The 57,671-nt window shown below is 28.3% G+C and carries 53 protein-coding genes, 4 tRNA genes and 6 pseudogenes (2 of these 63 running past the window's edge); 56 read left to right on the top strand and 7 right to left on the bottom strand.

Features of this window, described 5'->3' with window-relative positions; genetic code table 11:
• The 7 genes from dnaB to JJC02_17815 all read left to right on the top strand — a co-directional run.
• A protein-coding gene (gene dnaB, locus JJC02_17845; GenBank protein ID UDN54687.1) for a replicative DNA helicase crosses the window boundary here: on the top strand, positions 1-461 show its 3' end. Its footprint begins 868 nt before the window's first position; 461 of the gene's 1,329 nt are visible here — the last part of the coding sequence; the start codon falls outside the window, past its left edge; it ends in the stop codon at positions 459-461.
• A gap of 204 nt (positions 462-665) precedes the next feature.
• A complete protein-coding gene (locus JJC02_17840) occupies positions 666-974 on the top strand; it encodes a hypothetical protein (protein UDN54686.1) in 309 nt (102 codons plus the stop codon).
• Positions 975-1,055: 81 nt separating this feature from the next.
• Positions 1,056-2,345, top strand: coding sequence for an adenylosuccinate synthase (locus JJC02_17835; GenBank protein UDN54685.1), 1,290 nt, complete (start codon positions 1,056-1,058; stop codon positions 2,343-2,345).
• Positions 2,346-2,668: 323 nt separating this feature from the next.
• A tRNA-Lys gene (locus tag JJC02_17830) sits at positions 2,669-2,744 on the top strand.
• A 6-nt stretch (positions 2,745-2,750) separates the two neighbouring features.
• Positions 2,751-2,825 (top strand) — tRNA-Glu (locus tag JJC02_17825).
• A gap of 4 nt (positions 2,826-2,829) precedes the next feature.
• Positions 2,830-2,905 (top strand) — tRNA-Val (locus tag JJC02_17820).
• 33 nt (positions 2,906-2,938) lie between these two features.
• A tRNA-Thr gene (locus JJC02_17815) sits at positions 2,939-3,013 on the top strand.
• A gap of 378 nt (positions 3,014-3,391) precedes the next feature.
• Here the strand turns inward: JJC02_17815 and JJC02_17810 are convergent.
• Together JJC02_17810 and JJC02_17805 are read right to left on the bottom strand one after the other, a co-directional pair.
• On the bottom strand, positions 3,392-4,384 hold the full coding sequence (locus tag JJC02_17810) for an ATP-binding protein (GenBank protein UDN54684.1): 993 nt from the start codon (positions 4,382-4,384) through the stop codon (positions 3,392-3,394).
• Between the two features lie 8 nt (positions 4,385-4,392).
• Positions 4,393-5,451, bottom strand: coding sequence for a DnaD domain protein (locus JJC02_17805; GenBank protein ID UDN54683.1), 1,059 nt, complete (start codon positions 5,449-5,451; stop codon positions 4,393-4,395).
• Positions 5,452-5,575: 124 nt separating this feature from the next.
• Between JJC02_17805 and JJC02_17800 the strand changes: the two genes are divergently transcribed.
• From JJC02_17800 to JJC02_17735, 14 genes are all read left to right on the top strand, one after another.
• Complete coding sequence (locus tag JJC02_17800; protein UDN54682.1) at positions 5,576-7,039, top strand: M1 family metallopeptidase; 1,464 nt, start codon at positions 5,576-5,578, stop codon at positions 7,037-7,039.
• 84 nt (positions 7,040-7,123) lie between these two features.
• Positions 7,124-7,921, top strand: a complete 798-nt coding sequence (locus JJC02_17795; GenBank protein ID UDN54681.1) for an MBL fold metallo-hydrolase — start codon at positions 7,124-7,126, stop codon at positions 7,919-7,921.
• A gap of 12 nt (positions 7,922-7,933) precedes the next feature.
• A complete protein-coding gene (locus JJC02_17790) occupies positions 7,934-8,182 on the top strand; it encodes a hypothetical protein (protein UDN54680.1) in 249 nt (82 codons plus the stop codon).
• Between the two features lie 107 nt (positions 8,183-8,289).
• Positions 8,290-8,769 (top strand): 23S rRNA (pseudouridine(1915)-N(3))-methyltransferase RlmH, encoded by a 480-nt coding sequence (gene rlmH / locus JJC02_17785; protein ID UDN54679.1) that lies wholly within the window; start codon positions 8,290-8,292, stop codon positions 8,767-8,769.
• Positions 8,770-8,857: 88 nt separating this feature from the next.
• Positions 8,858-9,037, top strand: coding sequence for a hypothetical protein (locus JJC02_17780; protein UDN54678.1), 180 nt, complete (start codon positions 8,858-8,860; stop codon positions 9,035-9,037).
• Between the two features lie 303 nt (positions 9,038-9,340).
• The gene (locus tag JJC02_17775; GenBank protein UDN54677.1) at positions 9,341-9,652 is read left to right on the top strand and encodes a PTS sugar transporter subunit IIB; all 312 of its coding nucleotides are present in this window, start codon (positions 9,341-9,343) and stop codon (positions 9,650-9,652) included.
• Between the two features lie 47 nt (positions 9,653-9,699).
• Positions 9,700-10,017: a PTS lactose/cellobiose transporter subunit IIA gene (locus JJC02_17770; GenBank protein UDN54676.1), complete on the top strand. Its 318-nt coding sequence runs from the start codon at positions 9,700-9,702 to the stop codon at positions 10,015-10,017.
• A gap of 212 nt (positions 10,018-10,229) precedes the next feature.
• Complete coding sequence (locus tag JJC02_17765; GenBank protein ID UDN54675.1) at positions 10,230-10,931, top strand: GntR family transcriptional regulator; 702 nt, start codon at positions 10,230-10,232, stop codon at positions 10,929-10,931.
• Positions 10,932-11,154: 223 nt separating this feature from the next.
• Positions 11,155-12,456, top strand: coding sequence for a PTS sugar transporter subunit IIC (locus JJC02_17760; GenBank protein ID UDN54674.1), 1,302 nt, complete (start codon positions 11,155-11,157; stop codon positions 12,454-12,456).
• 130 nt (positions 12,457-12,586) lie between these two features.
• On the top strand, positions 12,587-13,681 hold the full coding sequence (locus JJC02_17755) for a DUF871 domain-containing protein (protein ID UDN54673.1): 1,095 nt from the start codon (positions 12,587-12,589) through the stop codon (positions 13,679-13,681).
• A gap of 1 nt (position 13,682) precedes the next feature.
• Positions 13,683-14,795, top strand: coding sequence for an amidohydrolase/deacetylase family metallohydrolase (locus JJC02_17750; GenBank protein UDN54672.1), 1,113 nt, complete (start codon positions 13,683-13,685; stop codon positions 14,793-14,795).
• Positions 14,796-14,834: 39 nt separating this feature from the next.
• A complete protein-coding gene (locus JJC02_17745; protein ID UDN54671.1) occupies positions 14,835-15,944 on the top strand; it encodes a DgaE family pyridoxal phosphate-dependent ammonia lyase in 1,110 nt (369 codons plus the stop codon).
• A 64-nt stretch (positions 15,945-16,008) separates the two neighbouring features.
• Positions 16,009-16,749, top strand: coding sequence for a KDGP aldolase family protein (locus JJC02_17740; GenBank protein UDN54670.1), 741 nt, complete (start codon positions 16,009-16,011; stop codon positions 16,747-16,749).
• A 4-nt stretch (positions 16,750-16,753) separates the two neighbouring features.
• Entirely contained in the window at positions 16,754-17,746 is a 993-nt protein-coding gene (locus JJC02_17735) for a sugar kinase (GenBank protein ID UDN54669.1), read from the top strand.
• 124 nt (positions 17,747-17,870) lie between these two features.
• Here the strand turns inward: JJC02_17735 and JJC02_17730 are convergent, their stop codons facing one another.
• Positions 17,871-18,752 (bottom strand): LysR family transcriptional regulator, encoded by an 882-nt coding sequence (locus JJC02_17730; GenBank protein UDN54668.1) that lies wholly within the window; start codon positions 18,750-18,752, stop codon positions 17,871-17,873.
• Positions 18,753-19,024: 272 nt separating this feature from the next.
• On the opposite strand from JJC02_17730, the gene JJC02_17725 reads away from it, so the two are divergent.
• The 13 genes from JJC02_17725 to JJC02_17665 all read left to right on the top strand — a co-directional run bounded on the left by JJC02_17725 (position 19,025) and on the right by JJC02_17665 (position 31,533).
• Positions 19,025-20,413 (top strand): hypothetical protein, encoded by a 1,389-nt coding sequence (locus JJC02_17725; GenBank protein UDN54667.1) that lies wholly within the window; start codon positions 19,025-19,027, stop codon positions 20,411-20,413.
• A 26-nt stretch (positions 20,414-20,439) separates the two neighbouring features.
• A complete protein-coding gene (locus tag JJC02_17720; GenBank protein ID UDN54666.1) occupies positions 20,440-21,393 on the top strand; it encodes an NAD(P)H-dependent oxidoreductase in 954 nt (317 codons plus the stop codon).
• 52 nt (positions 21,394-21,445) lie between these two features.
• Positions 21,446-21,670 carry a hypothetical protein gene (locus JJC02_17715; GenBank protein ID UDN54665.1) on the top strand — a complete coding sequence of 75 codons (225 nt, stop codon included), beginning with the start codon at positions 21,446-21,448 and terminating at the stop codon, positions 21,668-21,670.
• Positions 21,663-22,175, top strand: a complete 513-nt coding sequence (locus tag JJC02_17710; protein UDN54664.1) for a DUF1097 domain-containing protein — start codon at positions 21,663-21,665, stop codon at positions 22,173-22,175. The genes JJC02_17715 and JJC02_17710 overlap by 8 nt, the downstream gene beginning before the upstream one ends.
• 52 nt (positions 22,176-22,227) lie before the next feature.
• Positions 22,228-23,082: an acetyl-CoA hydrolase gene (locus JJC02_17705; GenBank protein UDN54663.1), complete on the top strand. Its 855-nt coding sequence runs from the start codon at positions 22,228-22,230 to the stop codon at positions 23,080-23,082.
• A 353-nt stretch (positions 23,083-23,435) separates the two neighbouring features.
• Complete coding sequence (locus tag JJC02_17700; protein ID UDN54662.1) at positions 23,436-24,230, top strand: MerR family transcriptional regulator; 795 nt, start codon at positions 23,436-23,438, stop codon at positions 24,228-24,230.
• A 103-nt stretch (positions 24,231-24,333) separates the two neighbouring features.
• Positions 24,334-25,155 carry a CPBP family intramembrane metalloprotease gene (locus JJC02_17695; GenBank protein UDN54661.1) on the top strand — a complete coding sequence of 274 codons (822 nt, stop codon included), beginning with the start codon at positions 24,334-24,336 and terminating at the stop codon, positions 25,153-25,155.
• 384 nt (positions 25,156-25,539) lie between these two features.
• Entirely contained in the window at positions 25,540-27,627 is a 2,088-nt protein-coding gene (locus JJC02_17690; protein UDN54660.1) for a transcription antiterminator, read from the top strand.
• Positions 27,628-27,642: 15 nt separating this feature from the next.
• Positions 27,643-27,930, top strand: coding sequence for a PTS sugar transporter subunit IIB (locus JJC02_17685; protein UDN54659.1), 288 nt, complete (start codon positions 27,643-27,645; stop codon positions 27,928-27,930).
• Positions 27,931-27,957: 27 nt separating this feature from the next.
• Complete coding sequence (locus JJC02_17680) at positions 27,958-29,229, top strand: PTS transporter subunit IIC (protein UDN54658.1); 1,272 nt, start codon at positions 27,958-27,960, stop codon at positions 29,227-29,229.
• A 61-nt stretch (positions 29,230-29,290) separates the two neighbouring features.
• On the top strand, positions 29,291-29,893 hold the full coding sequence (locus JJC02_17675; GenBank protein UDN54657.1) for an SIS domain-containing protein: 603 nt from the start codon (positions 29,291-29,293) through the stop codon (positions 29,891-29,893).
• 4 nt (positions 29,894-29,897) lie between these two features.
• A complete protein-coding gene (dapA, locus tag JJC02_17670; protein ID UDN56455.1) occupies positions 29,898-30,800 on the top strand; it encodes a 4-hydroxy-tetrahydrodipicolinate synthase in 903 nt (300 codons plus the stop codon).
• A gap of 100 nt (positions 30,801-30,900) precedes the next feature.
• On the top strand, positions 30,901-31,533 hold the full coding sequence (locus JJC02_17665; GenBank protein UDN54656.1) for a ketohydroxyglutarate aldolase: 633 nt from the start codon (positions 30,901-30,903) through the stop codon (positions 31,531-31,533).
• 266 nt (positions 31,534-31,799) lie between these two features.
• On the opposite strand, the gene JJC02_17660 is transcribed toward JJC02_17665, so the two are convergent.
• Positions 31,800-33,077 (bottom strand): MFS transporter, encoded by a 1,278-nt coding sequence (locus tag JJC02_17660; protein UDN54655.1) that lies wholly within the window; start codon positions 33,075-33,077, stop codon positions 31,800-31,802.
• Between the two features lies 1 nt (position 33,078).
• A complete protein-coding gene (locus tag JJC02_17655; protein UDN54654.1) occupies positions 33,079-34,269 on the bottom strand; it encodes an amidohydrolase in 1,191 nt (396 codons plus the stop codon).
• 184 nt (positions 34,270-34,453) lie between these two features.
• Here JJC02_17655 and JJC02_17650 point away from each other — a divergent pair, with 184 nt between their 5' ends.
• From JJC02_17650 to JJC02_17605, 10 genes and pseudogenes are all read left to right on the top strand, one after another.
• A complete protein-coding gene (locus JJC02_17650) occupies positions 34,454-35,332 on the top strand; it encodes a LysR family transcriptional regulator (GenBank protein UDN54653.1) in 879 nt (292 codons plus the stop codon).
• A 756-nt stretch (positions 35,333-36,088) separates the two neighbouring features.
• Complete coding sequence (locus tag JJC02_17645) at positions 36,089-38,596, top strand: sensor domain-containing diguanylate cyclase (protein UDN54652.1); 2,508 nt, start codon at positions 36,089-36,091, stop codon at positions 38,594-38,596.
• 351 nt (positions 38,597-38,947) lie between these two features.
• Positions 38,948-40,702, top strand: a pseudogene (locus JJC02_17640) (DUF1430 domain-containing protein).
• 4 nt (positions 40,703-40,706) lie between these two features.
• Positions 40,707-41,323, top strand: a pseudogene (locus JJC02_17635) (ABC transporter ATP-binding protein).
• Positions 41,324-41,757: 434 nt separating this feature from the next.
• On the top strand, positions 41,758-42,624 hold the full coding sequence (locus tag JJC02_17630) for a pentapeptide repeat-containing protein (GenBank protein ID UDN54651.1): 867 nt from the start codon (positions 41,758-41,760) through the stop codon (positions 42,622-42,624).
• A 115-nt stretch (positions 42,625-42,739) separates the two neighbouring features.
• Positions 42,740-43,144 (top strand): YmaF family protein, encoded by a 405-nt coding sequence (locus JJC02_17625; protein UDN54650.1) that lies wholly within the window; start codon positions 42,740-42,742, stop codon positions 43,142-43,144.
• A 145-nt stretch (positions 43,145-43,289) separates the two neighbouring features.
• Positions 43,290-43,406, top strand: a pseudogene (locus tag JJC02_17620) (Zn-dependent protease).
• A gap of 483 nt (positions 43,407-43,889) precedes the next feature.
• On the top strand, positions 43,890-45,308 hold the full coding sequence (locus tag JJC02_17615; protein ID UDN54649.1) for a potassium/proton antiporter: 1,419 nt from the start codon (positions 43,890-43,892) through the stop codon (positions 45,306-45,308).
• A gap of 75 nt (positions 45,309-45,383) precedes the next feature.
• A complete protein-coding gene (locus tag JJC02_17610; protein ID UDN54648.1) occupies positions 45,384-46,196 on the top strand; it encodes a MerR family transcriptional regulator in 813 nt (270 codons plus the stop codon).
• 408 nt (positions 46,197-46,604) lie between these two features.
• Positions 46,605-47,222 carry a DUF488 domain-containing protein gene (locus JJC02_17605; protein ID UDN54647.1) on the top strand — a complete coding sequence of 206 codons (618 nt, stop codon included), beginning with the start codon at positions 46,605-46,607 and terminating at the stop codon, positions 47,220-47,222.
• Between the two features lie 183 nt (positions 47,223-47,405).
• Here the strand turns inward: JJC02_17605 and JJC02_17600 are convergent, their stop codons facing one another.
• Positions 47,406-47,858: a hypothetical protein gene (locus tag JJC02_17600; GenBank protein ID UDN54646.1), complete on the bottom strand. Its 453-nt coding sequence runs from the start codon at positions 47,856-47,858 to the stop codon at positions 47,406-47,408.
• A 450-nt stretch (positions 47,859-48,308) separates the two neighbouring features.
• Between JJC02_17600 and JJC02_17595 the strand changes: the two genes are divergently transcribed.
• The 11 genes and pseudogenes from JJC02_17595 (at position 48,309) to JJC02_17545 (ending at position 56,314) form a co-directional block, all read left to right on the top strand.
• On the top strand, positions 48,309-49,667 hold the full coding sequence (locus JJC02_17595; protein UDN54645.1) for an MATE family efflux transporter: 1,359 nt from the start codon (positions 48,309-48,311) through the stop codon (positions 49,665-49,667).
• A 283-nt stretch (positions 49,668-49,950) separates the two neighbouring features.
• Entirely contained in the window at positions 49,951-50,331 is a 381-nt protein-coding gene (locus tag JJC02_17590; GenBank protein ID UDN54644.1) for a VOC family protein, read from the top strand.
• Positions 50,332-50,455: 124 nt separating this feature from the next.
• A complete protein-coding gene (locus JJC02_17585; protein UDN54643.1) occupies positions 50,456-50,656 on the top strand; it encodes a hypothetical protein in 201 nt (66 codons plus the stop codon).
• A 195-nt stretch (positions 50,657-50,851) separates the two neighbouring features.
• Positions 50,852-51,067, top strand: a pseudogene (locus JJC02_17580) (ABC transporter ATP-binding protein).
• Positions 51,062-51,364: pseudogene (locus JJC02_17575) on the top strand (SufD family Fe-S cluster assembly protein). The pseudogenes JJC02_17580 and JJC02_17575 overlap by 6 nt, the downstream one beginning before the upstream one ends.
• Positions 51,365-51,505: 141 nt before the next feature.
• Positions 51,506-52,690: an amidohydrolase family protein gene (locus JJC02_17570; GenBank protein ID UDN54642.1), complete on the top strand. Its 1,185-nt coding sequence runs from the start codon at positions 51,506-51,508 to the stop codon at positions 52,688-52,690.
• 106 nt (positions 52,691-52,796) lie between these two features.
• Complete coding sequence (locus tag JJC02_17565) at positions 52,797-52,985, top strand: ferredoxin (GenBank protein UDN54641.1); 189 nt, start codon at positions 52,797-52,799, stop codon at positions 52,983-52,985.
• A 148-nt stretch (positions 52,986-53,133) separates the two neighbouring features.
• The gene (locus JJC02_17560; protein ID UDN54640.1) at positions 53,134-53,784 is read left to right on the top strand and encodes an HAD family hydrolase; all 651 of its coding nucleotides are present in this window, start codon (positions 53,134-53,136) and stop codon (positions 53,782-53,784) included.
• A 102-nt stretch (positions 53,785-53,886) separates the two neighbouring features.
• Positions 53,887-54,825 carry an SDR family oxidoreductase gene (locus JJC02_17555; protein ID UDN54639.1) on the top strand — a complete coding sequence of 313 codons (939 nt, stop codon included), beginning with the start codon at positions 53,887-53,889 and terminating at the stop codon, positions 54,823-54,825.
• Positions 54,826-54,850: 25 nt separating this feature from the next.
• A complete protein-coding gene (locus JJC02_17550; protein UDN54638.1) occupies positions 54,851-55,702 on the top strand; it encodes a metallophosphoesterase in 852 nt (283 codons plus the stop codon).
• A 302-nt stretch (positions 55,703-56,004) separates the two neighbouring features.
• Positions 56,005-56,314: pseudogene (locus JJC02_17545) on the top strand (transposase).
• A gap of 166 nt (positions 56,315-56,480) precedes the next feature.
• Here the strand turns inward: JJC02_17545 and JJC02_17540 are convergent.
• Positions 56,481-57,215, bottom strand: a complete 735-nt coding sequence (locus JJC02_17540) for a tRNA 2-thiocytidine(32) synthetase TtcA (protein UDN54637.1) — start codon at positions 57,213-57,215, stop codon at positions 56,481-56,483.
• Positions 57,216-57,341: 126 nt separating this feature from the next.
• Between JJC02_17540 and JJC02_17535 the strand changes: the two genes are divergently transcribed.
• Positions 57,342-57,671, top strand: the 5' end (the start) of a protein-coding gene (locus JJC02_17535) for a M15 family metallopeptidase (protein ID UDN54636.1). It continues 387 nt past the right edge of the window; the window shows 330 of its 717 coding nt (coding positions 1-330); the start codon lies at positions 57,342-57,344; its stop codon lies off the right edge, out of view.

Genomic DNA, 57,671 nt, shown 5'->3' with positions numbered 1-57,671 from the left:
ATACTCCTGGTATAAAAATATCAGAACTAAGGTCAAAGTGTAGAAAGTTAAAGATAGAAAAAGGACTAGATTTAGTGCTTATTGATTATCTTCAACTTATGGAAGGTGAAGGTAATAATGAGAGTAGACAACAAGAGATATCTAAAATATCAAGGTCATTAAAGGTACTAGCAAAAGAACTAAACTGTCCTGTGGTAGCATTATCTCAGCTATCACGTGCACCAGAACAAAGAGCAGACCATAGACCTATGTTATCTGACTTAAGAGAATCTGGAGCAATAGAGCAGGATGCAGATATAGTTATGTTCCTATATAGAGACGAATATTATCATGCTGATTCTGAAAGTAAAAATATAGGAGAAGTAATAATAGCGAAAAATAGACATGGCGAAACTGGTTCTGTAGAACTTGTTTGGCTTGGTGAAGTTCAAAGATTTGGGGATAAGTTGAGAGACCTATAATCTAACTAATATCCACAGAACGTCCTTTCTTTCTACAGGAAAAATGTGGATACATGTCACTAAATATGGCTAAACATTGAAATTTAGCTAAAAAATTATCCACAGTATCCACAGATAGCCTGTTGATAAGTGTGAATAAGTAGATAAAGCAAGCTTTTGGCTTGCTTTATCTGTGTATAAATATTAATTATTAGGAGGAATAATATGGAAAAAATAAGCTTAAAATATATATATCCCAATATAATTAAAGTACTTGATGAAATAAACTTATTTAGAGTAATTGATAATAATTTAAGAGAATCTATTGTTGTTTATGCTAATAATGTGGATAATCAATATTATATAAACATGACTAATACAAACTTAGGAAACATAATTAACATATGTAAATTAGAAAAACTTTTAGATGTGGATAAATTTATGGAAAAAATTATAAAATCTGAAAAAGAAATAATAGAGAAAGAAGAATTTTCAAAAATAGAAGAATATATGTTAAATATTGGAGAATGCTAAAAAAGTTGAAAAAAATACGAATATTTGATAGAATAAGTAAGTAAAGTGTTCGAGAGTATATAAAATATAGAGGTGAATTACATGAAAACAGTTGCAATTGTTGGTTCTCAATGGGGAGATGAAGGTAAAGGTAAAGTTATAGATTATCTTGCTACTCAAGCAGATGTAGTAGTAAGAGGGCAAGGTGGAAATAATGCAGGACATACATTAGTTGTAGAAGGTAAAAAATACGCACTACATTTAATTCCATCTGGAGTTTTAAATCCAAATACAGTAAATATAATCGGAAATGGAATAGTATTTGACCCTAAAGGATTTTTAGAAGAATTGGAAATGTTTAAAGCGGATAATATAAGTACAGAAAATATAAAAATAAGTGATAGAGCACATGTCATATTCCCATATCATAAAGAACTAGATGCATTGTCAGAAGAAGCCAGAGGAGATTTAAAGATAGGTACAACAAAAAAAGGTATTGGACCTTGTTATATGGATAAAACAGAGAGATCTGGAATTAGAATATGTGACTTAATGGATAAAGAGAAATTCGCTATAAAATTAAAAGCTCAAATAGATGCTAAAAATGAAATAGTTAAAAATATATATGGAAAAGAAGAATTGTTTGATTTTGAAACTATATATAATGAATATGTAGGATACGCAGAGCAAATAAGAAAATATGTGGCAGATACATCAGTTATTGTATATGATGCAATAAAAGCAGGTAAAAAAGTATTATTTGAAGGAGCACAAGGGACTTTATTAGATTTAGATTTAGGAACTTATCCATTTGTTACATCCTCTCACCCAACATCTGGCGGATTTGCGATTGGTGCAGGAATAGGACCAAATATGATAAAAGATGTTGTTGGTATTGTAAAGGCATATACTACAAGAGTTGGAGAAGGACCGTTTGTTACAGAGCAAATAAATGAAACTGGTGACAAAATAAGAGAACAAGGTCGTGAATTTGGAGTAACTACTGGTAGACCAAGAAGATGTGGATGGTTTGATGCAGTTATAGTTAAGTATGCTGCTAGAGTTAATGGATTGACTAGTATTTCATTTATGCTACTGGATGTCTTAACTGGATTTGATAAAATAAAAGTTTGTACATCTTACAAAATGGGTGATAAAATAATAACAGATTTTCCAGCTTCATTAGATGACTTAGCAAAATGTGAACCTGTATATGAAGAGTTAGATGGATGGAATGAAGATATAACTCAAGTAGATAATTTTGATAATCTTCCAGAAAATGCAAAGAAATATATAGCTAAAATAGAAGAGTTGGTAGGAGTAAGTGTAGACATGGTTTCTGTTGGTCCTAATAGAGCTCAAACAATAATAAGAAAAAATATATTTGCTTAATATTTTATTAAAAAAATTAAATTTTGAATAATAAGGAAAGAGTATCTCAAGGTAATGATTATAGTTATTAGGGATACTCTTTTGCATTAGATTTATATCAAATTTTTATTTGCTTAAAATTTATGTATATTTTAAGTGTAATTAAAGTCATATTTCTGTATTCTAATTATATATTTTATTTAAAATATTTTGTTGAAAATAGACAACTCCAGAGTATTTTAATTATATACTAAAAAAATAAAAAAACTATTGACTAAAAATTGTACAGCAGTTATAATATAACTTGTGAGTGAAAGAAACGACGAAAAAAGTCGAAAGAATGTGGTCTATTAGCTCAGTCGGTAGAGCACCTGACTTTTAATCAGGGTGTCCCGCGTTCGAGTCGCGGATAGATCACCAAAGTATGGCTCGTTGGTCAAGAGGTTAAGACACCGCCCTTTCACGGCGGTAACAGGGGTTCAATTCCCCTACGAGTCACCAGTATGGGACTATAGCTCAGCTGGGAGAGCACCTGCCTTACAAGCAGGGGGTCACAGGTTCGAGCCCTGTTAGTCCCACCAAATTTTGAATTAGAGATAAAGATTAGATTATATGCTGGTGTGGCTCAACGGTAGAGCAGCTGACTTGTAATCAGCAGGTTGTAGGTTCGATTCCTATCACCAGCTCCACAAGGTACATAAATTTAAATTAATATAATTTTCTATGTTACAGGATACTTTTAAGTATCTTTTTTTAATTTCATTTTTTATTGTATGAAAAATGAAATTTAATTACAACAAAATATTTAATTATTTCTAACACTATAGTTTTAAAACTAAAATTTAGAATAATTATAGAAACGTATTGAATAATATAATAAATTTATAGTGCCAATAAATATAAATTACAAAGAACATAAAAGATTTATTATATTGAGGATACATTAGATATGTAAATAGAAAAATAAAAAGGATAGCTTAATTTATGTGGTATAAGTTTTAAACAGAGAAGCAAGTTTGTTCTTACCTCTCTATTTAAAAATAAAAAAATGTTTTTTAAGGGCTAGTTTATTTGAATCTTTCCCATCTCAAATCATCTCCAGTAAATTCTAAAATTCTAAACTTATCTAAGATTCTAGAGAGAGTTCTTTGAGTATAAGTATTTCCTATCTGAGATGGTGTTAAGTTGGTTGAGATAATAATTTTTTTACCATCGACAAGTCTTGTATTTACAATATTGAAGATTTCTCCACTAGTAAAAGAATTATTAAGTTCAGTACCAAGGTCATCTATTATTAATAAATCACAATCAAACAAGTTTTTATAATTATCTTCATTTATCTGATTATTTGTGTCTCTCCTAAATTTATAATCTTCAAGAATATCTAAGATTCTGAAAGAAGTCTGGTAGATTACAACATTACCTTTATCCAACAAATCCTTTGCAATACAATTGCACATATATGTTTTTCCTAGTCCAGTAGAACCATAAAATAGTAGATTTTCATTATTATCTTTATTAAAATCATGAACAAAATTTTCGCAGATACTTAAATTATTTAGCATATTTTCTCTAGGAGATATTTCTCCATTAGAACCTTTCTTAGGAGAAAATATATTCAAGTTAAAATTCGAAAAATTTTCCTGACTTAAAATCCTGTCTAAATTAGACATCTTATAAGCTTCATTTACAATTTCTTGTTTAAGACAAGAACATTTTTCACCATTAGGTAAAAAACCTTTATCTTTACAAGAAGCACATTGAAACTTTATTTCCAAGTAATCAAGAGGTATGTTATTTTCAGCTAAAAGTTTTTCTTTCTTTATTTTTAAGGATTCTATATTCTCTTTAGTCTTATTTACAATTTCATCTTTAGACTTAGGATTTAAAAGCACTATTTTAGCTAATTTGAGACCTATTTTAGAAATTTCATCATCTATAGATTTTATTTCAGGGATTCTATTATATACCTCATTTTTTCTATGTTCTAATAAGAGTTCATTGTTATCTCTTCTCTTATCGTATTTAGCAAGTATTTTTCTTATTTTATCCTCATTCATTTAATCACCTACTTAAACTTTTCTTTTTGACTTTTTTTAATAATCTCATCGAGTTCATCAGAAGTATACTGAGTAAATGTTTCGTTGAAATTATGAAACTTAGTTTTCTTGTAAGTACTGTTGTTTTGAGTAGTATTAATCTGCTTCTTATTAATATTCTCCTTAACTATACGTTCTTCCTCTTTTTGCTTTAAATCATTTAAATTTTTTATATTTTTTTCATTCCAATTTTTAACTATACCATTTATATAAGATATGTTTGGGTTTGAAATATTTTTAGATTTAGAACAGGCATTTATTATCAGTTCTATATCCATATCAAATTCATCAAACCAAGTGTCCATAAGCTCTTTTTCTGATTTTGATGGTTGTCTTGAAAACCCCAATTCATTGAAAATCGTTTTATATAAAATATATCTTTCACTTCTAACTAAAAAGCTTTCTTCAACATCCTTTGGTGTATATAAATTTGAATCATACCAATTCCTGATAATGCCTTCAATGTATTTAACTGGCTTTGATGTACCAGTTTTATCTTTGACATATTCATAAGCACAAAGTATCATATCAGGACTCATATTGTATTTATTCATTATATCCATAATACTAATCTTCTCACTTGGGTCGAGATATCGACCAACTATTTTATTTATAGAATTAAACATTTTTCTAATACTTGGATTTTCAGAAGTAGATACAACTTGATCTGTATTAGATTTTATAGATGAATTATTACCTAATATATTCTCAATATAGAAATTTTTTAAATCTAAAAATTCTATTGAATAATTAAAATTATCATATTCTCCATTGTCATGTATTTTTATAATCTTCTTTTCCTCCCAGAATTTCCAAGCAGATAACACATCAGATAAGGGTATATTTAGGTTTTTGGCTATTGAATTATTGTCGAACTTAGGATTAGAAGTAATATCACATGCCTGTCTATATCCCAAAAGATAAACTTTTACGTATAACCCGTCCGCCATTGGCATAAATATATCTATAAAGATATTGGGAATAGTGATTTCACCTAAATCTATTTCATTGCTTTCTTTAAAAAACATTTTATCACCTCAGATTAAATTATATCATTTTTTATATTATATTTGTCTGTAAACAAATAAAAGGTCATAAGATTAGCATGTAAATATTTTCTAGAAATATTCATTTTGAAAAGGAGGAGATATTTTGGTTATAAAATTCAACCAAAAAGTAAGAAGAACATTATCAGTAGCAATTCTATTTATGGTATTAATAATAGGTTGCTTTATAGAAAAGGATGACAGTTTAGAAACATACAAAGAAAAAATTGATTCAAAAATAAATCAATATAATATGGATGTTATATTTGATGATGAGACTAAGAGGCTAATGTGTAATCAGAATGTTGAGTACATAAATAATACAAAATCAAACATAGATAAAATATATTTCCACATATATCCGAATGCTTTTTCCAAAAAGGATTTTGCTCCTTTTGAAAAAAGTGAAATGACAAGGGCTTATCCTAATGGATTTAATGAAGGGTATATAGATATAAAAAATATATTAAATAAGAATAGTAAAATGGAGTATAAAATTAAAGGGGATAAAAACGATGTATTAGAAATTGAATTAGGGAAAGAATTAAAACCGAATGAAAGAATGTCATTAGATATAAAATATAATGTAAAAATACCAAATTCAGTTGGAAGATTTGGATATGGAGAAAATACTATAAATGTTACTAATTGGTTTCCTATAGCTTGTGTAAATGATGAAAGAGGATGGAATTTAAAGAGTTATGAAGCTATTGGTGACCCATTTTATAGTGAGACTAGTGATTTTCATGTGAAACTATTGATTCCAAATAAATATAAAATTGCTCATACGGGAAAGCTTATTGATGATAAACATGATAATAAGAAGATGTTATATGAAATAGAAGCTGAAAATGTTAGAGATTTTGCATTTATATTAAGTAGTAAATTTGATGTAAATAAGGTTGATTCAAGAGGAGTAGCTATTAATACATACAATTTAAATAAAAATCTTTCTAAAAAAGCAACTGAAGTTGCAAAAGATTCAATAAATATATTTAGTGAATTATTTGGGAAATATCCGTATAAAGAATACTCTGTTGTAGCAAGTGACTTTTTTATAGGGGGAATGGAATATCCTATGCTTGTTATGATAGACCAAAGCCTATATAATGAAAAAAATGAATTTTTACTAGAATATGTTATTGCTCATGAGACAGCACATCAATGGTGGTATTCTGCTGTTGGAAATGATGAAATAAGTGAACCTTGGTTGGATGAGGCACTTACTGAATATTCTACAATAGTTTACTTTGAGCAGAAGTATGGTAAGGAAATGGCAAATAAGCTTATAAAGACAATGGAAATACAGACAAAGAGTTATTTAAGTGAGAATATATTTAAACCAACAAATGAATATAAAAATTCTACTGAATATAGTTTAAATGTTTACACAAAAGGGGCAATAGCTTTTAATCAAATAAGAAAAGAAGTTGGTGATAAAGTATTCTTTGAGACTTTAAATGAATATTATAATAAATATAAATATAAAAACGCTAATGGAAGAGCTTTTGTAGAGCTATGGAATAGTAAGGGGGTAGATATAAATAAGATTATAAGTGAATCTAAGTAAATTTCGTACAGAGTATTAAATTTTATTTAATACTCTGTTTTTTTGGTATAATATAATTTATAAGGCAGAAAAAGAGGTGAAGGAATGCTAAAGTATTGTTCAGTGGGAAGTGGCAGTAGTGGGAATTGCCACTATATAGGGTATAAAAATACTAATATACTAGTAGATGCAGGATTAAGTGGAAAGAGGATAACTACAGGTCTTAAAGACATTGGTGTAGATGCAGATAAATTAAAAGGGATATTTATAACACACGAGCATGTTGACCATATAAAAGGAGCAGGTATATTATCAAGAAAGTTTGATATACCAGTATTTGCCAATATAAAAACATGGTGTTCTATGAGGGATAAGTTGGGTGATATTAAAGATAAAAATATGAAGGTCTTTGAAAATGATAAAACCTATTCATTAGGAGACATCATAGTGAGACCTTTTTCAATAGAACATGATGCTTCTGACCCAGTTGGATATAATTTTTATACAGAAAGTGATGAAAAAATGTCTATAGCTACTGATATAGGATGTATAACTCAAAATATAAAAAAACATCTATATAAATCTAAATTAGTAGTATTAGAATCAAATTATGACCCTAATATGCTTATGATGGGTTCATATACATATGCTTTAAAGAAAAGAGTAATGTCAAGTACTGGTCATTTATCTAATGAGGATGCTGCTAATTTCTGTGTTGAACTTATTAATAAAGGTACAGAATCTATATTATTAGCACATTTAAGTAAGGAAAATAATTTTCCAGAATTGGCATATGAGACTTCAAAAGGAGTATTAGCATCAAATGATATAGTAGTTGGACAGGATGTAAAACTAGATGTACTATCAAGAAACGATGTTTCTAATATCTATGAGATGAAGTAGAGTTGAATAACTTTGCTAAAAAGAAATTTCGAAAATGTTGAAGATAATAAAATTTTATATTCTATAAATCAAAGAATGATTTTAGCTATACCTGCTATTATGGCTGGTTCAACCACTCTTGTAATTTTGAATCTTTCAAATCATTTGGATTTTGACATAATTGTTGAATATGTTAAAAATTTGAATCAAAGATATAAGTTGTATGGCTTAGGAGGTAAAATATATCAAGAATATTATTATAGTAAGACTATACCTTGTTGAAGAGTTCATAGAGTATGCAAATCAAGAAAGAGAGAGTTAATTTTATAAGAGTTTGTAAATTATATTAGTATATAAATTTGTAGCGAAATCAGGTTTAGGAGAAACATATGAATATAAGTATAGTTGTAGTAGGTAAAATTAAAGAAAAATATTTAAAGTTGGGTATTGATGAATTTAAGAAGAGGCTTTCAAAGTACTGTAAGCTTGAAATTATAGAGTTGGATGATGAAAAAGCTCCAGAAAATCTGAGTATTAGAGAAATAGAAATTATAAAAGATAAAGAAGGAAAGAAAATTTTAGGGAAGATAAAACATAATAGTTATGTTATAGCTCTGGCTATCGATGGAAAGAATTTGTCCTCTGAAGAGCTTGCTAAGACTATGAGTGATTTAGCAGTTAGAGGTAATAGTAGTGTCTGTTTTATAATTGGAGGTTCTCTAGGGCTTTCTGATGAGGTATTAGGAAGGGCTGATTATAGGTTATCTTTTTCGAGGATGACTTTTCCTCATCAGATGATGAGATTGATATTATTAGAGCAGATTTATAGGTCTTATAGGATAAATAATGGCGAACCGTATCATAAATAAGTGATACGGTTTTATTTTTTATATAAAATGATATACAGTTACTTATAATAAAATTTGTATTTAATTTGATAAAAATATTTCATACCCTGTGTTGGTTATATGTGGAGAAAAAGATAAAGCAAATAAAAAAGCTACAAATAATATAACTAAAGGTATAATAAAATCAGAAATTCAATTTGTGAAAAATGCTGGATATGAGGTAAATACCGATTCACTAAAAGAGTTAGCAAAAATAATCAGACTCTTTTATTGTAAACAAAACCTATAATAATACAAGTTACTAAGTAGATTTTATACAACTGAACCAAATAAACATAAGATACATCAAATTCAATTTAAAGTAGTGTGCTTTTTCAGATGGCATGATTTATACTTGTATGTATATTTTGTGAGTTGATTGTTGATGGTGAGTTATATCACAAATAAGTGATATGTTTTTTCTATTTAGAAATTAATAATATTAAAATAATAAAAAAGTGTTGAAAGTATATTGCATTTAAGGTAGAATTAAATAAAATATTATAACATTATAATGTTTAAAAATTGTTAATAAAAATTTGGAGGGAAATATATGATAAAAATAATGTTGGCTTGTTCAGCGGGAATGTCTACAAGTTTATTAGTTAATAAGATGGAAAGTGCAGCTAAAGAAAACGGTATAGAGTCACAAATTTGGGCAATACCAGAATCAAATATACAAAATGAAATAGAAAAATGTGATGTTTTATTATTAGGACCACAAGTTAGATACATATTGTCTAAGGCTCAGGAAATAGCTAAGCCATATAATGTACCAGTAGAAGTTATAAATATGATGCACTATGGGACAGTTAATGGGAAAGCTGTTTTAAATAGAGCTATAGAACTTAACAATGCTAAGTAATAGAAAATATAATGTATGTTTAATATATAAATTGGGAGAATCAAAGGATGGACGAAAAAATTATAGAGATTTCTTTTGGTATAATAGGCTATGCAGGTGAAGGTAAAGGATTAGCTTTTGAGGCAATAAAAGAAGCTAAAAATGGAAACATAGAAAAAGCAAAAGAATTATTAAAAGAGTCTAAGGAAGTTATAAATAAGGCACATAGATATCAAACAGAATTAATACAAAATGAAGCTAGTGGAAACAAGACTGAACTAAGTGTCATACTTGTACATGCACAGGACCACTTAATGAATGGTATGAATTTTCAACAGTTGGCTGAGGAAATCGTTGATTTACATTTGAGATTACAAGATAAGTAAAAGTTAAAGAGAATAAATTAAGAGAGTTCTTAAAATATACATTATGTGTTGCACACTAATTGCTAGATTGTTGGTTCAATATTTGGTGAGCAGTACATTAAGTTTGTTTTGAGGACTTTTTTTGTATTGAGTTTAAAGTTAATGGATATTTACTATTAATAGTATAAGATTATATGTTATAATATTATAACATATAATTTAAGAGGTGAATCATGTTAAGAAATCAACCATTATATATACAAGTCGTTGAGATATTAAAGCAAAAAATATTAAATAACGAATATAAAATTGATGAAAATATTCCAACAGAAAGAGAATTAGAGCAAGAATTTGGGGTCAGTAAAATTACTATTAGAAAAGCTATTGAGATATTAGAATCAGAAGGATATGTAGAGAAAAAAAGTGGAAAAGGGACAAAAGTAATAAGTAATAATCTTTTTAATAAGCTATCGAAGGCAGAGTCTTTTTCAAGTATACTTTTATCTAAAGGTCATAAGTTATCTAAAGAGACTATTTCAATTGAAAAAATAATAAATGATAAAAATTCACAAGTGTTTAGTATATTTGGAGAAAAATGTATCAAGATTACTAGAATGTATTACTTGGATAGTAAGCCATATATATTTTTTACTCATTATATACCTTTTGACGAAAATCTAACTGTTGAAAGTTTTAATAATGAAAGTTCTTTATATATGTATTTATACAGGAGAAATATAAATATAACTAGATTTGAAGATGAATTTTTTATAGAAGAATCTGAGCTAGAAGTATCAAAGGCTTTAAATCTAGATAAAGATATATTATTAGGAAGAAAAAGAAAGACCTATGATGATAGCGATAATATAGTTGAGTTATCATTTGCAAGATATAATACAGAAGTACAAAATTACGTAATTAAATATGAAATATAATAAAAATCCTGAGTTTATTAAAATGACAATATGCTCAGGATTTTTATTTGTATTATAAAAAAAATAATATTATAACATTATAATGTTTACAAGCAAACATTATAATGTTATAATAATTTTAAGCAAATAAGTGATATTATCAATTATATAAAAATTAATTTTGTTATGAAATCGTTATTGCATTATAAATAAAGGAGAATATCACTAATACAGGGGGGGAATTATGGAAAAATTCGCAAGTTTTTTAGAGCGCAAGGTTATGCCTGTAGCAGCGAAGATAAGTAATCAAAGACATATGAGAGCTGTAAGGGCAGGTATAATAGCAACATTGCCACTAACAATAGTGGGTTCATTTTTTACAATATTATTAAACATACCTATTGATGCTTATATGGATTTTATAGCTCCATTTAAGGCAACATTAGATATACCATTTAGATATACTGTAGGATTTTTATCTCTATATGCTACTTTTGGAATAGCATCATCACTTGCCAAAAGCTACAACCTAGATACAACAGGTGTTGGTATGCTTGCAGTTATGGCATTTTTGGTTTCTACAATAGTTCCAACTCAAGTGATTGACCCGATAGATGGAGTTATAGAAGCTGGTAGATGGATGGACATGGCAAAACTTAATTCACCATCATTGTTTGGAGCAATAGTGACGTCATTAATTACTGTTGAGATATATCGTTTTATGAAGGAAAGGAATATTACAATTAAGATGCCAGCAGGGGTTCCACCAGAGGTCTCAAACTCATTTACTGCATTATTACCAACAGCAGTGGTGTTAATGTTATTCTGGGTAATAAGACATATACTTGGATTTGATATAAGTGCAGCGCTGAGTTCTATGTTATCACCTTTAAAAGGATTCTTATCAGGAAACAGTTTAGGTGGTGGACTGCTGACAGTATTTCTGATAACAGTATTCTGGGTACTTGGAATACATGGTCCAGCTATAATGGGTCCAGTAATAAGACCTATATGGGATATGTCTATAGCAGAAAATATAACTGCATTCACAGAAGGAGTATCAGCTCATGCAATGCCAAATATATTTACAGAACAATTTTTACAATGGTATGTATGGATAGGAGGAGCAGGTGCTACTCTTGCATTAGTTATAATGTTTATGTTTTCTAAGTCAAAATACCTAAAAAGCTTAGGAAGATTAGGATTTTTACCAGGGCTATTTAACATAAATGAACCCATAATATTTGGAGCACCGATAGTTATGAATCCGATATTAGGTATACCATTTATAGTTGGACCTATGATAATGACAGCTCTATCGTATGTTCTTACTATTACAGGGATTATACCTATGATGGTAGCAAGATTACCATTTGCAATGCCAGCACCAATAGCAGCAGTAATGAGTACTAACTGGAGTATAATGGCAGGTATCTTAGTACTAATCAACTTTATAATATCATTTGTTGTTTATTACCCATTTTTTAAGGTTTTTGAAAAGCAACAATTACAAAGAGAACAAGAAGAAATAAGTGAAAGTTTATAAAAATACATATATATAGAAGTTTTGTATTGTAAATATAAAAAACTTATAAATTATTAAAGGTGAAGGTAGGAGGAATTACCTTCACTTTTATTTTATATATTTCAAAAAATATAACTTGAGGAGGAGAAAGATGGAAAGAAGATTAGGTATATCAGTATATCCAGAGCATAGTAATATGGAAGATGATAAAGCATATATAAAAATGGCTTCAAAGTATGGATTTAAAAGAATATTTATGTGTATGCTTTCAATTACAAGACCAAAGAAAGAGGTTAAAAAACATTTTAAAGAGATTATAACTTACGCAAGAGACTTAGGATTTGAAGTAATCCTTGATATAGCTCCAAATATATTTGATATATTAGAAATATCTTATGATGATTTAACATTTTTCAATGAGTTAAATGCTAGTGGAATAAGACTTGACTATGGATATGATGGAAGTAAAGAAGCAATGATTTCTTTCAACCCATATGATTTAAAAGTAGAGCTAAATATGAGTAATGATGTAGCATACTTAGATAATATAATTACGTACAAGCCAAATATAAATAATATATATGGTTGTCATAATTTTTATCCTCAAAAGGGTACAGGTCTACCGTATGATTTCTTTGTAAGATGTTCAAATAGATTTAAAAAGTATGGAATAAGAACTGCGGCTTTTGTTAATTCAAAACATGCAACAATAGGACCTTGGAATATAAATGATGGACTGTGTACACTTGAAATGCATAGAAATTTAGATATAACTACAGCAACTAAACACTTATTTGCAACTGGTTTGATTGATGATGTGATTGTAGGAAATGCATATGCAAGTGAAGATGAGTTAAAAAGAATGGCTGAAGTAAATAAATATCAAGTTGTATTTAATGTAGTAGCCGAGGAGAAAACTTCTGAAGTAGAAAAGATAATAATGATAAACGAGCAACATTTTAGAAGAGGGGACATAACTAGTCAGGTAGCCAGGTCTACAGAGGTAAGAAAAAAATATGCTAAAGAAAATTTCCCTAAACATGATAACATTACTGTTTTTAAAAGAGGAGATGTAGTGATTGGTAATGATGACTTTGGAAAGTATAAAGGGGAATTACAGTTGATACTTCAAGACTGCGAAGATGAAAGAAAAAATAAGGTTGGTAGAATAAAGGAAGATGAAATAATGCTTTTAGACTTTATTGAACCTTGGAGTAAATTTAAGATTATTTTAGAGGGAGAGTAAAGTGAAGATAGACATATTAATCAAAGGTGGAAAAACAGTAGATAAACATATAATTGATATCGCTATATTAGAAGGTAAAATAATAGAGGTAGCAAATCATATAGATGATTCTAAGTATCAGGCAAGCCAAATCATAGAACTGGATGGAGAGACATTTATTAGTGCAGGGTGGATAGATATACATACACACTGCTATGAAAGGTTAGAGATTTACAAGGATTATCCTGATGAGGTTGGAATAAAAAGTGGAGTTACTACTGTAGTAGATACAGGTACAACAGGTGCTTTAGATATAGATAAATTTTATAAGGATACTAAAAAGTACAAAACAAATGTATATGCTTTAATAAATATTGCTAAGCAAGGAATAACATCTCAAGATGAACTTTCAAATATGATGAGCATAGATGAGGATAAGCTTAAAGATGCAGTTAAAAAATACAAAGATTTTATTGTTGGAATCAAAGCTAGAATGAGTAAAAGTGTTGTAATTTCAAATGGTATTGAACCCTTGAAGTTAGCCAAAAGAATTAAAAAAGAACTTAATCTACCTATGATGGTTCACTTTGGCAGTTCTCCTCCAACTATAGAGGATATATTAGGTTATATGGAAAAAGGTGATATATTAACTCATATATATAATGGAAAACCAAATGGAATATTAAAAGGTAATAAAGTTAAAGCTGAAATTATAGAAGCTAAAGAAAGAGGTATAATCCTTGATGTAGGTCATGGAACAGAAAGTTTTAGTATGGATGTTGCAATGAAAGCTAAGGATGCAGGACTTTTTCCAGATACTATAAGTACAGATATATATATTAAAAATAGAATAAATGGTCCAGTATATAGCTTGTCTACAACAATGGAAAAGTTTATATATATGGGTTATTCACTTGAAGATATAATAAATAAGGTTACTAAAAATGCAGCAAATGCAATAAACTTAAAAAATAAAGGTTTAATAAAAAAAGGATATGATGCTGATTTAACCATATTTGACGTGGTGAATGAAGAAAAAGAACTTCAAGATTCTTTGAATAAGTCAGTAATCACAAATACGTCCATAAAGCCAAAGGCTGTAGTAATAAATGGAGAGTATTTGAATATATGTTAGTCCATAAAATAGAATACATAGATGGGAGAGACTGATTGTATGAGTAGTATATTTGAAAAGTACTCTGTAAAACGTGTTATAAATGCTTCAGGTAAAATGACTATACTAGGTGTGTCAACACTAGATAAGGAAGTTATTGAAGCAATAGGTCAAGGGTGTGAAAATTTCTTCATAGTAGAAGAACTTGTAAATAAAACAGGTGAATATATATCAAATTTACTAGGGTGTGAAAGTGCAGTAATAGTTTCTAGTGCATCTGCTGGAATTGCACAGAGTGTAGGTGCAATAATAGCAAAGGATGATATGAATTTAGTTTACAATATAAATAACCATAAGAAACAAGTTAAAAGGGAAATAATAATTCCAAAAGGGCACAATGTTGACTATGGAGTTCCAGTAGAAACAATGATAAGACTTGGCGGTGGAGAAGTTGTTGAGGCTGGATATAGCAATATGTGCAATAAGGAACATATAATAAGAGAGATAAATGACAATACAGCAGCAATTATGTATGTTAAATCTCATCATTGTGTTCAAAAGAGTATGCTAAGTGTATTAGATGCAGTGCAAGTTGCCAAAGAATATAATTTACCTTTAATAGTAGATGCAGCTGCAGAGGAAGATTTAAAAGTATACTATGAATTAGGAGCAGACTTAGTCATCTACAGTGGTGCAAAGGCTATAGAGGGTCCTAGTTCAGGGTTAGTAATAGGTAGGAAAAAACACATAGATAATGTAAAGCTTCAATCAAAGGGTATTGGAAGAGCTATGAAAATAGGAAAAGAAAATATAGTAGGTTTAACATGTGCAATTGAGAGATATGTGAATAGTGAGAAGGTAACTTTAAAAGAAATGGAAGATAAGCTAAATCCATTTATAGATAAGATAAATACTTTAAAAGGAGCAAGTGCTAACATAACTAGAGATTCAGCAGGTAGAGAAATACTTCGTGGAGAGATTAGTTTTAATGAAGACGTGATAAATAAATCAACACAACAAATTATAAACGAACTTAGAGGTGGAGAGATAGCCATATATACTAGAGATTATAAGTCTAATGAAGGTAATATAGAGGTCGATATAAGAAGCGTGAGTGAAGATGATTTAGATATTATTTATAATAGAATAAAAGAGATAATAGAAAAATAGAAAATAAGATAAATAAAATTATAAAGATTTATTAAATTAAATTTTACTAATGGAGGTAACTGATATGAATTGTACACCAAAATATTATAAAGATAGAGTTTGTCTAAATGTTCTTGCAGGAAGTATAAAAAATGCCAAAGAAATATATGATGCTTGTGATGGGCATGTATTAGTAGGAGTACTATCGAAGAATTATAGTACTGTAGAAACAGCTATTGAAGATATGAAAAAATACTCAAGGGAAATAGACAATGCAGTATCTGTAGGTCTTGGAGCTGGGGATCCGAATCAGTCAAATATGGTATCTCAAATTTCTAAAGAACTTCAACCACAACATATAAACCAAGTATTTACAGGTATAGCTACATCCAGAGCCTTACTTGGTCAAAACGATAGCATAATAAATGGACTAGTTTCTCCAACTGGTAAACCAGGATTTGTAAAGATATCTACAGGTCCATTAAGTTCAAAGGAGGAAGATGGTATAGTTCCTATAGAAACAGCTATAGCTATGATGAAGGATATGGGAGGAAGTTCAGTTAAGTTTTTCCCAATGGGAGGGCTTAAAACAAAAGATGAATATATAGAAGTTGTAAAAGCTTGTGTAAAGCATAACTTTTATCTAGAGCCAACAGGAGGTATAGACTTAGATAACTTCAAAGAGATAGTTCAAATTGCACTTGATGCTGGTGTAGAAAAAGTTATACCTCATGTTTATACATCAATAATCGATAAAGAAACAGGTGATACAAAAGTAGAAGATATAAAAGTACTTTACAAAATAATGAAAGAATTATTGGGATAGATTTATGAATATATTAGCTTTTGGTGAAATAATGATGAGACTTTCAGTACCTGATTATAAGTTTTTAACACAAACCAGCCAATTAAATTATGTAATTACAGGTACAGGATTAAATATATTATCTGGGCTTAAAAACTTTGGATACGATACCTACATGTTAACAAAGTTGCCCAATAATAATGTAGGTAAAGCATCAAGTGCAAATATAAGAAAGCTTGGAGTAAAAGATGACTTTATTATATATGGAGGAAATCATATTGGAATATACTTTCTTGAAACTGGATATGGAGAAAGGCCTTCTGAAGTGACTTATTTAAATAGGTTAAATAGTTCATTCTGTGAGAGCAGATTACAAGACTATGATATTGATAAATGTCTAGAAGGAATTGATGTAGTCCACATTTGTGGTATTACTATGCAGCTTACAGATTCAGTTAAAGAGGTTGCTTTAGAACTAGCTAAAAAATCTTATGAAAAGGGCATAAAAGTATTCTTTGATTTTAATTTTAGGCAATCGCTAAATCCAGACAAGACTTATGATGATTTAGTAAATGATTATAAAGAAATATTACCATATTGCCATGGATTATTTGCTAGTTATAGAGATATAAATAAAATACTTAATATAGATACTCTAGATATAAAAGTGAGTTCAGAATTGATTAAAAAAGAGTATGATATAGAAATTGTAGCTGGAACTATGAGACGATTTGATGATATGAACAATAAATTTATAAAGGGATATATATCAAATAATGATGGCTATTTTGAAAGTAGGGAATATAAGTTAGAAATATATGACAGGGTTGGTGCTGGAGATGGATATGTAGCAGGAATTATGTATTCGTATTTGGAAAAGATGAGCAATGAAGATATAGTTGAATTTGGAGTTGCTAGTTCAGTTTTAGCCCATACAACTTATGGTGATAGTTCTTTAGTAAACACAAATCATGTATTTAGACTTATGAACAATGAGAAATTAGATATATTGAGATAGTATTTTTAGATTAGATTTATAGTGATATATTACGAATGTTCTCGGCATACCTAATTAATAAAATTAAGTAAAAAAATAGCATTAACCATATAAAAATGGCTAATGCTATTTTTTTTGCTTAATTTTATACTATAGAAATAAACTTTTCTAATGCTGGGTTTGTATTGTTTTTATTCCATACAACTACAACCTCAATTCTATCTTTTACTTCATTTATAGGTACTATTGCAATATCACGTTCTATCATTGTATCTGTAACACAAAATGAAGGTAAAATGGATATCCCCATGTTAGAGGCTACTAATGATTCAATAGTATTAAGATTATTTGAACGTTGCACCACATTAGGCACAAATCCAGCTTCACGATATCTATTCTGTATCATGGATTTTTGCCCATACTCATCTCCTGTTTCCTTTACAAAAATAAACTTCTCGTGTTGTAATTCAATTAAATCAATATAATCTTCATTGTAAAGTGGATGAGCAGGGGGTAAAAGGGCTACCAAAGAATATCTTTCTACAGTTTTATATTCAAAATCTTTTAATGGTTGATTTTCTGGATTAATAACAAAGGCAATATCCATAAAATTATTTTTCACTAAGTTTAAAAGTTCGGTTATCTCATTGGTACAAATTTCCATAGATATATTAGGGTATGTATTAGAAAATTCTTTTAAATATTGTTGAAATTTACTTTTTTCATATCCTATTAAGATTCCAATACTCAAAGTTCCAAAAAAGCCATGTGCAAATTGTTGTGCTTTTTCAATAGCATCATTAATATTTTTTATTATAGTACGTGCCTCAGATAAAAAAAATTTTCCAGCAGGTGTTAATTCAACATGTCGTTTACTTCTTGTAAATAGAGTTACATTTATTTGTTCTTCTAAAGCTTTTATTTGCTGTGTAACAGCAGTTTGGGAAATATAAAATTTTTCTGCTGTTTTGGTAAAACTTAGACTTTCTGCTACAGATATAAAATATTCTAATTGTTTAGTATTCAAATAATCACCCCTATTTAAACTTGATTGTTTGTAAACCTTATTTATATATAATTAAAACTTATTATATTATAAGAAAATTTACTTTTAAAGGATATTGGAAAATATTTGTATAAAAATATATATTTTAAACATATCTTTGTATTAGATTTTATAAATTTATTAATAAGAATAACTTATATATTCCCATGAAAACGATATTGGATTTAAGTAAGTTTGTCTCATAAAATGAAAGTATATCAATTGATAATACTTCAAATAAGAAAGGAGAAAAAATGGAAGATAAATTTTATGCAAAAGGTAAAGGAAATTACGGTTATATTAAAAATCTTGAAGTTTGTTCCTTTAATAACTTAGACGGAACTTGTGGTATGTTTCAAATGGCTCTGTACAAAAGTGATGAAAAATACTATTTATATGGATGTTGTTTTGGAGGAAGTAAAAAAAATGGAGTAATGATTAGCGATGTTACGAATCCTTATAATCCACAATTTATAAAACATTTTCAAATGTTAGACCCAAAAGAGTATCCTACAACAACAACTCCAAAAATTCAAATAGCAGATGATTTAATGATAGTGGCTATGAGTTGTGGAAGTGGACCAGGAGCACTTGTTGACCAAGCTAAATTAGCAAGTATTAAGTGTGAAGCAGGAATTAGAATATATAGTTTAAAAGAAGACCCTTTAAATCCTAAGTTTTTAGGATATTGGGATTGTGGCTTAAAGCATGTAATGGGTGTTCATAGATTTATGTACAATGGTGGAAGATATGTACATTTATCAAGTGACTGTGTTGGCTTTGAAGGTCTGATTTACAGAATCATAGATATAATAGATCCGACTAATCCAGTAGAAATAGGTAAATGGTGGAGACCAGACCAATATGCAGATGGATACCCAAATAGAACTTTTGATCCAGGAGCACCTCATTGCCCAGAATTTATGGATAAAGGATGGCTTCATGGACCTCCATTTGTAAGAGATGGAAAAGCGTATTGTGGTTATGGTGGAGCTGGATTAGTTGTACTAGATGTTGAGGACTTAACAAGACCAAAATGCTTAGGTGAATTACCATTCATGCCTGCATTTTCTAGTAGACTTGCAGGAGCAAGAACTCATACAGCACTACCATTACCGGGAAGGGATTTAGTTGTTGTTCAAAATGAAGGAGAACGATTTCAATTTTTTAAACCAGATAGTATCACAGACGTTCAAGCTATGAATAATATACATATGGTTGATGTTAGTAACGCAACACAGCCAACATTAATTGCTCAATTCCCATATCCTGAAGTACCACAGGATTTTCCTTATCCTAACTTTAATGTTGCAGGTCTAGGAAAACCAGGACCATTTGGGCCACATAACCTTCATGAACCAATGGATAATAAGCCGTGGTTAGAACAAAGAGGAGATAGAGTATATTGCTGTTATTTCCATGCAGGTTTAAGGGTTTATGATGTATCAGACCCATATTACATCAAAGAGTTAGCATATTTTATACCACCAAATCCAAATAAAACACCAGAAGAGTCTTATTTCCCAGGATTCCCTGGACCACGTTTGGCAGTAACAGAAGATATTATTGTTGATGATAGAGGCTACATCATTATAGATGCTTTAGATGATGGATTCTATATATTAAAAATGAAAGAAGATTAATAAACATTAAAGAGGGAGAATAAAAAATGAAAATATTAGGTATTTCTTTTGGAACAAAAAATGGAAATAATGACACAATGTGTAAAGTGGCACTTAAAGGAGCTCAAGAAGCAGGAGCTGAAGTAGAATTTATTCAAATGTCATCACTTAATATTAAACATTGTACTGGGTGCTGTGCATGCGTTAAGACTTTACTATCTGGAAAAGGCAGTATGTGTGTACTAAAAGATGACTTTGAATGGTTACTTGACAAAATGAAAGACGCAGATGGGATAGTAGTTTCAGACCCAATATTCGAAGAAGGTGCATCAGGATTATTTCATACTATAATGGATCGTCTTGGACCAAGAGCAGATAAAGGAAATAATATTATAGGGACAAAAGTTGCAGAAGCTACAGGAGGAAAAATTCCAGACCCAAGAATGCTTAAAGATAAAGTAATATCATTCATGGGAATAGGTGGTTCAGATTGGGGTACAAGAGTTCAATGTGAGCATGCTATGCTGGCTCTAATACCAATGTGGAAAGTGATAGATAATTCTTGGTTCCCATGGGCAAAGGAACTAGTTATGGATGATGCAAAACTTGCTCAAGTTCAGCAGATAGGTTTAAACATAGTTGAAGCAGCAAGAGATTTTGAAAAAGCTTCATACCAAGGAGAGGAAGGAGTCTGTCCACATTGTCACAATAGATTATTCTATCTTGAACCAGGTACTAAAAAATCAATATGTGCTCTCTGTGGTATAGTTGGAGAATTAGATACTACAAGTGGAAAAACTGTATTTAGTTTTCCAGAAGAGCAACTAGGTCATGCTCATGATACTTTACCAGGCAAGTTTATACATGGTGATGATATTAAGAGAATGGAAGGTCATTATGCAGAAGTTCGTAAAACACCGGAATTTAAAGAAAGAAAAACAGCTTATAATTTTATAGAACCATTAACTAAAGAAAAGCAAGCTGGAGTTTCATTAGGATAATAATTAAAATACTAAGACTCTTTTTTAGGGAGTATTATAGGAGGCTTATTATATGAATGAAAAACCCTGCTTTAAACATATTGAAATTATTTTAGTAATTATTTGTTTAGTACTTACATATCAGAATGTTAGATTAGTTCCAGTATTTATTGCTATATTTATACCACTATACTTAAGTTATTTTGTAGTATCTATGATTGCAAATCCAATAACAATGAAGTTATTAGAGATAAGGCAAGCTAGAGAAACTACTAATTACAGTATAGAAAATGGATAGAAAGAAAAAAGAAATATTAACACTATCAATAGGAATTGCTTTATTACCTCCTTTATGGGCAGTGTTAGCACCTTACATAGGAATAAAAACTGGAGCTGTAGCATTAATTTGTGCAGGATTATATGTAACTAATGGTAATAAACAAAAAGATGGATTAAAAATAATGCTCGGTTTTTGGTGTGGAGATTTATGGGCAGTATTAGCCATTTTAATTATGAAATATATAAATTTCAACCCAAATTTAGAATTATTTTTAACACTCAGTATATTAGGTTTTTTTGCAGTTATAATTGCATCTTTATTTGAAAAAATAATTTTCTTACCATCATGGCTTTGTGGTTGGGCTATAGGTCTAACTATTATGACAGGTGAAAATATTATTAACTTACAGGGCATTTGTATTCAAATTGCTGTAGCTATGGCAGTAGGAGTGTGGTATGTGGGAGCAGGTGTAGATTTGTTTACTAGAGGTATTTTGAAGAAATATAAAAAAGAAGAAAATTGAAGCATGTGAATATAATTTGATTATAGGAGCATGGGAGGTTCAGTATAGGAGAATGTTTATGGGATTTGAATTTAAAATAATGAGAAGTTTAATATATGTAGGGCTTGCTAAGGAAGAGTATAGACCTAAATTAATGGACTGGTTATATCGTTACCATATTCCAGATAGTATTAGTAATTTTGCACCATATTGTACTAAATATACTTTTTATCAAGCATATCCTACACCAAATGAAGGAGAACGTTTTGGTGTCCGTAAGATGCAATTAACAGAGCATTATTGGCTTGTAGATGAGCATATGCCTGAAATGGCAAATAGAATTATGACCGAGTACATGCCTATGGATGTTCTTCGTTGGCAAGGATGTATACCAGATGTGGAGAATAAAAAAGTTCATGAGAATGCAGAAAGTGGAGATGCAGGACGTGCAGTAGGTGGGGACAACGGATGTCCACCATTTATATTTGCTTTTGTTCCAATAAACTGGGAAGAAGATTTTAGAGGAAAAGGACGTACTGTACAAGATGGACCAAACTATCGTTGGCAATTTATGATTAAGTATCCAGAAGGCATTTCCAAAGAAGAAGGGGAAAAATGGTTCTATGATGAGGTAGTTCCATACTTTACAAACTGTTGTTATGTTAATCGTTTTGTAAGTAGTAAAATTATGATTAACTATGGGGCAACTGCTTTTGACCGTGTAGTAGAATTATGGTTTGAAGGAGAAGAAGAATGGTATAAAGCTGTGGTTGAAGAGGCAAAATCATTTATTAAAAAGCCAGAATGGGCGCAAGAAGAGGAGTTCCCATATTTAAAGCCACAATTCAATATCGCATCAGTGTTTTTAGGTGATATAGCTACTATGGACGCATATTCACAGTATCGTGGATATATTCCAATGAGATAAAAATAGTGCATTTAAAGATTAAAATATTCCTTTTATGATAGAGAGTTGAAATAATAAAACTGTCATTATAAAGGGAATATTTTTATATCTAAAAAATTTTGTGATATAAAATTTAAATATTTGCAAGAATATCTTAAAGATAAAGAATTATTGTTAGAGATATATAGACAATATAAAATTTATAACATATCATATTAACAAGTTTACATTTGGGTTGTGAACTAAAAATAATAATTGCAAAGATTGTAAATACTATATTAACTGTACTCTTCTAGACTTAGAAGATGCTAGGCTTGTTAAATAGGAAGCAATTTAGTTAATATAAATAGATTATATAATAATAGGAGAATACAATGTATACAATTGGACAAGTATCTAAATTTTTAGGCATGTCTAGGGACACACTAAAATTTTATGAGGACAAAGGATTAGTAAATCCTAAGAAAAATGATGAAAATGGATATAGAAAATATAATCAGTTTGATATATATGATATCACAATGATAAATTTTTATAGAGAAATGGATATAGAAATTAAAAAGATTCAAGAAATAAGAAAAAGTAAGAGTATAAACAATTTAGAACTTTTGCTAGAAGAGAAAGAACAAATTATACTAGAAGAGATAGAATATAAAAAGCTTATTTTAAAAAAGATTCAGTTAGTTAAAGAACAATGCAAAAAAATTAAGAAATATTTTGGAAAATACACAATAAAAGAAATGAAGCCTTTAGAAGTAAAGGGTAGAATAAAACATGTTACTGATTATGATGAATATGAGATTTTAAGAGAGAATACAAACAACTTAAAAAAAACAGTTACATTAACTGATTTAAGGAGAGTAATAAGTTTTAATGAAGAAGGTATAATAGAAGATGAATTTATAGTTGTAAGAGAAGTAGATGACTTCGACAAAGGTATAAAAGGTAAAGTTCTTACTCATCCTAATTGTATTTATACTATTATTGAAGATGGAAGATGGTCAACTAGAGGAGAAAATATTGATAATAAGGTGAAAGACAGATTAGGAAAAATAGCAATAGAAAATGGATATGAATTACTTGGAATAGTCTATGTTAACATATTACTTACTACTTATGAAGAAGGGCTTGAACGTATATTTCTGGAGATTTACGCCCCTATAAAATAACATAAAAGTATTGACCTGAGACTTACTCATAGGTTTAAACTCAATATATAAAAAGTTATAACTTATATAAAAGTTAAATATTAATTTGAAATGAGGATTACTTATGAGAATAGAGAAGATATCAGAAAGACCTATAGCCAGTTTTATTATTCTAACAAATATAATTTTCTTACCACTTTTATTATTAGTAGTAGCAACTATAAAGTTAAAATTTCCAACAGTAGTATCTGATATTACTTTATGTATAGCGTCTTGGTCGTCAACCTTTGCATTTATGATATTATTTAAAATAATTTACCCAGATAAAAGGTTTATAGTATATGTAAAAGATAAATTTAGAAATAGACTTAAAATTTCAATAGTGTCTATAGTGATTAGTATACAAGTTTTAATAGCTATAGTAGTTATATTGTTAACATCTAAAAGTCGTGGAACAATACCTAGCTTTACAGTTTCATCATTGGGAATGTTTATACATTTATTCTTAAAAAATTTATTTGCAGGACCATTAGGTGAGGAGTTAGGATGGAGGGGTTTTATTCAAAATGAACTTCAGAAAAAATACTCTCCTTTAAAGGCATCAATAATAGTAGGATTTTGGTGGGGAATATGGCACTTACCAATATGGTTTACAACAGGATTCACAGGGGTTGATTTGATAAAATATATTATATTTTTTATGATTACAATTATATCAATTAGCATTATAATAGCAACTTTTTATAATTTAAATAAAACTCTGCTAGTGACTATTACGATACATCAAGTATTTAACTTTCTAATTGGTATAACTAGTGGAAACTTAATAGAGATTATAAAATACTATGCGATATTATATTTAATAGTTGCAATTATATTGATAATTATAAATCCGAGAAATACACTATATAAAAAGTTCTCTAAAGAAACAACACAAACTCTTTAAGAGTATAAGGTATAATAATATAATTTTAATGGATTTGTAGCAAATGTAATGTATTAGAACTATATAAGAGAAGGCACATAATTTTATTTTAAATTAATGTGCTTTTTTAGTTGAAATAATTTATTAAAAGTTAAGATAGTTTTTATTATTTAAAGCAATCTTTCTTGAGCTTCTTTACCTAAAGAAGCCTTTTTGTTTATAAAATATACAGTTGTATTATAGCATCTATTTTAGATAAGTTTAATTTTTGTCTCAATCTAAAACAAAAGTTATACTTAAATGAAATTGAAAACAATAAAATTCTCAAATAAAATAAATATTGTGGAGGTGATAAAAAATCCAATGATAATATGAAGACTAATCTTAATAAGAAAGTAGGGATTAATGGTAGTGGACAAAGAAATTGTATCAATTCTCCAGATTTTATTAAATAGCACATTGATTACAACTAATGGATTACAAGAAGAATCCAATTCATCAAAGAGACAAATTACTTATAGAATAAATAAAATCAATGACATGCTTAAAGTAAAAAAAGTACCACTTATATGTTTAAGAGCTGATAAAGATATTATCGTTAGAAAAGAAACAAAAAAAGCAATTAAAGAAATTCTAGAAAAAAACTATTCTAAGAATACTTACTACTTTAGTAAAATAGAAAGACTTTTATATATGTATTTAATGCTTTTTATTAATATGGAGGACATCTCAATTAATCATTTTATAAATTCTATAAAAGTAAGTAGGTCTACTGTAAATCTGGACTTTAAAGATTTAATACCAAACCTTGAAAAAAAGGGTATTGACGTTAAGAATAATCGTATAAATGGTTATTACTTAGTTGGAAACGAGATGGAAATCAGGAGAGTACTTATTAAGAACATTATAGAAACGCTGTCTAATGAGAAAAGTTCAAGAGTATTTGATATTTTTATTGAAGAATATAATTTAGACAGCTTTGAAGAAGCTAAAAAAATTATATTAAAGCTTATAAAAAAATATGAAATTACTTTTGTTGAAGACAGATTAATAGAATTTATATATATATTTATCTTTCTGAAAGCAAGGATGTGTTCAACTAGAATAGATACACAAGAAAATATAGATATTCCTAATATTGCAGTCATGAGTTCAATGAAGGAATATAAATTTGCTAAGGAATTATTAGAAGTATATGAGAGTGAAGAAAAAATAAAACCTCATAATATAATGTATATTAGTGCTTGGATTTTAGGTATATCAGTAGGGAATTATGAAGAAGATACAGAAGATAAGGCTGTAATTTCAAAAATTGTAAATAAAATTATGACAAGATTTGGTTATTTAAGTGGAGTTTATTATATAAGTCAAGAAAAAATATTTAAACAATTATATTCTCATTTTAGACCGGCCTATTATAGACTTTTATTTAAATTACCTATTTATAATCCACTTTGTGAAAAAGTAAAAGAAGAATACAAATTAGTTTATAGAATCGTAAGTAATGCAATGAAAGAGTTTTGTGGATTATTTGGAGAAGAAATTCAAGAGGAGGAATTAGCATACTTAACAATGCACTTTGCAACACTTTTCTCAAATAAAAAAGAATTTGATGGTTTTAGAAAAAGGATAGCATTAATAGTTTGTTCAAATGGTGTTGGTAGTTCAGCTATTTTACATGCGGAACTCACAAACTTATTTCCTGACTTGCATTTTATACCGATGTCAGAATCAGTTGGATTGGAGAATATCAGTGAACCTGTAGACATTGTTTTTACTACTAATTATAATACAGAGGGTCTAAAAACAGATGTACCAGTAATTAAAGTAAGCCCTGTTATGACCACAAAAGAAAAATATAAAATTACACGTGAAGTATACATTCAATTAGGTGATATTTTTTTAAGACAACCTAAAATAGATGAGGTTATGGGGATAATAAAAAAATATGCAAAAGTAACTTCTGAAAGTATTCTTTCAAGTGAGTTAATAGCTTATTTTACACAAATAGAGAATTTTACGTCTAAGGAAGGAGAAGGACCTATGCTAAGTGACATCACTAATGAAGCATTAATAAAACTAAAGGTAAAAGCTAAAGACTGGGAGGAAGCTATTAGACAATCAGCTTCTGTCTTAGTTGAAAACAATAAAGCAACTGAAGCCTATGTTGATGCTATGGTTAATTCAGCTAAAGCATCTGGGCCATACATAGTAATTACAAAACATGTGGCACTTCCACATGCTAGACCAGAAGCAGGTTCAAAAGATATTGCAATAGGAATTGCTACTCTAGAGAAGCCTATTGAGTTCGGAAATGATGAAAATGACCCTGTAAAATATGTATTTTGCTTAAGTGCAATAGATAATAATAGTCATTTGCGTGCTATGTCTGAACTGGTTGAATTATTGGAACAGGATGAATTTTTTAAAGTCCTGGATAATGCCAAGGAAGCCAAGGATATTATTGATTTTATAAAAATAAAAGAATTATAAGAGGGGGATTTAATTATGTATAAACTTTTAATCGCATGTAGAGCAGGAGTTGGCTCAAGTTTGATGTTAAAAATAAAGACTCAACAAATCATTAAGGAAAATAATTTTCCAATTGAAGTAGAACATGGTTCTTTAGATTCATTAAATGGATTTAATGGAGATGCTGTAGAAACATTAATTGATGTTGCTGAAGAATTAAAAAAGAAAAATCTTAAGTTTGATATAATTGGAATTCGCAACATTGTTGATCGTAACGAGATTAAAACAGCTTTAGAAGATTTTCTTGCTTCAAAAGAAAAATAAAATTTAATAGAATAAGGAGGGATACTTATGGAGTTTATTATTAGTTTATTGAGTACGCCAGCTGTTTTACTTGGCGTAGTTGCATTTATAGGGCTGGTTCTTCAAAAAAAATCTGCTGTTGAAGTATTTACTGGAGCTTCAAAAACACTTATCGGGTTCTTGATATTTGGTATTGGTGCTTCTGCTATGACTGGCGCATTACAGAATTTCAATAAATTGTTCCAGCATGGTTTTGGAATTACAGGTGTTATAGCTTCACCAGAAGCAGCTACAGCACTTGCACAAGGTACATATGGTTTTGCAGTTTCATGTACATTGATTCTTGGATTCATACTAAATTTAGTATTTGCACGTATTACAAAGTTTAAGAATATTTTCTTTACAACAGGTCATAGTTTATTCTTTTCTTGTGTATTAGTTTTAATCATGAAAGCTCATGGGTTCGATAATACAACTACTATTTTAATAGGTGGAGCTATCTTAGGATTTATGTCTGCTGCATTACCTCAATTCTGTCAACCATTTATGCGTGAACTAACAGGTGGAGATGAACAAGCTATTGGTCATTTTAACATGATTGGTTATGGTCTATCAGGTTATATTGGGCGTTTATTTTCGGAGCATAAAGATGAAACAACAGAAACTATAGAATTTCCTAAGTGGTTATCAATTTTCAGAGATTTCTTAATGGGTCTGTCTATAGTTATGCTGATATTATTTTACATTGCAACATTAAAAGCTGGTCAAACATTTACTCAGGAAATCGCTGGTTCAACGCACTGGTTGGTGTTCCCTCTTATAGAAGCATTTACATTTGTAGCGGGTATGTCAATCTTGATGTCAGGTGTTCGTATGTTCTTGGCTGAAATAACTGCAGCATTCGTAATTATTTCAGAAAAATATATTCCAGGTTCACGTCCTGCATTAGATGTTCCAACAGTATTTCCATATGCACCAAATGCAGTTATTATTGGATTTATTTCAGCATATGCTGCTGGTTTATTAGCAATCGTTATTATGGCATCATTTCCTAGTGTATTCCCTGTAGTAATTATTCCAGCTGCTCATATATGTTTCTTCTCAGGTGGTACAGCTGCAGTATTTGGTAATGCATCAGGTGGATGGAGAGGAGCTATTGTTGGGTCTTTCGTTGCGGGATTATTCCTTGCATTCTTACCAGTGATACTATATCCAGTTTATGGAACACTTGGTATAGAAGGTGCAACCTTCCCTAACATTGATTACAACGTAGTTGGTTCAATATTACATAATATTTTACAATTTATAAAACCTATCTAATTTATATTAACATTGTATAAGAGTTATAGTAGGTTATTATGATTTTAAGGAGGATAAATATATGATAGAAAATACATTACCTGTATTTCTTGATACCATATCTAATGAAATATCAACATTCATTGAATCAATAGACGAAGTATCTATAAATAAAGCGTGTGATTTAATCTTTGAGTCAGAAAGGAATCATGGACGTGTACATGTGACTGGCATTGGTAAACCAGGTCATGTATCAGGATATATTTCCTCACTACTTTCATCTACTGGAACACCAGCATATACATTGCATGCTACAGAAGCAGTACATGGTTCAAGTGGTCAAGTAGTTGCTGGTGATGTTGTCATTGCAATATCAAATAGTGGTGAAACTCAAGAATTGAAAGCAACTATTGAAACATTAAAAATTAATGGAGCAAAAATAATTGGTGTAAGTGGTAATATTAATTCATTCTTAAAAGAGGCTTCTGATATATTCTTGTTTGCAGGTGTCACACAAGAAGGTGATTGTCTTAATAAAGCTCCTCGTGCTTCAATTCTCGCTGAAACTATAGTCTTACAGTCATTAAGTGTTGCATTACAATATGCTAAAGGGCTTGATGCACAGCAGTATTTGAAGTGGCATCCAGGAGGAAGTCTTGGAAAGTCTATTAGAGAGGGAATGTAATTTTATGAGATATAAAGGTATTATATGTGCAATGATAACACCATTTGATGAAAATCAAAATATTAATCCACGAGCAACATGTGATTTAATTGACCATCTAATTAATAAGGGAATTTATGGATTATTTATTTTAGGAACTAATGGTGAATGTCATGTAATGACAGATGATGAAAAAGTTGAGTTTGCAAAAATTGTTATTGATTACACTAACAACCGTGTACCTGTTTTTGTTGGAACAGGTGGCAATTCAACTCGTGAAGTTATAAATTTATCTAAAAGAATGGAAAAGATTGGTGCAAGTGCATTATCGATTATTACACCGTACTTTGTAACACCAACACAGCAGGAATTAATTTTACACTACAAAACTATTGCTAATTCAGTTAATTTGCCTATTATGATGTACAACATGCCAAGTAAGACTGGAATTAATATTGAACCCAATTCAGTATGTGAATTGGCAAAGATAAAGAATATTGTTGGGATTAAGGATAGTAGTGGTAAGCTTGACAACATGAAAGCTTATATTGAAGTAACTAAAGGTGAGGATTTTAGTGTATTTTCAGGCTCCGATTCACTTATTCTTGATAGTTTGAAAGCTGGTGGTAAAGGTGCTGTTGCTGCAACAGCAAACTTCCTTACAGAGATTGATATTGCTATTTATGATAACTTTATAAATGGTGATTTGGAAGAAGCTCAAAAAGCTCAGAATAGTATAGAAGAACTTCGCCGTATTCTAAAGCTTGGAACAATTCCGTCTGTTATAAAGAAAGCTGTTGTCTTAAATGGAATTAATGTTGGAACTGCGCGACTTCCTGTAACTGAACCAACTGGAGAAGTACTTGAAGAAATTAAGCAAGTGGTTGAAAATTATAAATCAATACTTAATAAGGATTTAGGGGAATAGATTAGATAAATATATCAATATATGATGAAAAATGTGTCATAAGGAATATGATTGGATTGAATAGATAAAAAATGGTTTAATGAATATAGAGGTGAATGATATGAAAAAGATGAATATAACCAAAAGGATGGGGGAATGTGGAGCCCTTGCAATTGTAAGGGAAGAAACATTTAATCGTGCATGTGAAATTGCTGAAGGTTGTATTAATGGTGGTATAACGGTTATAGAAATGAGTTATACCTTGAATAATGCTGGAGAAATCATTCAAGGTCTTAGTAAAAAGTATGGTGAAGGACTTTGTGTAGGAGCAGGAACAGTTTTGGATAGTGAAACAGCTCGTCATGCTATTTTACATGGTGCTCAGTTTATTATTGCACCCAATTACAATGAAGGTGTAGCAAAAATTTGTAATAGATATCAGATTCCTTATGCTCCAGCATGTACATCATTGACTGAAGCAGTAGATGCATTGAGTTTAGGAGCTGCCTTTATCAAGGCTTTTCCAATATCAGATTTCTATGGACCTAAATTAGTGAAAGTATTCAAAACACCAATACCTGATATGCCAGTTTTGGCAAGTGGTGGAATTAATCTTGATAACTTACATGTATGGTTAGAAAATGGGGTTGATGTATGTGGCTTTGGTGGGTTATTAACCAAAGGTAGTGTTGAGGATATTACTCAAAATGCTAGAAAGATTCGTGAAATCATTAAAAATATAAGAGAAGTTTAATATTGGGACTGTATTGTATCTAATAAAGGATTTAATGTATTGAGGTCATTTAATATATATGGCTTTTATACTTTACAGTAACTAATGGTTCATAAAATTTTATAAGAAAATTATAAAAATATAAACTATATTGCGTATATAGAGACTAAGTATAATAATTAAAAATAAAGCTATGATAAAATGAACGTTTTACATAGCTTTATTTTTATTAATTTTACTTATGAGTTTGTAGGTAAGCACAAAATATAAATATTTTATTTATAAAATTACTTTATTGTTTGTTGTGAAACATATTTTAGACTATATTTATGACCTTCATTGATACTATAAACTAATGCTAAAGTCATAATTATAGATAGAATTATTAAAATAATCCAAGCCATCTTGTAAGAACCCATTAAGTCAAATATACTTGCAATAGCTGGTGTGCCTATAATTGAACCTATACAAGTGCAAGAGGCCACAAAACCATATATCTCTGGATAATGTTTTGTACCAAATATTCTACTTGTTAAAATAGGGGTAGTTACTGTACCTATACAAGTTCCAATTCCAAAGAAGAATGCCATTAAATAAAGCATTGGTTTAAATTCTATAAAAAGTAAACAAACTATAGATAGTATAAAACAAATATTACCTAATAATACTCCTGCCTTAGAGCCTAATTTATCAAATATATGCCCTAATATAACTTTACCCCATATTGCTATAAATAAATAAGTAGACACTATTGATGCTATTAAAGAAGGGCTATATCCACTGTCTTCTAAGTATGCTGGAATATGACCAAGAATACATCCAGTAAGCAATATTAAAGTAACACCAAATGTGAAAGTCCAAAATATTGGTAACTTTTTTGCTTCTTTAAGAGAGATATTCCATTCATTTTTTATAATACTTTTGTTAGTGTTATCTTGATGTTTATCATATCCATAAGGTTGCAAACCTTTGCAAGAAGGAAATTGACGAACAATAAATATTGTAGCAGGAACCATAATTAAAAACATGATAATTGCAAGATAGACATAAGTTTGTCTCCATCCATAATTAGTAATCAACTTAACTACTACAGGGCTAAGTAGTGTTCCACCAATAGAAGTACCAGCCATTGCAATGCTTAGAGCAAGACCTCTTTTTTCATAAAACCAGTTAGAAATTAATATGGATACAGGCATTTTAGTTGCGCCATAAGTAAAAAGCCCAATAAAGAATGAGACTATATAAAAGTGGAAAATTGATGTTGCTAATGAATATAATCCATAAAATATAGAAAGCCCTGCCACACAGATAACATGAATTAAGTGCATATGTTTAGTAGACATAAGTTTTCCTGTGATAGATGCCATAAACATGCACATTAATGAAATTATAGCAGTAGATAGAGTGTAAGCACTTCTAGTAAAACCAAGGTCTTCAGTTATAGGTTTTATAAATAAGCTTGCCAAGCTGACAATAGGAGCATACCCTAAAGCCATTACTATAGTACATGATAGTAGAATCCACCATCCATAAAATATTTTATTATTTTTAACTGTGTTTTCCATGCTATAAACTCTCCTTATTCATATTTTTTAGCCATTGATATGCACATTGAGCATATATAGCTGAACCCAGAGCAAGACAATTGTCGTTGAACATTACTTTGGGATTATGGGAAACATACCATTTAGAAGTATCTTCTACACCGGCACCTAAGTACATAAAACATGTAGGAACTTTCTCAGAAATATAAGCAAAATCTTCAGAACCCATGGTATGATTAAATTCTGAAATTCTAATGTTTTTGTCTAACTCATAGATATGAGATATGAATTTTTTATTTAATTCATCATTACATATTAGAGCAGGTACATTTGATAAAACTTCAATATCTGCACTACAGCGATAAGTTGTAGAGACACTTTGTACAACCTCATTAATACGTTTTATTAATAAATCCCTTGTTGTTGGAGAAAATGTACGAAGTGTACCTTGTAAAATTGCATCATTAGGGATGACATTACATACTTCACCTGATTTAAACTGACCTAAAGTTAGAGTTGCTAATTCTTGAGGTGGACACTCTCTACTAATAAGTTCTTGAAGAGCTAAGTATATATGAACACCTGTATTGATAGGGTCTATACAATTTTCTGGTTGAGACCCATGACCGCCTTTTCCTTTAATAGTAATCTTAAATCCATAACAAGAAGACATAAACTCTTTACCATAAACTATAGCTTTATTTGGCATATTAGGCACTACATGTATGCCAAATGCTGAATCTACTTTTGGATTTTCAAGAATTCCTTCTGAAATCATAGCTTTTGCTCCTGCAAAAACTTCTTCTCCTGGTTGAAACATTAATTTTACTGAACCCTCAAGTTCATTTTCTTTAAGCTTTAGAATTTTAGCAGCTCCCAAAAGCATTGCAGTATGAGCATCGTGTCCACATGCATGCATATAATTGTTATTTGATTTAAACTCCAACTCTGTCTGTTCTATCACTGGAAGCGCATCCATATCACTACGAATTAATATACATTTTCTATTATTCTTATTACCTATTAAACCTATTATTGAAGATCCATTACAACCAACTTTATATTCAATATTAAATTCTTCTAATTTTTTTTGAATAAAGTTGACTGTATTGGGAAGTGACATACCTATTTCTGGATTTCTATGAAAATATCTTCTCCAACTAATAATCTCATTTTCAAACTGTTTTGCTAGATTCATAAACATATCTGACATACGTATCTCTCCTTTTAAAGATTGTAAAATTTAATTATACATTATCTAAAACTTGTAATTAGTACTAAGTTGTGTTAGCTTTATGATAGCATATTGAATTTATCAATCAGTATTAGCAAAAAAACATGAGGTATAAGGAAACGGTTATATCAATTTATAATATATACTAATTTAGGGGGATATGATGAATTTAAATTATTTTCAATATTTAGTTGAAGTTGCAAATATAGGCTCTATTAGTAAAGCAGCAGAAAAAAATTTTGTGTCACAACCATACTTAAGTGGTATTATAAAAAAAATAGAAGAAGAAGTAGGGTTTTTAATTTTTAGGAGGACAAATACTGGTATAGAATTAACTGAAAAAGGCGAGCTTTTTATAAATGAAGTGAAAAAAATTTTAATAGGAATTGAAAATATAAAAAATATAAATAAGAAGAATGAAGAAGGGCTATCAATAGGTATGGTTTACTCTTTATTTTTTACAAAATGTTTTTTAAAATTTAAAAAGTTTAAACCTACAGATTTACAAGATAAAGTCTATGAAATGAGCCCAATAGAAATCTTTAAAGCATTGATAGATAATAAGATTAGGTTAGGGTTATTTTCCTATGCTACTAATAAAAAGAACAAATATTGGAATATTGCTAAGAAATATCACCTAAAGTGTTGGAGTATATATGAAAATTTGCATCCTCATGTAATTATGTCAAGAAGCCATCCTTTAGCAGCAAATGATTCAATTACGATATCAGATTTAAAAAGTAATCCGTATGTGGTTTATGATAAAAGTGAATTTTTGATATATCTAGAGATGATAGGTATAAGAAACCATCCAGATTTACTTTTAGTTTCAGATAGAGGTAGTTTTTCAGATGCAATATTAGACAATAATTATCTAGGTATAACTACTTATTTTTCAGGGATTAATGAACAAGATAATAAATTTATATATATAAAGTTAGAAGATTGTAATGAAACCATAGGAATAGGTTATGCCATATTAGATAATTATAAATTGAGTCAAAGAGAAAAAGATTTTATTAAATTTATTAAAGATAGGTAAAATACCCCATCGTCAACGTGAGTAGGGTGGAGTATTTCAAATCAGTGACTTATTATACCATATAAGATAATTGCTTATATGGTTATTTTTAGTGAAGTAATTACTTTAAAAAATGAAACAGAGAATTATATCATAAGTAAGAAGTAGAGTTTTTATTTATTAGTATATAGTATAAATGAAAATTACTATACTTTAATAAAATAAGACATTAACAATGAAATGTTGGATAAATACCTTTTAGTTTAAACATTATAAAATTTAATTGTATATGTGATACATATTTTCTCAAAATTTATAATTAATATTAAGTTTTGTCAGTTCCATAATAACATATTAAATTTATAAATTAGTATTATTCATATGTAAAGCTGTGTACCTTTCTATTATATTGCATATAATTTCAGTAATTCTATTTAGAAAAGAACTGATTTAAAACCTAAGTTATGATATAATTTCATTAAAAGAAGGCGATTTTTAGTAAATATGAAAAAAGAATGTATTTTTAGAAGAAAAGTTAAATATGGATTTAAGTGAATAGGATGCGATAATTAAGATATTAAAGGATGAATAGGGCATCAAAAAAATTACTACATGTTTTAGAGGGAGAAATTTAGCAAAGGTGTGAAAATTGAATTTTAAACAAAAAATCATTTTAAATGAAATAAATTTATACACGTTGACGATTCACTCTTATCATTATACTAAAAAGTAGAGTGTGTTAAAAGCGGGTCTAAAGATAGGAGGATAATCAAAACGATGAAAGAAGACATTGGATTACATCGAGTGTGTGAAAAAGAACAAGCGATAAAGGGTGAGGTTATTTCAGAAGATATGCTAAAATCCATGAGTATAGGAGTCAGTAAACATTTTTTAGATGATTCATTTACAATAATATGGGGAAATACAGCCTTTTATCAATTGTTGGGATATACAGAAGAAGAATTTTTGCTTAAATTTTCTAGTTTAAGGGATTATTATGAACAGAATCTTTATTATTTTGAATCTATGAAAAATCATTTTTTAGAGGCTTATCATCATGGCAAAAAGAGTATAGAATATCAAATTTGTATTTCAGTAAATAATGGAGACCCAGTTTGGGTAATAATGAATGGCATATTAAGTGAATCACAGGAGAATGAAAAAGCAATAGTCTATATATTGTATTCAAATATTAATGAGTTAAAAATAAAGCAAGATGAACTATGGGAGATGGAAAAAGAGAGTACAGATAATTTTGAGTGGATGATGTCAGAGTATGCTGGAAATGTTTATATTAGTGATATGGATACATATGAATTACTATACTTAAATAAACAATCATGTAATACCTTACAGGTATCAGCAAATAAACTGCTTGGAAGAAAGTGTTATGAGGTAATTCAAGGTAGAACTTCGCCATGTCCGTTTTGTACAAACTCATATTTAAAAAAAGATAACACATATGAATGGGAATTTTATAATAAAAAACTGAAACGAACATTTATGATTAAAAACCGTATGTTGAATTGGCAAGGACATAGAGCTCGTATAGAATTATCTTATGATATGTATAGTGCTGAATACAAATTAGCAAAAAAAGATCAGGAAAGAGAAGCAATTTTGAAAACTATTCCAGCAGGAATGGTTCGAGTAGATGCAAGAGATTGTCTTACTATACTTTGGTATAATGATATATTTCTGAACATGATTGAATATACAAAGGAACAGTTTGCACAGGAACTTAATAATCAATGTGGATATTTATTTTCTGATGATTATAAGCGTAGTAAGAATATGGCACAAGATTTAAAGAAATCTGGAGATAACATTGTATTTGAAGCAAGAATATATACGCGTTCAAAGGAAGAACGTATATGGACTGTTACATTGTGTTATATGAGTGGAGAAGACAGTTGGGATGGAATACCGTCTTTTTATAGTATAGGTATTGATATTACAAAGGAAAGAAAACAGATTGAGAAATTACAGTATATATCAGAGAAAGATGCATTAACAGGAATCTATAATCGTGTTGAAACCGAAAAACAGATTAAGAAATATTTTGAAGAATCTTTAAATACGATGGGTGCACTATTTATGATTGATACAGATAATTTTAAACATATTAATGATACAGAAGGGCATATGATTGGAGATATAGTGCTTACCGAGATGGCATCAGGCATGAAAAAAATAATGTGTGACAGTGATATTGTTGGAAGAATAGGTGGAGATGAGTTTACGATTTTTATGAAGAATATTTCTTCAGTCGAAGATGCAGAAAAGAAAGCAGAAGAATTATTGTATATGTTCCGTCATCTATTTCAGAAAGAGAAAAGTTCTTTAAAAGTAACTTGCAGTATTGGGATAGCTATATATCCAAAAGATGGTAGAACATTCAAGGAAATGTATACAAGAGCTGATAAAGCTCTATATCAGGCAAAAAAATTAGGCAAAAACAATTATGTAATCTACAACCATGATTCTTTTAAAGAATTAGAGGACTTTAATCACTCTTCTCTTGGTACAGTTATTGATTCAGAAAAACAATATGTTGAATGTCCTGATAATTTTACACGTTATATATTCCGTATGCTTTATCAGACAGATGACATAGACCAGACGATTAATATGATACTTGAACTTGTTGGAAAACATTTTAATGTAAGTCGTGCTTATATTTTTGAAAATACAGATGATGGTCGATATACTTCTAACACTTTTGAATGGTGTAATGAAGGAATTTCTCCTCAAATGGATTGCTTGCAAAATAAAAACTATCAGGACTATAAAGATTATGAAAGGCTTTTTGGGGATGATTTAGTTTTCTACTGTCGAGATATCCACATGTTAAGCCCTAAACTAGAAGAATTATTCTCCAGTCAAGGTATCCATTCTACACTTCAATGTGCATATAAAGAAGGCAAAGCTTTCAGTGGATTTGTTGGATTTGATGAATGTACAGGGTTACGTCTATGGTCACAAGAAGAAATAAGTACATTATCATTGATTTCTCAGATTATATCAATGTTTTTGCAACGTAAAAAAAATAATAAATTTAATCAAGAGATGCAGCAATATCGGAATATTTTAGATAATATTGACCAGTGTGTTTGTGTTATTGATAGAGAAAATAATTTTTTATTATATATAAATAAAAAATTTAAAAATACATATTCTGAATTCCAAATTGGACAACCTTGTTACCTTGATTCTATAGATATTCATAAGATATCCGTTACATGGAATCAAAAAGAAGCATATCTATGTATTAGCATGATTTAATCGTAAAGTAAAGATTATATTGAACCTAAATTAAATTTCGTTTTAAATAAAATATTATTTTAGTTAATTGCTGAAAATACTAGAATTTATATTAATGAATTATACTAATTTTGTATTACTATTGAAATATTGTTTGGTAGAAATAAAAAATAACCTTAAAACATTTGATTATAAAAAATTAACTGTTTTAAGGTTATTTTTATCTTTATGACAAAATAGATACTTGTCATTTAGAATGTGACAATATAGTAGTTGTTTATAAGAGGTGTAAAATACTATACTTTAATTAAGGTAAAATGTATTTTGCTTTTAAAATGAAAACAATTAGGAGAGGAGCTATAATTAAAAAAGATAATATATGTATTATTTACAATTGAACTATTAATAGTATCTTTATTAGGTCTGAATATAGTTAAAGATAATGAAATTAATAATATTTTGTATAATGATACAACAAGTATATCTGTAATGTTTAAAGATTATAAAAAGTTAGATAAAAATTATAGTAAGTGGATTAAAGATATTGCAGATGAAAATGATGTGACTATATCAAAGTATGTTTTTAATAATAATGAAAAATTATCTATATATACGACTGATACAAGTTTGGATAACAATATAAAGTTAAAATCATGAGAATTCCCTAGTGTTAATTCAAATGAATTTATTAGTAATATAAACACTAATAATGGTAATCAAGTAGGTAAATTCTCAACTATGAGTAAAAACATATCAATTTTGATTAGAGATTTTGATAAAATAAGTGAAGTTGGAGAATCAGGAATCTTATATATTTCAACTCAAAATGAAGATACAATAAATAAAATATTAAAAGAGTTAAATGTAGACAGAAGTATTTTTGTAGCAAGACTACATGATAGATATGTTAATTCAAATTTATACTTAAATCCTTCAATAGTTAGAGATTTAATATTAATTATTCTTTGCTTCTTGGCTACAATACTACAAACTCAATTAGGTAATCTATCTGAGTGGGATAAGGCAAAAAATGTTTATAATCTTACTCTTAAAGATACAGGCGAACCATCTTTAGGAAAGGAAGAAGTAATTAAAAATGCTAAGATTAAAGGCTTTTATAAAAGTTTAGTAGAAGAAAAAGATGCTTTCTTAATTGATACAACTAATTTTGAAAAACTTGAAAATGGAAGTTACATGTATGAAATAAACTCAAAGGGCAAAAACCCAGAAGTAAGTCAATATGGTAAAAATATAAAGATAAATAAAAACTATCTTAAAGTTAACCCTATTTACTTAAATGGTAAAGAAATATTTAATTTAATCAATTATGACGATAAGACTATAAATTTATTAGTTCCTAAAAAATTACAAGTACATGAAAATGAGATTAAAAAAGAATTTAGAGAATTATTTTATTTTGAAAAAATAGAAGTAGAAAATATGTATAATGAGAAGCTAAATAGAGATTTAAATAAAACAAAGAAAGCAGATTTAAATGTTAACATAATATATGTAGGTAATAATCAAAGCTATTTTACTTATAACTCATTTGTTATGGATGACAATAGAAATCTCATTGATGACCCAATAGCAATAATTGACATAGATAATATTGATGATTCTTTTTATCTTTCTTATATATCTAGATGTGTCTATTTTAATTCTAAGAAATTAGATGCTTTTGTAGATATAGGTAACATTATTGAAGCTCAAGATGTAGAAGCGTATATTAAAAGTTTATATGCTGTTTACAATGAGTATGGTTTAGAAATAAATAAATTAGAAAAATATTTAAATAGTGAGATTTTTACTATAATAATAATAGCAATATCAAACTTAATGATTACCTACAATATAGTAGCTAGTTACTATGAAAGAAATAAATATAAGTTATATATTAAAAAAATATTTGGTTATTCGACTACATCTAGAAGTATATTGTTAATAATCTCATTAATATTAACAAATATCATTCCAATGAGCATTATATCAACAATAGTAGATTTAAGTAACAACATTATCTTATTTGGACTTCTAATATTGGTTGTAGAAGTAATTATATCTATTATATTAGACAAGATTATCTCAAATAGTTCATTCAATAAAATTATAAAAGGAGAACATTAAAAAGATGATTTCATTAATAAATATATCGAAAAAATTTAAAGATAAATCTATAATAGACGAATTTAACCTAGAAATTTCTAAGGGAGAATTTATAGCGATAACAGGAAATAGTGGCTCAGGTAAGACAACTTTACTTAATATAATGGGATTATTAGAAAAACCTAATTCTGGTGATGTTATAATAAATAATATAAAAAATCCAAATAGTAAACAAATAAGAATTTTACAAAGGGATTTTTATGGTTATCTATTTCAAAATTATGCCTTAATTGAAAATGAAAATGTTGAAAGTAACTTGAAAGTTGCTTTAAAGTATCAAAAGAATATCAACCACGATGAAAAAATAAATTACGCACTTGAGTCTGTAGGTCTTAAAGAATATAATAAAAAAAGATATACGAGTTGAGTGGAGGAGAACAACAAAGAGTGGCGTTAGCAAGAGTAATATTAAAAGAGTGCGAAGTAATATTTGCAGATGAACCCACAGGTAATTTAGATAAAAAAAATAGAGACATAGTATTTGATATACTTAAAAGCCTAAATAAGAATGGTAAAACTATTGTATTTGTAACCCATGACTTAGAGTTATCAAAGCAGGCAGATAGAGTTATAAAGTTGTAATAATATCAACTAAATATTAGAAAGAGATTACAACTAAATCAAATTTAAAGATACTCAAAATAGAATTTAAATATTAAATAAATGAGTAGTTTGTAAATATAAGTATAATATGATATCATAGAGGCTCAAAAGAAATTTTATGTAATAAAAAATCTAAAAATAGTATCTAAAACAAAAAAATTATAATCTTTATTTTTATGTATTAATGGCTCCATAAATATTCTCTCCTATACAAATAAGTTAATCTTATTTGTATAGGAGAGAATATAGTTTTTTGTACTATTGTTACAAATATCAAGAAACTTATGTATACTATTGGAATAAATAATACCTTAAATTATAATTAATAATAAGAAATATTAAATAAGAGATTTGCTTGTAACTTAGTTATAGACAATATAGTATAAAAAGTAAAGCTTAAAAGGAGAAAAAATATGATAAATATACATAAAAATATATACAATAATAAGTTATTTGATGAGTTAAAAATTGACTGTAAGAAGTGTTTCGGACTTTGTTGTGTAGCTCTTTATTTTTCTGTTTCAGATAGATTTCTTATTGACAAGGAATCAGGAAAACCCTGTATTAATTTGCAATCAGATTTTAAATGCTCTTTACATAATAATCTTATAAAGCGAGGTTTTAAAGGCTGTACTGCATACGATTGCTTTGGTTCAGGTCAAAAAGTAGCACAAGTAACATATAAGGGTATAGACTGGATGCAATCACCAGAATTAGCAAATCAAATGTCTGAAGTATTTTTAATTATGAGACAGCTACATGAAATGTTATGGTACCTTAAAGAAGCATCTATATTAAATATATCAGATACAATCAAATCAAAAACTGATTTAATAATTGAAGAAACTGAAAAAATAACCAATATGAGTCCAGAACAGCTAATTGATTTGTATATCACACCACATAGAGCAAAGGTTAATTCGTTATTATCACAAGCTAGTGAGCCTGTGATGAGAAAAGTTAAATCATTTATCAAAACTTCTACTTTTAAAAATATGAAAAAATTAAGCAAAAATATAGATTTAATAGGAGTAGATCTTAGAAAAACAAATCTAATAGGAGCAGATTTAAAAGGGCGATTTCTAATAGCGGCAAATTTAAAGGATACAGATTTGAGTGGAGCAAATTTAATAGGAGCAGATTTAAGAGATTGTGATATTAGAGGTGCTAATCTTGAGAATAGTATATTTTTAACACAATTACAAGTTAATACTGCAAAAGGAGATTCTAATACGAAGTTGCCAGCTTCACTAGTACATCCTAAATATTGGGGGAAATAATTAAATTAATACATAATTTTACAAAATATGAACTTTTTTGACTTTAATTCATACTATATATTAGAGATTCTTTAGAAGAATTTCTTAATATAATATAATAGGGAGAGATATAAAAATGAGTTATCAAAATTATAAATGTGAAAGAGATTATGTATATGATGATTATAAATATAATAAATGCAACAAGTGCTATAATGATTATGAGGAAATGACGCATGTTCATGAATATTCACAAAGTGTTAAGTTAGCAGAAGAATGTGATGATAGACATAACCACCGTGCAGCAGGAGTTACTGGTGAAGTTATACCAATAAATGGTGGTACAAATCATGTTCATAAAATAAATGATAATGTAGATTTTCTTGACCATTTTCATAAGATATGTGTTACAACAGGTCCAGCAATTAGAATACCTGGAACTGATAAACACATTCACTTAGTATCTGGAAACACTACTGTTAATGATGGTCACTGTCATAAATTCCTTTTTACTACTCAAATAGAAGCTCCTTTAGTATAAACTAATGTGAATTATTGTAGTAAATCTGCTAGATTGTAGTATATAAATGATAAAAATATATAATAGATAATATTTAAACTTAATGAGGACTATGATATTTAACCTTCATAGTCCTTTTTAAGTTTTGCATAAAGAAGTAGAAAATGCTTATGGATATTATATGATTGAATATTACTTAGAGAAAACAAATAAATCGATAATCGAAGCTACTTTATTGCTTTATAGTAAGATAATAGAAGGGATAAAAGAGTTTTGGTATTAAATATTATGAGTTGCATGGTTTGAAAAAAATTATGCAATTTTTTTATTTTTAAGAAAAATAAATTGACAATAATTTATAACAAATATAAAATAATATATATAAAGACATATTTCAATGTATGAAGTTTTTGAAGATTTCATATCTAAAGTGCCTAACATTGTATGTTAGTTTCTTATTACTTATCTAAATATTATATATTTCAGAGTATCTATAAAATCACTATAGGAGCATGAAATATATTAAATAATCAACTGAAAAATGAAATATTAATGAAAAAAAATTCAAATTTTGAATATTAAATGAATATGATTAAAATAAATATATAAACTTGAGTACAATACTTATATTTTAGTGTATTATCAAATTTTAATTGTACTTTTTGCACCACAACTTATAAAACCTATGTCATGTTATATTTGAACAAGTAATAAAATTGTAGATATATTTTAATCTATAAAATTTATATGAAATGGAGTTGATGCTATGACAGAATTGATGATTATAAGTGGTTTAGTGCTATTGATTTGTATAACCTCGAGCAAGGTATTATATAAATTTGGAGTACCAATATTATTAATTTTTATCTTATTAGGGATGTTGTTTGGGTCTGATGGTATGGTAGGAATTTATTTTGACAACTATGAATTAACAAAACAATTATGCTCCATTGGACTAATATTTATAATGTTCTTTGGAGGATTTGGAACAAACTGGAATATGGCTAAACCTGTTGCAGTACCTTCTATACTAATGTCGTCGCTAGGTGTAATAATTACAGCTGGGGTCACAGGTATATTTTGTCATATGGTAGTAGGAACTAGTTTACTTGAGGGCTTATTAATTGGAGCAATTGCAGCTTCAACAGATGCTGCATCTGTATTTGCTGTATTGCGTTCTCGAAAACTAAATTTAAAAGGTTCTCTTGCTTCATTATTGGAAGTCGAAAGTGGAAGTAATGACCCAATAGCTTATATGTTGACACTAATTCTTTTGACATTGATGAATAATTCTGGAGTGGAACTTATTGTGCCAATGGTAATAAAGCAAATAGTTTTTGGGCTAGCTATAGGATTTATACTAGCAAAATTGTCTGTTTATATTTTAAGAAATTCAAACTTTGAGATAGAAGGATTCTATACTATATTTATAACAGCTATTGCAATACTTTCTTATGCATTTAGTGAGTATCTTGGAGGAAATGGATACTTAAGTGTGTATATTTCAGGTATTATTATAGGAAATAGTAAGATACCTCATAAAAAAAGTTTGGTTCATTTCTTTGACGGAATTTCATGGATTATGCAAATAATGTTATTCTTTATGTTAGGATTGTTATCTTTCCCTTCCAAGCTACCAAATGTATTTGGTATAGCAATGACCATATCTATATTCATGATAGTTATTGCAAGACCATTAGCAACATTTATAATTCTAGCAAAATTTAAATTTTCAAATAAAGAAAAATTATTCATATCATGGGTAGGTCTTAGAGGTGCTGCTTCAGTAGTTTTTGCGATTTATGCAGTCACTCAGGGTGTAATCATAGAGAATGATATATTCCATATAATATTTTTTATAGCATTACTTTCAGTAGGAATACAAGGAACATTAATACCAACTGTAGCCAAAAAGCTGGATTTAGTTGATGATAATACACCTGTATTGAAAACGTTTAATGATTATGATGGAGAAATTAGCTCTAAACTTATAGAAATAAATGTTGATGATAGTAGCAAGTGGGTAAATAAGAGTATAATGGATTCTAATATACCAGAAGACATATTAATAGTTATGATAAAACGAAAGGAGCAGGTTTTAGTACCTAAAGGTTCAACTGTTATAAAAACAGGAGATACATTGGTATTAAGTGGAGATAGAATTGAAGAATTAATACAATTATAATTTATTTTGTATTGACTTTAACCTAAGGGTAAGGTATAAACTTAAATTAATCAAATCTAATGCGCAGGTGATGAGATGTTTTCTATAGGAATGTTTTCTAAAATAAATAAAATAACTACAAAGACGTTAAGGTACTATGAAGATATAGGTTTGTTAAAACCAGAATATGTAGATGAGTTTACAAAATATAGGTACTATACAACAGAGCAATTACCTAAATTACATCAGATAATAACTTTAAAGCAAATGGGTTTATCATTAGCTGAGATAAAAGAAGCTGTGGAAAATCCTGAAGAGGTTGAAAATATTTTAATGAATAAAGAAAAAGAAATATTGGATGTAATCAAAAGTGAAGAATATAAGCTCATTAAACTACGTAATTATTTTATGAATTTGAAAGGAGAAGTCAATATGAATGATGTAATTATTAAGTCTTTACCAAAAGTTAAAGTTGCTTCTATGAGAAAAGTGTTAAAGGGGTATGATGAGCTTTTCAATCTATTTCCAAATGTAATGGCAGAAGAAATGATGAAGACAGAGTGTACATGTGCAGTTCCAGATTATTGTTTCAATATATATCATGATGGTGAATATAGAGAGACTGATATGGATGTTGAGATGTGTCAGGCTATAAATGATTTAAAGGAAGATACAGATATATTAAAGTTTAAAGAGCTAGATGAAGTTGAAAATGCAGTTTGTATATTACACAATGGTTCATATTCAACATTAGGAAAAACTTATGCAGATGCATTTAAGTGGATACAAGATAATAAATATGAAGTGATTGGAAATCCTAGAGAGTCTTATATAGATGGCATATGGAATAAAGAAAATGAAGACGATTGGTTAACAGAAGTTCAGATACCAGTGAAACGCACATTATAATAGGTTTACAAAGTATAAATAAGAATAAAAAAAGAAGGTGGTGTCTCAAAATGAGCTTTTTAGTTCATGAGACACTCTTTTTTGTATGAAATCAAGTATATTTTTATCATTTCAACAATGAAAAAGAAGCTTATCTCTATTTTTAGACAGTCCCTTCTTTTTTTATTTTTAGAGTATGCTATAAATGTCTTGTTTATAAGTTTTTTATTAAAAATTTTATAAATAACTGTATTTAATATACAAAATATATATAAATATTGATATTTTATATATAAAGTTATATATTTTTGTTAAGGATATCAAGTAAAAAAGATATTAAGTATTTTTAAAGTAATACTTCATTTAATATTAAATAAATCGGGTATCTACATATATAGATACTAATTTTAAAGAATAGGAGGTATTTATATGGAAATATTCGCGATAGGACATTCAAATTATCCATATGATAAGCTTATTGATATGATAAAAAAACATGACATAAATTGTGTAGTTGACATTAGAGAAACTCCATATTCTAAATATAATATTCAGTATAATAGAGAGGCATTCAATGAATCACTGAAAAAGTCTGGATTTGTATATGTATACATGGGCAAGGAGTTTGGAGCAAAAAGAATCAATAAAGATGTATATACAGAAGAAGGCTATGCAGATTTTGAAAAGGTAATTGAAGAAGATATTTTCTTAAAAGGGATAGAAAGATTGAAAAAGGGATGTCAGATGGGATATAAAATAGTTTTATTGGGAGCAATGCAAGAGCCTATACGATGTCATAGAAGTATTTTGCTGGGGAAGGTACTGAATAAAGAAGGCTTTGATGTAAAATATATAATGCATGAGGGGTATCTAGCGACTCAAGAAGACATAGAGGAATCATTATTAGACAAGTATTTTAGTGATAGAAAACAACTTAGTATTGATAATTTATTAGGTAATGCGTTGACAAGAGAAGAAATGATACAAGAAGGCTATAGATTAGCCAATAAAGAGATAGGATTTAGAACAGAGAAAATAAGTAAATAGAAATCTTAATTGCTAAAAATATAAAATTTATCTTAAATAAGAAAATGTGATAAAATTGTAACAGATAAACATGATGTACTGATTAATAACATTACTCATGATGTACTGATTAATAACATTACTATAGTTTAATAATACATTTAGTTTGTGATATTGCTTTAAATAGTACATCATGTTGCAATGTTACAAAACGAAATTTCTAATACTGCCATAATCTACGGTTCTATTAAGTGTAGGATGACTAGATATAAATCTAACTGTAATTTTTGAGTTTAATAGATAAAAGTTAGAAATTAAGAATATCCTATCTCCATTTATAATGGAAGTAATCGCAATTGGAAGAACATTAACAAAAGATTCATATCTATTTCTAGCAATTTCATAAGGATAGTTTCCAACAAAAACGAATAGATTTAAATCATATATATTATCAATAACCCAAGCCCATTGACCATAAACTTTATCAATACTTACTGTTCCTATACTAAGTGTATCGAAGTAGGTTGCTATAGTTAAATAAATATTGCTAGTATTTTCTGAGTATGAAACAGTGTATCTTCTAAAACGTATAGGAGCTGTAGCAGAAACAGGATAAACCATGTTTACGTTTAATTTATTTGCATTCAAATTAACCAAAGTATCACATCCTAAAAATAGTCTATAAGATACAATATTTAAATTGATTTAATTTTGTTACATTTATATTGTAAGATTCTGTATTTTATATTATATTTTATATGGATTTGTGTAATCAAAATTTGGATAAACATATAGCATGTACTTATTATTATTATACAATGATGATGTAATATTAACGAAATATAGCTATCTTTTATAATAGTTAGTTATAGCAATTGCTTAGTTTAAATATATAAATATTTAAAATCTAGTATCCATAAAAAATAATAAACATAAAATAATTATAAAGATGTACTGTGTTCAAGTGATATTAAACAAGAATAATGTTATTTGAACACAGTATATTATGATGTTAACAATATAATTCTAAATTTTAAAATACCAAATTACAGTTTGATAAACTAACTAAAAACTAAATCTATATAAGTGGGGAAAAGAGGGAGAAGTATGTTTATAAGGAAAAATGTTATAAAATTAGCAATTCCTATAATGATAGAGCAGACATTTGTCATGCTTCTAGGGGTATTTAATACGATGATGGCGGGTCATATTGGGGAAGAAGCTGTATCTGCAGTTGGAATGGTTGATTCAATAAACAATATATTTATATCTGTATTTGCTGCACTATCTGTTGGGGCAACTGTTGTTGTAGCTCAACAGATAGGTAAAAGGGATAGTGAAAAGGTGAATGAAACTATCAAGCAAGCTCTAGTATCTGGAGTAATACTATCATTTACAATAACAATATTAATGTGGGTTTTTAGAATTGGTGTAATTAATTTATTTTATGGTTCAGCAGAAGAATTGGTAAAATCAAATGCAAAATTATACATAGAGTTTACATTATTTACGTATCCATTTATTGCAACACAACAAATAGCAAATGGTATTCTAAGGGGATGTGGAGATGTAAAGAAACCTATGTATGTTACTATGTTTATGAATATAGTAAATATAACATTAGGATATATACTTATATATGGCATTGATTTAAATCCCCTAGGAATAAATCTACAAACACCATCTTATGGTATAACTGGTGCAGCTATGTCTATAGCTATAGCCAGAATAATTGGATGTATAGTCATTGTAAGAGCTTTATTTAAAGGAAACGAATTAATATCTATAGGTAAAATATTTCCATTTAAGATTGATGTTGAAACTCAAAAATCCATATTTAATATAGGGATACCAGCAGGAGTTGAGCAACTACTTTTTAATGCAGGTAAATTGATTGTTCAAGTATTTATAGTTACTATGGGAACATCAGCGATTGCATCCAATGCGATAGGAATGTCAATTGCGTCTATCATAAATGTGATTGGGAATGCTTTAGCTTTGTCTGCTACAACTTTGGTTGGTCAATATATAGGACGTGGAGATATTAAGGGAGCTAAGAGTACTTTATTATATTTAACTAAATTTGCAACTATTTGTTTATTTGTAGTAGGGGCTATATTTATACCAATTGCACCTTGGATTTCAAGTATGTATACTCAAAATGCTAATGTAATTGATATATCAACACAACTAATTCGAAGTGATTGTTTAGCTATGGTAATATGGCCTATATCCTTTGTATTGTCAGCAGGTCTAAAAGGAGCTGGTGATACTCGATATACAATGATGACTGCTGTAATAGGTATGTGGATTTTTAGAATTTTTACAGGTTACGTATTGGGGGTTGTATTAGAATTTGGAGTGTTAGGAATTTGGATAGGTATGTATACTGATTGGCTTGTTAGAGGGACTTTATATTGCTTAAGATTAAGAGGAACAAAGTGGCTAAAACACAAAATTGCATAGAATATATAAAATCACTTTTAGATAGAAAACTTTATTTAGGAGTGATTTTTTATGTAGATATTATCATAATTATAAATGTAATATATAAAGTGATTAAATTACATAAATAAGGTCTATAATAATATAGATACTATAAATTATATATTGTGTAGAATTTGTGTATAATTACATAATTTGGCGATAAATATTAGAGATATATATCTATAGAAAATAATATATATGGGTATATTATTAAATATAAAAAATATTAAGTATTTATTTAATAATAAAGGTGGGTATTGTTATGATAAATAAAATAGGAAAAATAACTCTCTATGTAAATAATCAAGAGGATGCAAAATTGTTTTGGACAGAAAATTTGAACTTTGTGGTAACTTATGAAAAAGAAATAGGTCCAAATATGAAATGGGTGGAAATAGCACCAAGTAAAAATGAATTTACAACATTTGTATTGTACGATAAAAATCTAATGATGAATCAAAATAAAGAGATAGACTTATCTCATCCATCAATAATTTTAAGTACAAGGGATATTAATGGAACTTATGAACAAATGGCGAATAACAAGGTTGAAGTTGGGGAACTAATGGAAATGCCTTATGGAAGAATGTTTTCTTTTAAAGACCAAGATGGAAATGATTATTTAGTAAGAGAAGATAAATAATTTTACAAAGTGTTAAATTTACTCAATATCTGATATAATTAGAGACAATAATTATTATAAACTAGTCTAAGGCTAGGGGTGTATAATTAAAAATTAATTGTAAATTTTGAGTAGAGGTGATAAAATGTTTAAGAAAATGGCAGTACTAAAAGATATAGCAACTAAAATAGGTCGTAAAAAAGCTTATGAACTATTAGAAATGGTTGAAGGTAATGATGCTTTTGTAGCTGAGGTAAAGATAAAAAAGAATGGAATAGAATCTAAAAAGGAAGAGATTATGTTAAAAGATAATCAAAAAATAATACTAGAATATATAGAAGGTTAATTTTTAATACATATAGTTTGATAATACTAAATTTTTAAGATGAGTTGGCATAAAACTCATCTTTTTTATTTTTAATAAGTTCATTTTATTATTTAATACACATTTTATATCCTCAGAGTTGCTGACATATAAAAAGTATTGATATAGTAAAAGAATAAAATATTAATGTAATATTTTACAGAAAAGAGGGGTATTATGCTTGAGATAAAAAATTTTTCCTTTAATGTTGAGTCTAACAATGCATTTCAACAACCACCAAGAATAAAAGGTATGATAGTTGAAAATCTACTTACACTTGCTCATGGAAAACCATTGTCTACTGATGTATGTTGTCAATACCTTACAGATGTTGGATTATGCTCAAAGGACTATTTAAATCGTGAAGTGGATAACTCTCTTTCTGGAGGAGAAAATTCTTCTGCTCAAATAGTTTCTCGTACAGTTGGGCAAGATAATTCTAAGCAAAAGTTTAATCCTTCTGTTATAGGGGATTCACTTTGTTCTGCACATGTTCAATGTGACTCAATAATTATGGGAAATTCTCAAATTAGTGCGATACCTGAAATTGTTGCAAACCATCCAGATGCTCTTTTAGTACATGAGGCAGCAATTGGAAAGATTGCAGGAGACCAAATACTAAAGATGATGACATTAGGACTTACTGAGGAAGAAGCTGAGCAACAAATTCTTAATTGCTTCTTAAAGTAAATTAAAGTTTTTATTTAATTTAATATAATGAATATAGTATAATATAGTGAATAAGTCTAAAATATTTTTATTTTTAGACTTATTTTCTTTATGTAAGAAAAACTATTAGAGAAATTATACTGTAATTAGGATGTGGAATAAATGAAAAATTTACTTATAAGAAATGGGACAATAATATCTCCAACAGAGGATATCAAATTTGAAAAAAGAGATATTTTAGTTTTACATGGGAAAATATATGATATTGGACTGAATCTTAAAGAAAAAATAAGAAAAGAAAGATTACTTACAAATAAAGAGTTTGAAATAATAAATGCTGATAACATGTATATTGCTCCTGGTTTTATAGATGTTCACACCCATTGTTATAAGAGAAAATTACCTACAGGTATGGATTCTGATTCAATTGGAATCGAAAAAGGTTCAACGGTTATATTTGATGCAGGGACAGCTGGTCCTTTAAATTACTATGATTTTAAGAAGAAGTATATGGATAAGTGTAAAACTGAAGTGTATTCCTTTTTAAATGTAACAAATGAGGGACTAAATATATTGAATGAATCGACTTCTTTAGATGTTATAAATTTTAATAATGTTGAGTCTGTTGTAGAAAAAAATATGGAAAAGATAAAGGGCATAAAAGTAAAAGCAAGTAAATTTCAATCTAATGAAAATGGTGTAGATATAATAAAAAAATCAAAGGAAGTTGCAAAAAAATTAAATTTACCATTAGTGGTATATATAGGTGAGTATCCATCATATATAGATGAAGTAATGAATATTTTGGGAAAAGGAGATGTGGTTACACCTGTATATGGAAATAGTACACATGGAATATTTAATGAATTTGGCATATTAAGAAAGTCAGTAATAAATGCAAAGAATCGAGGAGTATTGTTTGATGTTTGTCATGGATTAGACCAATTTGATTTTGAAATTTTTAAAAAAGCCGTAAAGCAAGGATTGGAGCCGGATTTAATAAGTACTGATATGCATATAAAAAATATGAAAGACATAAGTTATTCTCTTTTAAATGTTATAAATAAAATTATGGAACTTGGTATACCTTTTGAAAAATGTATAGAAAAAGTAACTGAATATCCAACAAAAATTTTCAATTTACATGGAAGTAAAGGCAGAATAAAGGTTGGTGGAGAAGGTGATTTTACGATATTCACAATGAAGGATAGTAATGACATTATAAAAGACTATAATGATAACGAACTAACTTTGAAGAAAAAGTTAAGTTTACAATATACTGTAAAATCATGGATGAAAAGTAGTGAAGTTTATAGACACGAATATGAAGGTAGTATAATAAATTGAATAATAGTGATAAAATAATAAATATATGTTTAAATTGGAATATATTGGATAAATATCTAAGGAAACAAGAATTAAAAAATGATAATTTTAGGGGAGGTATTCTAGTATGAAAGCATTTGTTGATAAGGATGTATGTGTAGCTTGTGGAGCATGTATAGGAACATGTCCAGACGTTTTTAGTATGAGCGATGAGGGGCATTCAGTAGCAATTGAAGGAGAAATACCAACAGATTTACAAGATTTATGTAAAGAAGCAGAAGAAGGATGTCCAGTTTCAGCTATAACAGTTAAATAGAACTATTTAAATTTATTTTAAAAATAAATATATAAGATTTAATTGGCACTTAAGCTATAGTATTAGAAACTTCTATTACTATAGCTTTTTTAAATAGATAAAGTTAAAATATAAGATATTACTTTTTATAAATATGGAGGATTGAAATATGAAGAAAAATTATGAAATAGTATTGTTTGATTTAGATGGAACACTTACAGACCCTAAAGAAGGGATAACAAAGTCTATACAGTATTCTTTAAATAGTTTTGGCATAGAAGAAGATTTGGACAACTTAGAACAATTTATAGGACCACCATTACATGATACTTTTAAGGAGTATTATAAATTTGAGGATAAAAAAGCTACAGAAGCTGTTGAAAAGTATAGAGAATATTTTGCTGATAAAGGGATATTTGAAAATAAAATTTATGAAAATATAAAAGAGATATTAGATATGCTCTATAAAAATGATAAAATACTATTAGTAGCAACTTCTAAGCCAACAGTTTTCGCAGAAACTATACTTAGATATTTTAATATAGATAGATATTTCAAATATATAGCCGGTAGTAATCTTGATGGAACAAGAGTGAATAAAAATGAAGTTATACAATATGTACTAGATTTATGTAATATAAAAGATAAAGATAAAGTTATTATGGTTGGAGATAGAAAGTATGACATAATTGGAGCTAAGAAAATAGGTATAGACTCTATCGGAGTGTTGTATGGATATGGCTCTTTTGAAGAGATTAGTGAAAGTGAACCTACTTATATTGTCGAAAGTGTAGAGTCTATAAAAGATATTTTGCTATAAATATCTTTTATAGACAAAAATAATACAAAATGGTGTAGCATATTTAAAAATATGATATTATAATTAAGGAAGTCATTTAAAAAAGAGGAGGATGCACTTGAAATGAAATCTATTTTAATTATGGGTGGAAGCGACTTCATAGGTTCTGCACTTGCTAAGCGTTTAATTAAATGTGGGTATCAAATTGATATACTTACAAATGGTAAAAAGGAAATAGATTATAAGGGTTTTAAAGAACATCTAATTTGTGATAGAAAAGTTCGCAAAGATATGGAAAACATTATCACGGGGAGAAAGTATGATTACATATATGATATGACAGCATATACAAAAGAAGATATAAGCAATCTTATTGATTTTATAAGCATAGATAGCTTAAAAAAGTATATTGTATTGTCAGCAGGAGCAGTGTATAAAGAGAGCGGAAGAAATATAAAAGAAGAAAATGAGAAAGGTGAAAATGAAAACTGGGGAAAATATGGTTTAAATAAGAAAGAAGCAGAAGATTTTGTTATAAATAGCTCTATACCATATATAATTATTAGACCAACTTACATATATGGTGAAAATAATAATTTATATAGAGAGTATTATTTCTTTGAAAAAATAGAAAAAAATGAAAAGATACCAGTACCAAAAGGAAAACAAGTGAGTAATCAGTTTATATACATTGGAGATTTGGTAAAGGTATTAGAAAGTATAATGAAAAACCCTCATGTAAGAGAAGCCTATAATGTAACAAATCCACAATTAATTTCTTGGGATGACCTTATATATACATGTGGAGAAATTATTGGCAAAGAACCTATAATAAAGTATGTAGATATAGAAAAAGTTGAGTTTAGAGAAAGAACATATTTCCCATTTAGAAATATAGACTTTAATCTTGATATAAATAAGCTTATTGATCATGGGCTTTATATACCAAACGTGTTATTAAAAGAAGGTCTTACAGCAACATATAAATGGTTTTCAGCAAATAAGCCAAAAATGTATGACAGAAAAATGAATAAAGTTGAGCATGTAATGCAAATAATTTAAGAAAATAAATAAGTAGGTAGATATTTTGAACTCAAAAATTAAGTATTTTTTAAAATTTTTTATTTTGATATTTATTTTCATTTTTATATACTCAGTTGCGATAGAACCGAGTCTATTAATTGTGAAAAAATATAATATAAGTGAAAATGGAACATTGATAAAAAGCGATACAATAGGGAGTAAATCTGAAAGTATAAAAGTAGTTCAAATTTCAGATACTCAAATAGGTAGTTTTTACTCAACTAAGAACCTCAAAAGAGTAGCTAATAAGATTAACACTTTAAATCCAGATATAATAGTATTTACTGGTGATTTAATTGATTACTCCAATAAAAACCCAGATATAGATGAAATTACAACTATTTTATTAAGTATGGATGCTAGGTTGGGAAAATTTTCAGTATTCGGCAATCATGATTATATGTATAAACTTCCTAGGTATTATAGGCAGATTATGAAAAATTCCAACTTTAATCTTTTGATAAATGAAAATAAAAAAATAAAATTAGAAGATGATAAATATATTAATATATTAGGTGTTGATGAAATATTAAATGGAAATCCTAATATAAAATATCTGGAGAGTCAAATAGATAATAAGGATTTTAATTTATTGTTAGCACATGAACCTGATTTAGTAGACATGCTTAGTGAAGATGTAATGAATTTAGTTTTATCTGGTCATAGTCATGGTGGTCAAATAAGACTACCTATTAAGGGAGCGTTAGTTACTCCTCCATATGGGAGGAAATACACTAAAGGGTTTTATGATATAAATGGAAATAATTTATATGTGAGTTCAGGTCTTGGAAGTACAAAGTTACCATTTAGATTTTTTAATATACCAGAGATAATAGAATTTAATATTATAATCTAACATAAAATATTTAGGAAATATTATTTTGTTTGTTAGAAGATACGGATATATATACTGTAAAAATAGATTGAATTAATAGATTAAACTAATATATAAAATATTTAAGTTATAATTAATGTATTAGACAAAATAAATACTATTAATAACTATTAAAATATAGATTAAAGACAATAACATATAAGAAATAAAAATACAATAAGTGAGCAAGATAACCCCTTGCTTTAGCTATGGGGTGGAATTGCTCGGTTTTTAATAAGTTTTCGAAATATTATATAAGTTATTAATAAAATCTATTTAGATATAGAAGTATCAAGCGGTTTAGAAATAAGATGTATGCTTATATATCTAAAAGATTAAGTAGATGTAAAAAAGGTAATAGGCAATCAAAGAAGTTGTGGAGGTTAAAAAATAAGATAAAAAGTAAAACATATAATCAATTAATAAATTTGTATCATCAAACAACTAGAAAATTTATAGATTTTTGTGTAGAACAAAAGGTCTATAAAATAGCTCTTGGAGATATAAGGGGTATTGAAAAGAATACTAAGAAAAAGAAAAAATTAAATAGGGGTAAATAGACAGAAAATATCTCAAATGGAGTATGGTCGAATAACTTTGAGATAGTAGTGGCGAAGATACCGTCCAAGTAGCTTGGTTTTGTAACCATCTATGTTGTACTGTTTAAGTACAAATAAGTGAGTTAGCCACCAAGAACCCCCTAGATTTATCTATGGAGAGAGTGTCAAAATCTTGCTTTTTTCCTTTAAAACTTTAATTCTTATTTAAAATTTTTTATCTTCTCTTTATCCCATATAAACAATTTCTCAGAATTATTTAGAGCACCAAATACATTTCTTTTAAAATCAGGCATCTCTTTATTTAAATTAGCAATAAGATTTTTTATGTACTCTCTTCTAGTATGACCATTTGCAGGGCATGGATTTGTTATAATAGGATAGTTAGAATCTTTTGAAATTTTCTTAGTCATATACTCTTCTATGTAAATCATAGGTCTTATAACAGTTAAATCCTGCCTATCTAGATATGTCTTTGGGGAAAAACAATTTACTCTACCCTCATAAAACATAGACATTAAAAATGTCTCAATTGCGTCATCTTTATGATGCCCAAGAGCTACTTTATTACATCCAAGTTTTTTAGCATTATCATTCAAAGCACCCCTTCTTAAATTAGCACATAATGCACAAGGATTTTTTTCTTGTCTTATATCGAATACAATTTCTTTTATGTCAGTTTGAAATTCATAAAAAGGAATATTTATTTCTTTACACAATTTATCTAGTGGAGAATTATCAATACCTCCAGTATTTAATGTTATAGCAATCAATTCAAATTTTTGTGGAGAAAATCTTTGATAGTTTTTAAGTATATGAAGTAGAGTCAAACTATCCTTTCCACCAGAAAGTCCAACTGCAATTTTATCATTTTCTTGTATCATATCAAAATCTTGTATAGCCTTTCGAGCTTTACTTAGAAGTTTTTGTATATACATTATTAGCACCATCCTTTTAAAATATTAAATTTAAGATTTATTTAAGATTTACTTATAAAATACTTAAGGCCTATACCCTAAAATCAACACTATAGACAAACATAACGAAAAGGAGAAGATTTAATTATGAAAAAATTTAAATTGATAGTAGCCATTGTTTTAGTAGTATTTATAAGTATATTTATGTCTAAAGATAGATTACTTAAGAAAGACAAAGAGATAACAGTAATTGCTCAACATGATTCAGAACAAGGTGTTGAGTCAAATTCTCAAAATAAAAATCACTCAAATAGTATATCAAATATATTATTGGTAAACAAGACAAATGGAATTAGCAAAAATTATACTCCTGAAAATATTACTAAAGTAAACATACCTTTTGTTGAAGAAGCAACAGAAGAAGAAAAACAAATGGCAGGAGAACCTGCAAAGGCAGTTGAAGATTTAGTAAAGCAA

It is taken from the genome of Clostridioides sp. ES-S-0054-01 (assembly GCA_021561035.1).
Lineage (GTDB): Bacteria > Bacillota > Clostridia > Peptostreptococcales > Peptostreptococcaceae > Clostridioides.
The sequence above is the reverse complement of the archived record's forward strand: the minus strand, read 5'-3'. Positions and strand labels throughout refer to the sequence as shown.

What these genes read in the sequence shown, in the direction of transcription:
- JJC02_17795 (UDN54681.1), top strand. Translation starts at nt 7,124, where the DNA reads ATGCTAAAGTATTGTTCAGTGGGAAGTGGCAGTAGTGGGAATTGCCAC.
- JJC02_17590 (UDN54644.1), top strand. Translation starts at nt 49,951, where the DNA reads ATGATAAATAAAATAGGAAAAATAACTCTCTATGTAAATAATCAAGAG.
- JJC02_17680 (UDN54658.1), top strand. Translation starts at nt 27,958, where the DNA reads ATGGAGTTTATTATTAGTTTATTGAGTACGCCAGCTGTTTTACTTGGC.
- JJC02_17675 (UDN54657.1), top strand. Translation starts at nt 29,291, where the DNA reads ATGATAGAAAATACATTACCTGTATTTCTTGATACCATATCTAATGAA.
- JJC02_17735 (UDN54669.1), top strand. Translation starts at nt 16,754, where the DNA reads ATGAATATATTAGCTTTTGGTGAAATAATGATGAGACTTTCAGTACCT.
- JJC02_17645 (UDN54652.1), top strand. Translation starts at nt 36,089, where the DNA reads ATGAAAGAAGACATTGGATTACATCGAGTGTGTGAAAAAGAACAAGCG.
- JJC02_17690 (UDN54660.1), top strand. Translation starts at nt 25,540, where the DNA reads ATGGTAGTGGACAAAGAAATTGTATCAATTCTCCAGATTTTATTAAAT.
- JJC02_17685 (UDN54659.1), top strand. Translation starts at nt 27,643, where the DNA reads ATGTATAAACTTTTAATCGCATGTAGAGCAGGAGTTGGCTCAAGTTTG.
- JJC02_17625 (UDN54650.1), top strand. Translation starts at nt 42,740, where the DNA reads ATGAGTTATCAAAATTATAAATGTGAAAGAGATTATGTATATGATGAT.
- JJC02_17615 (UDN54649.1), top strand. Translation starts at nt 43,890, where the DNA reads ATGACAGAATTGATGATTATAAGTGGTTTAGTGCTATTGATTTGTATA.
- JJC02_17720 (UDN54666.1), top strand. Translation starts at nt 20,440, where the DNA reads ATGAAAATATTAGGTATTTCTTTTGGAACAAAAAATGGAAATAATGAC.
- JJC02_17760 (UDN54674.1), top strand. Translation starts at nt 11,155, where the DNA reads ATGGAAAAATTCGCAAGTTTTTTAGAGCGCAAGGTTATGCCTGTAGCA.
- JJC02_17810 (UDN54684.1), bottom strand. Translation starts at nt 4,384, where the DNA reads ATGAATGAGGATAAAATAAGAAAAATACTTGCTAAATACGATAAGAGA.
- JJC02_17740 (UDN54670.1), top strand. Translation starts at nt 16,009, where the DNA reads ATGAATTGTACACCAAAATATTATAAAGATAGAGTTTGTCTAAATGTT.
- JJC02_17650 (UDN54653.1), top strand. Translation starts at nt 34,454, where the DNA reads ATGAATTTAAATTATTTTCAATATTTAGTTGAAGTTGCAAATATAGGC.
- rlmH (UDN54679.1), top strand. Translation starts at nt 8,290, where the DNA reads ATGAATATAAGTATAGTTGTAGTAGGTAAAATTAAAGAAAAATATTTA.
- JJC02_17835 (UDN54685.1), top strand. Translation starts at nt 1,056, where the DNA reads ATGAAAACAGTTGCAATTGTTGGTTCTCAATGGGGAGATGAAGGTAAA.
- JJC02_17765 (UDN54675.1), top strand. Translation starts at nt 10,230, where the DNA reads ATGTTAAGAAATCAACCATTATATATACAAGTCGTTGAGATATTAAAG.
- JJC02_17665 (UDN54656.1), top strand. Translation starts at nt 30,901, where the DNA reads ATGAAAAAGATGAATATAACCAAAAGGATGGGGGAATGTGGAGCCCTT.
- JJC02_17715 (UDN54665.1), top strand. Translation starts at nt 21,446, where the DNA reads ATGAATGAAAAACCCTGCTTTAAACATATTGAAATTATTTTAGTAATT.
- JJC02_17775 (UDN54677.1), top strand. Translation starts at nt 9,341, where the DNA reads ATGATAAAAATAATGTTGGCTTGTTCAGCGGGAATGTCTACAAGTTTA.
- JJC02_17770 (UDN54676.1), top strand. Translation starts at nt 9,700, where the DNA reads ATGGACGAAAAAATTATAGAGATTTCTTTTGGTATAATAGGCTATGCA.
- JJC02_17660 (UDN54655.1), bottom strand. Translation starts at nt 33,077, where the DNA reads ATGGAAAACACAGTTAAAAATAATAAAATATTTTATGGATGGTGGATT.
- JJC02_17755 (UDN54673.1), top strand. Translation starts at nt 12,587, where the DNA reads ATGGAAAGAAGATTAGGTATATCAGTATATCCAGAGCATAGTAATATG.
- JJC02_17555 (UDN54639.1), top strand. Translation starts at nt 53,887, where the DNA reads ATGAAATCTATTTTAATTATGGGTGGAAGCGACTTCATAGGTTCTGCA.
- JJC02_17655 (UDN54654.1), bottom strand. Translation starts at nt 34,269, where the DNA reads ATGTCAGATATGTTTATGAATCTAGCAAAACAGTTTGAAAATGAGATT.
- JJC02_17745 (UDN54671.1), top strand. Translation starts at nt 14,835, where the DNA reads ATGAGTAGTATATTTGAAAAGTACTCTGTAAAACGTGTTATAAATGCT.
- JJC02_17705 (UDN54663.1), top strand. Translation starts at nt 22,228, where the DNA reads ATGTTTATGGGATTTGAATTTAAAATAATGAGAAGTTTAATATATGTA.
- JJC02_17540 (UDN54637.1), bottom strand. Translation starts at nt 57,215, where the DNA reads ATGTATATACAAAAACTTCTAAGTAAAGCTCGAAAGGCTATACAAGAT.
- JJC02_17725 (UDN54667.1), top strand. Translation starts at nt 19,025, where the DNA reads ATGGAAGATAAATTTTATGCAAAAGGTAAAGGAAATTACGGTTATATT.
- JJC02_17710 (UDN54664.1), top strand. Translation starts at nt 21,663, where the DNA reads ATGGATAGAAAGAAAAAAGAAATATTAACACTATCAATAGGAATTGCT.
- JJC02_17805 (UDN54683.1), bottom strand. Translation starts at nt 5,451, where the DNA reads ATGTTTTTTAAAGAAAGCAATGAAATAGATTTAGGTGAAATCACTATT.
- JJC02_17605 (UDN54647.1), top strand. Translation starts at nt 46,605, where the DNA reads ATGGAAATATTCGCGATAGGACATTCAAATTATCCATATGATAAGCTT.
- JJC02_17700 (UDN54662.1), top strand. Translation starts at nt 23,436, where the DNA reads ATGTATACAATTGGACAAGTATCTAAATTTTTAGGCATGTCTAGGGAC.
- JJC02_17695 (UDN54661.1), top strand. Translation starts at nt 24,334, where the DNA reads ATGAGAATAGAGAAGATATCAGAAAGACCTATAGCCAGTTTTATTATT.
- dapA (UDN56455.1), top strand. Translation starts at nt 29,898, where the DNA reads ATGAGATATAAAGGTATTATATGTGCAATGATAACACCATTTGATGAA.
- JJC02_17585 (UDN54643.1), top strand. Translation starts at nt 50,456, where the DNA reads ATGTTTAAGAAAATGGCAGTACTAAAAGATATAGCAACTAAAATAGGT.
- JJC02_17565 (UDN54641.1), top strand. Translation starts at nt 52,797, where the DNA reads ATGAAAGCATTTGTTGATAAGGATGTATGTGTAGCTTGTGGAGCATGT.
- JJC02_17840 (UDN54686.1), top strand. Translation starts at nt 666, where the DNA reads ATGGAAAAAATAAGCTTAAAATATATATATCCCAATATAATTAAAGTA.
- JJC02_17570 (UDN54642.1), top strand. Translation starts at nt 51,506, where the DNA reads ATGAAAAATTTACTTATAAGAAATGGGACAATAATATCTCCAACAGAG.
- JJC02_17560 (UDN54640.1), top strand. Translation starts at nt 53,134, where the DNA reads ATGAAGAAAAATTATGAAATAGTATTGTTTGATTTAGATGGAACACTT.
- JJC02_17595 (UDN54645.1), top strand. Translation starts at nt 48,309, where the DNA reads ATGTTTATAAGGAAAAATGTTATAAAATTAGCAATTCCTATAATGATA.
- JJC02_17610 (UDN54648.1), top strand. Translation starts at nt 45,384, where the DNA reads ATGTTTTCTATAGGAATGTTTTCTAAAATAAATAAAATAACTACAAAG.
- JJC02_17630 (UDN54651.1), top strand. Translation starts at nt 41,758, where the DNA reads ATGATAAATATACATAAAAATATATACAATAATAAGTTATTTGATGAG.